General features: G+C 34.4%; 44 protein-coding genes (2 of these 44 cut by a window edge). 13 read left to right on the top strand and 31 right to left on the bottom strand.

Annotated elements, in window-relative coordinates:
- The 3 genes from mtaB to ACXR6G_RS13455 all read right to left on the bottom strand — a co-directional run.
- Positions 1 to 269 carry the beginning of a tRNA (N(6)-L-threonylcarbamoyladenosine(37)-C(2))-methylthiotransferase MtaB gene (gene mtaB / locus ACXR6G_RS13465; RefSeq protein WP_458361957.1) on the bottom strand. It extends 1,105 nt beyond the left edge of the window, so the window shows 269 of its 1,374 coding nt (coding positions 1–269); its start codon is at positions 267 to 269; its stop codon lies beyond the left edge, outside the window.
- Positions 270 to 445: 176 nt separating this feature from the next.
- On the bottom strand, positions 446 to 1,348 hold the full coding sequence (locus tag ACXR6G_RS13460; RefSeq protein WP_458361956.1) for a Ppx/GppA phosphatase family protein: 903 nt from the start codon (positions 1,346 to 1,348) through the stop codon (positions 446 to 448).
- A gap of 101 nt (positions 1,349 to 1,449) precedes the next feature.
- Positions 1,450 to 2,781 (bottom strand): PhoH family protein, encoded by a 1,332-nt coding sequence (locus ACXR6G_RS13455; protein ID WP_458361955.1) that lies wholly within the window; start codon positions 2,779 to 2,781, stop codon positions 1,450 to 1,452.
- Between the two features lie 215 nt (positions 2,782 to 2,996).
- On the opposite strand from ACXR6G_RS13455, the gene ACXR6G_RS13450 reads away from it, so the two are divergent.
- The 3 genes from ACXR6G_RS13450 to ACXR6G_RS13440 all read left to right on the top strand — a co-directional run bounded on the left by ACXR6G_RS13450 (position 2,997) and on the right by ACXR6G_RS13440 (position 6,031).
- A complete protein-coding gene (locus ACXR6G_RS13450; protein ID WP_458361954.1) occupies positions 2,997 to 4,283 on the top strand; it encodes a bifunctional folylpolyglutamate synthase/dihydrofolate synthase in 1,287 nt (428 codons plus the stop codon).
- A 403-nt stretch (positions 4,284 to 4,686) separates the two neighbouring features.
- Positions 4,687 to 5,346 (top strand): redox-sensing transcriptional repressor Rex, encoded by a 660-nt coding sequence (locus tag ACXR6G_RS13445; RefSeq protein ID WP_458361953.1) that lies wholly within the window; start codon positions 4,687 to 4,689, stop codon positions 5,344 to 5,346.
- Positions 5,347 to 5,458: 112 nt separating this feature from the next.
- Complete coding sequence (locus ACXR6G_RS13440) at positions 5,459 to 6,031, top strand: pentapeptide repeat-containing protein (protein WP_458361952.1); 573 nt, start codon at positions 5,459 to 5,461, stop codon at positions 6,029 to 6,031.
- Positions 6,032 to 6,071: 40 nt separating this feature from the next.
- On the opposite strand, the gene creD is transcribed toward ACXR6G_RS13440, so the two are convergent.
- From creD to ACXR6G_RS13410, 6 genes are all read right to left on the bottom strand, one after another.
- Complete coding sequence (gene creD, locus ACXR6G_RS13435; protein ID WP_458361951.1) at positions 6,072 to 7,412, bottom strand: cell envelope integrity protein CreD; 1,341 nt, start codon at positions 7,410 to 7,412, stop codon at positions 6,072 to 6,074.
- 51 nt (positions 7,413 to 7,463) lie between these two features.
- Complete coding sequence (locus ACXR6G_RS13430; RefSeq protein WP_458361950.1) at positions 7,464 to 7,754, bottom strand: winged helix-turn-helix domain-containing protein; 291 nt, start codon at positions 7,752 to 7,754, stop codon at positions 7,464 to 7,466.
- Positions 7,751 to 8,368: a hypothetical protein gene (locus tag ACXR6G_RS13425; RefSeq protein ID WP_458361949.1), complete on the bottom strand. Its 618-nt coding sequence runs from the start codon at positions 8,366 to 8,368 to the stop codon at positions 7,751 to 7,753. Before ACXR6G_RS13425 ends, ACXR6G_RS13430 begins: the two co-directional genes overlap by 4 nt.
- Before the next feature lie 102 nt (positions 8,369 to 8,470).
- Positions 8,471 to 9,118, bottom strand: coding sequence for an ion channel (locus ACXR6G_RS13420; RefSeq protein ID WP_458361948.1), 648 nt, complete (start codon positions 9,116 to 9,118; stop codon positions 8,471 to 8,473).
- 78 nt (positions 9,119 to 9,196) lie between these two features.
- The gene (locus ACXR6G_RS13415; protein WP_458361947.1) at positions 9,197 to 9,700 is read right to left on the bottom strand and encodes a hypothetical protein; all 504 of its coding nucleotides are present in this window, start codon (positions 9,698 to 9,700) and stop codon (positions 9,197 to 9,199) included.
- Between the two features lie 5 nt (positions 9,701 to 9,705).
- Entirely contained in the window at positions 9,706 to 10,152 is a 447-nt protein-coding gene (locus tag ACXR6G_RS13410) for a MarR family winged helix-turn-helix transcriptional regulator (RefSeq protein WP_458361946.1), read from the bottom strand.
- A gap of 118 nt (positions 10,153 to 10,270) precedes the next feature.
- On the opposite strand from ACXR6G_RS13410, the gene ACXR6G_RS13405 reads away from it, so the two are divergent.
- Positions 10,271 to 10,855, top strand: a complete 585-nt coding sequence (locus ACXR6G_RS13405) for a Crp/Fnr family transcriptional regulator (protein WP_458361945.1) — start codon at positions 10,271 to 10,273, stop codon at positions 10,853 to 10,855.
- Between the two features lie 76 nt (positions 10,856 to 10,931).
- The gene (locus tag ACXR6G_RS13400; RefSeq protein WP_458361944.1) at positions 10,932 to 11,252 is read left to right on the top strand and encodes a DMT family transporter; all 321 of its coding nucleotides are present in this window, start codon (positions 10,932 to 10,934) and stop codon (positions 11,250 to 11,252) included.
- Positions 11,253 to 11,330: 78 nt separating this feature from the next.
- On the opposite strand, the gene ACXR6G_RS13395 is transcribed toward ACXR6G_RS13400, so the two are convergent.
- Positions 11,331 to 11,579 (bottom strand): DNA-binding protein, encoded by a 249-nt coding sequence (locus tag ACXR6G_RS13395; RefSeq protein WP_458361943.1) that lies wholly within the window; start codon positions 11,577 to 11,579, stop codon positions 11,331 to 11,333.
- 396 nt (positions 11,580 to 11,975) lie between these two features.
- Between ACXR6G_RS13395 and ACXR6G_RS13390 the strand changes: the two genes are divergently transcribed.
- The 4 genes from ACXR6G_RS13390 to ACXR6G_RS13375 all read left to right on the top strand — a co-directional run bounded on the left by ACXR6G_RS13390 (position 11,976) and on the right by ACXR6G_RS13375 (position 18,314).
- Positions 11,976 to 13,751, top strand: coding sequence for a chloride channel protein (locus tag ACXR6G_RS13390; protein ID WP_458361942.1), 1,776 nt, complete (start codon positions 11,976 to 11,978; stop codon positions 13,749 to 13,751).
- A 433-nt stretch (positions 13,752 to 14,184) separates the two neighbouring features.
- A complete protein-coding gene (locus tag ACXR6G_RS13385; RefSeq protein ID WP_458361941.1) occupies positions 14,185 to 15,918 on the top strand; it encodes a chloride channel protein in 1,734 nt (577 codons plus the stop codon).
- A 142-nt stretch (positions 15,919 to 16,060) separates the two neighbouring features.
- Positions 16,061 to 17,059 (top strand): formimidoylglutamase, encoded by a 999-nt coding sequence (hutG, locus tag ACXR6G_RS13380; protein WP_458361940.1) that lies wholly within the window; start codon positions 16,061 to 16,063, stop codon positions 17,057 to 17,059.
- Positions 17,060 to 17,294: 235 nt separating this feature from the next.
- Complete coding sequence (locus ACXR6G_RS13375; protein ID WP_458361939.1) at positions 17,295 to 18,314, top strand: LacI family DNA-binding transcriptional regulator; 1,020 nt, start codon at positions 17,295 to 17,297, stop codon at positions 18,312 to 18,314.
- Between the two features lie 70 nt (positions 18,315 to 18,384).
- Here the strand turns inward: ACXR6G_RS13375 and rlmN are convergent, their stop codons facing one another.
- Both rlmN and ACXR6G_RS13365 read right to left on the bottom strand, forming a co-directional pair.
- Complete coding sequence (gene rlmN, locus ACXR6G_RS13370) at positions 18,385 to 19,428, bottom strand: 23S rRNA (adenine(2503)-C(2))-methyltransferase RlmN (RefSeq protein ID WP_458361938.1); 1,044 nt, start codon at positions 19,426 to 19,428, stop codon at positions 18,385 to 18,387.
- Between the two features lie 47 nt (positions 19,429 to 19,475).
- Positions 19,476 to 20,147 (bottom strand): ferredoxin--NADP reductase, encoded by a 672-nt coding sequence (locus ACXR6G_RS13365; RefSeq protein WP_458361937.1) that lies wholly within the window; start codon positions 20,145 to 20,147, stop codon positions 19,476 to 19,478.
- Between the two features lie 286 nt (positions 20,148 to 20,433).
- On the opposite strand from ACXR6G_RS13365, the gene ACXR6G_RS13360 reads away from it, so the two are divergent.
- Complete coding sequence (locus tag ACXR6G_RS13360; protein WP_458361936.1) at positions 20,434 to 21,417, top strand: DUF4097 family beta strand repeat-containing protein; 984 nt, start codon at positions 20,434 to 20,436, stop codon at positions 21,415 to 21,417.
- A 297-nt stretch (positions 21,418 to 21,714) separates the two neighbouring features.
- On the opposite strand, the gene ACXR6G_RS13355 is transcribed toward ACXR6G_RS13360, so the two are convergent.
- Positions 21,715 to 22,575: an AraC family transcriptional regulator gene (locus tag ACXR6G_RS13355; RefSeq protein ID WP_458361935.1), complete on the bottom strand. Its 861-nt coding sequence runs from the start codon at positions 22,573 to 22,575 to the stop codon at positions 21,715 to 21,717.
- Between the two features lie 204 nt (positions 22,576 to 22,779).
- On the opposite strand from ACXR6G_RS13355, the gene ACXR6G_RS13350 reads away from it, so the two are divergent.
- Both ACXR6G_RS13350 and ACXR6G_RS13345 read left to right on the top strand, forming a co-directional pair.
- Complete coding sequence (locus tag ACXR6G_RS13350; protein ID WP_458361934.1) at positions 22,780 to 23,955, top strand: sugar MFS transporter; 1,176 nt, start codon at positions 22,780 to 22,782, stop codon at positions 23,953 to 23,955.
- Between the two features lie 10 nt (positions 23,956 to 23,965).
- On the top strand, positions 23,966 to 24,919 hold the full coding sequence (locus tag ACXR6G_RS13345; RefSeq protein WP_458361933.1) for an ROK family protein: 954 nt from the start codon (positions 23,966 to 23,968) through the stop codon (positions 24,917 to 24,919).
- Between the two features lie 71 nt (positions 24,920 to 24,990).
- Here ACXR6G_RS13345 and ACXR6G_RS13340 read toward each other — a convergent pair whose 3' ends face one another.
- The 18 genes from ACXR6G_RS13340 to ACXR6G_RS13255 form a co-directional block, all read right to left on the bottom strand.
- On the bottom strand, positions 24,991 to 26,073 hold the full coding sequence (locus ACXR6G_RS13340; protein WP_458361932.1) for a lysylphosphatidylglycerol synthase transmembrane domain-containing protein: 1,083 nt from the start codon (positions 26,071 to 26,073) through the stop codon (positions 24,991 to 24,993).
- Between the two features lie 245 nt (positions 26,074 to 26,318).
- Positions 26,319 to 27,584, bottom strand: a complete 1,266-nt coding sequence (locus tag ACXR6G_RS13335; protein ID WP_458361931.1) for an adenylosuccinate synthase — start codon at positions 27,582 to 27,584, stop codon at positions 26,319 to 26,321.
- Positions 27,585 to 27,882: 298 nt separating this feature from the next.
- Positions 27,883 to 28,338 (bottom strand): Fur family transcriptional regulator, encoded by a 456-nt coding sequence (locus ACXR6G_RS13330; protein WP_372644206.1) that lies wholly within the window; start codon positions 28,336 to 28,338, stop codon positions 27,883 to 27,885.
- Between the two features lie 102 nt (positions 28,339 to 28,440).
- Positions 28,441 to 30,672 carry a RelA/SpoT family protein gene (locus tag ACXR6G_RS13325; RefSeq protein ID WP_458361930.1) on the bottom strand — a complete coding sequence of 744 codons (2,232 nt, stop codon included), beginning with the start codon at positions 30,670 to 30,672 and terminating at the stop codon, positions 28,441 to 28,443.
- Between the two features lie 295 nt (positions 30,673 to 30,967).
- Positions 30,968 to 32,260: a M16 family metallopeptidase gene (locus ACXR6G_RS13320; protein WP_458361929.1), complete on the bottom strand. Its 1,293-nt coding sequence runs from the start codon at positions 32,258 to 32,260 to the stop codon at positions 30,968 to 30,970.
- Positions 32,260 to 33,501, bottom strand: a complete 1,242-nt coding sequence (locus tag ACXR6G_RS13315; protein ID WP_458361928.1) for a M16 family metallopeptidase — start codon at positions 33,499 to 33,501, stop codon at positions 32,260 to 32,262. Before ACXR6G_RS13315 ends, ACXR6G_RS13320 begins: the two co-directional genes overlap by 1 nt.
- An 82-nt stretch (positions 33,502 to 33,583) precedes the next feature.
- Positions 33,584 to 34,543: an NAD(P)H-dependent flavin oxidoreductase gene (locus ACXR6G_RS13310; protein ID WP_458361927.1), complete on the bottom strand. Its 960-nt coding sequence runs from the start codon at positions 34,541 to 34,543 to the stop codon at positions 33,584 to 33,586.
- Between the two features lie 109 nt (positions 34,544 to 34,652).
- Positions 34,653 to 35,279 carry a YceI family protein gene (locus ACXR6G_RS13305; RefSeq protein WP_458361926.1) on the bottom strand — a complete coding sequence of 209 codons (627 nt, stop codon included), beginning with the start codon at positions 35,277 to 35,279 and terminating at the stop codon, positions 34,653 to 34,655.
- Between the two features lie 155 nt (positions 35,280 to 35,434).
- Positions 35,435 to 35,917: a hypothetical protein gene (locus ACXR6G_RS13300; protein WP_458361925.1), complete on the bottom strand. Its 483-nt coding sequence runs from the start codon at positions 35,915 to 35,917 to the stop codon at positions 35,435 to 35,437.
- Positions 35,918 to 36,044: 127 nt separating this feature from the next.
- Entirely contained in the window at positions 36,045 to 37,106 is a 1,062-nt protein-coding gene (locus ACXR6G_RS13295; RefSeq protein WP_458361924.1) for an endonuclease/exonuclease/phosphatase family protein, read from the bottom strand.
- A 21-nt stretch (positions 37,107 to 37,127) separates the two neighbouring features.
- Positions 37,128 to 38,495 (bottom strand): hypothetical protein, encoded by a 1,368-nt coding sequence (locus ACXR6G_RS13290; protein ID WP_458361923.1) that lies wholly within the window; start codon positions 38,493 to 38,495, stop codon positions 37,128 to 37,130.
- Positions 38,496 to 38,525: 30 nt separating this feature from the next.
- Positions 38,526 to 39,575: a PorP/SprF family type IX secretion system membrane protein gene (locus ACXR6G_RS13285; RefSeq protein WP_458361922.1), complete on the bottom strand. Its 1,050-nt coding sequence runs from the start codon at positions 39,573 to 39,575 to the stop codon at positions 38,526 to 38,528.
- 37 nt (positions 39,576 to 39,612) lie between these two features.
- On the bottom strand, positions 39,613 to 49,083 hold the full coding sequence (locus ACXR6G_RS13280; RefSeq protein WP_458361921.1) for a T9SS type B sorting domain-containing protein: 9,471 nt from the start codon (positions 49,081 to 49,083) through the stop codon (positions 39,613 to 39,615).
- Between the two features lie 420 nt (positions 49,084 to 49,503).
- A complete protein-coding gene (locus ACXR6G_RS13275; protein ID WP_458361920.1) occupies positions 49,504 to 50,775 on the bottom strand; it encodes a hypothetical protein in 1,272 nt (423 codons plus the stop codon).
- Positions 50,776 to 50,927: 152 nt separating this feature from the next.
- Positions 50,928 to 51,269: a hypothetical protein gene (locus ACXR6G_RS13270; protein ID WP_458361919.1), complete on the bottom strand. Its 342-nt coding sequence runs from the start codon at positions 51,267 to 51,269 to the stop codon at positions 50,928 to 50,930.
- A complete protein-coding gene (locus tag ACXR6G_RS13265; RefSeq protein ID WP_458361918.1) occupies positions 51,262 to 53,691 on the bottom strand; it encodes an ABC transporter permease in 2,430 nt (809 codons plus the stop codon). Before ACXR6G_RS13265 ends, ACXR6G_RS13270 begins: the two co-directional genes overlap by 8 nt.
- Before the next feature lie 48 nt (positions 53,692 to 53,739).
- Entirely contained in the window at positions 53,740 to 54,402 is a 663-nt protein-coding gene (locus ACXR6G_RS13260) for an ABC transporter ATP-binding protein (protein WP_458361917.1), read from the bottom strand.
- Positions 54,403 to 54,472: 70 nt separating this feature from the next.
- On the bottom strand, positions 54,473 to 56,821 hold the full coding sequence (locus tag ACXR6G_RS13255; protein ID WP_458361916.1) for an ABC transporter permease: 2,349 nt from the start codon (positions 56,819 to 56,821) through the stop codon (positions 54,473 to 54,475).
- A gap of 524 nt (positions 56,822 to 57,345) precedes the next feature.
- On the opposite strand from ACXR6G_RS13255, the gene ACXR6G_RS13250 reads away from it, so the two are divergent.
- Positions 57,346 to 57,671, top strand: partial view of a sigma-54-dependent transcriptional regulator gene (locus ACXR6G_RS13250; protein ID WP_458361915.1) — the start only. It continues 1,048 nt past the right edge of the window; the window shows 326 of its 1,374 coding nt (coding positions 1–326); its start codon is at positions 57,346 to 57,348; its stop codon lies beyond the right edge, outside the window.

Below are 57,671 nucleotides of genomic sequence, written 5' to 3'. Positions count from 1 at the left end.
AAAGCATTGGAGTTTGTCCTGATGATTTTCTTTATAGCTTGTCGACACTTCTTATCAGCCTGATCGGTAACAGAACAGGTATTGATAACGTAGATATCAGCTTTTTCAGTTGTTTTAACCGTTTCGAATCCTACTTCTTTAAAAGTACGACCAATGGTTGATGTTTCTGAAAAATTTAATTTGCAACCTAATGTGTAAAAGGCTACTTTCTTTCCTTGCGACATGTTTTCTTCTCCTTTGCTGATAAAATTGGTGTTGGGTTTAAACATCTTAGTCTAAAGAAATAAAAATTAGACCTGACGTTTAAACTCTGATAATAATCTCAAATCGTCTGAAAATCAGTTGATAGTCAGGTAAGAGGATTCTATAAATAAAAAGAACTACCTCAGAATATGAAATAGTTCATTGTTTATGAATCTGTTGCAAAATTAGAAAAAAGAATTTACTATGCCATAACTTTTGGGCTAGAGTACTCTTGGTAGAGTTGATGAATAATACCATCAGAAACACCAATCTTAGGAATTTGAATGACATTAGAATTGGCCCATTCCATAATGCTAAGGAAAATGGTTGCAGCAGGAATAATCACATCAGCACGATCAGGATTCATATCGTAGTCGATCATTAGTTCATCGTGAGACAGACTGTTGAATAAGGAATGAATTTCCTTTAGTTCATGATAGTTCAGAACGCGTTCCTTTCTAGGACTAGCATATTTAAATAGTTTATTGATATTTCCACCAGAACCAATCAGTTCGATATTATCTTTTGATGAGCAGATATCAAGTAAACACTCTTTTATGCGAATAAACTCGTTAAGAGGAACACAGTTCTTTAATATTTTGATGGTCCCAACGTCGAATGAACATGAGAACAGAGAGATCCCTGCAGAGAAAAGGGTTATTTCAGTGCTGCCACCTCCAACATCTACATATAGGTAATTCTTTTTAGGATCAAGAAAAGAGGTGTGTTTATTAGAAAAGATGATATTAGCTTCTTCTTTTCCAGTGATCAAATCGATTTTAATGTCAGCTTCTTTCTCTATTCTTTGAATGAGTTGTAGCCCATTACCTGCTTCTCTCATAGCTGAAGTAGCGCAAGCGCGATAAGATTCAACTTCATGAACATCCATGAGATTACGAAATGCGATCATGGCCTTAACCATTTTCTCCTCTTTTTCAATGGATATATTATTGCTTGTAAACGTATCGGCTCCCAAACGAATAGGTACACGTATAAGAGAAGATTTTTTTAAATATGACTCACCATTCTTCTCAATTACATTCGTGAATAACAATCGAATGGCATTGGAACCAATATCTATGGCGGCGAATTTTATAATCTTCATAAGGCTTAAGCTTAAAGAAACAGTTTAAAACCATGTTTTAAACTGTTTCGGTTTGCCTAATTAAATTAAAGTATTTTTTTAAATTATCCAATATTAATTTGTTAGAGTAGTTTACTTGCCAATTCAGCAAGAAAACTTCGTTCTCCTTTTATCAGATTTATGTGTGCAAAAATCTCTTGATCTTTCATTTTATCTGAAAGATAAGCCAGTCCATTTGATTTTTTATCCAGATATGGTGAATCGATTTGTTCAATATCTCCTGTGAAAACCATTTTAGTTCCTTCACCAGCTCGTGTAATAATAGTCTTAATCTCATGAGGCGTTAAGTTCTGTGCTTCGTCAACAATGAAAAATGAGTTGGATAAACTTCGACCTCTGATATAAGCGAGTGGTGTAATTTGCAATTTTTGATCCTTTAGTAATTCATCGATATACAGATATTGCTTACTGTGGACATTGAATTTTTTCTTAATAACAGCTAAATTATCGAAAAGAGGTTGCATGTATGGACTGATTTTTTCATTTGCGTCACCAGGGAGATAACCTAAATCTTTATCAGCAAGCGCCACAATAGGTCGAGCTAAATAAATTTGATCGAATTGCTCAGAAAGTTGCAAAGCCGAAGCTAAAGCTAATAATGTTTTACCTGTTCCAGCTGTTCCGGTTAAAGCAACTAATTTGATGCTAGGGTCTAGTAGTGCATTAATGGAGAAAGTTTGTTCTGCATTGCGAGGGTAAATGCCATAAGAACTAGGCTTCTCAACACGCTTGATTGTTTTATCTAGAGGATTAAAATGAGCCAAAGCACTCGAATTGTCATTCTTCAAAATAAAGTATCGATGACCTTCAAGCTCGTAATCCAAATTGAGATCTTCTTCTGTAAGTCCTTCATCTCCTTGATAGAGTTCCGCAATTTTCTCATCGGAAAAATCATAAATGGTTTGAATACCCAAATTTATCATGCTGTCAACATCCTTAACCTGATCATTTTTATAATCTTCAGCAGGAATGCCTAAGGATTTTGCTTTCATCCTCAGATTGATGTCTTTGGATACAAGAATTGTGGTTCTGTCTTGATTATCATTATTAATGAATTCAGCAATCGCTAATATTCTATGATCAGGAATGTTATCTTGGAATGAAACTTTCATTTTTTCTGAAAATGCTTTTCCAGTTTCAATAAACAGTCGACCTCGACCATTTCCTAAAGCTACTCCATCACTAAAAAGGTCATCACCAGATAATTTATCAAGTTCTCGAGTGAATTCGCGTGCATGAAAATTGATTAAATCGTTACCTTTTTTAAACTTATCCAGCTCTTCTAGAACTGTAATGGGAATTAGTACATCGTGTTCGGCGAATTTAAAAATTGAATTAAAATCGTGAAGAATAACGTTGGTGTCTAATACAAAAATCTTTTTCTCTGTGGTCATATGTGCGGGTATTAGAGGGTTAGTAGATCGACCCATCGTCTCACATCAAAGTGAAGATTTTTTGAAACGAATGAATCGTTTAGTGTGCTGATATTTACATGAAATATCTTGTTAAATACTAGTAATGAAATTAACAAAAAAGGAAGGAAAATCAAGCCGAGATCCTATTTTTTAGTATATTTTTTTTTGCTTTGCAAAGCAAAAAAAGATGAATTATGAATTATCAAGAGACTATCAGCTACTTGTTCAGTCAGTTACCTATGTTTCAGCGAACAGGGAAGGCTGCTTATAAGGCAAATTTAGACACGACTTTGGCTCTGGATGCCTATTTTGAACATCCTCACCAGAATTTTAAATGTATTCATGTTGCTGGAACAAATGGTAAGGGATCTGTTTCTCATACTTTAGCTTCGGTATTACAATCGGCTGGCTACAAGGTTGGCTTATATACGTCCCCTCACTTACGAGATTTTCGAGAACGAGTGAAGATTAATGGAGAGATGATCTCTGAAGATGCCGTTGTCGATTTTGTGGCTTCTCACAAGCATAAGTTTGAAGAATTGTCACCCTCATTTTTTGAGATGACAGTTGCTTTGGCCTTTGATCACTTTGCAAAAGAAAAAGTTGATATTGCTGTTATCGAAGTCGGATTAGGCGGTCGATTGGATTCTACAAATATTATTGATCCACTTTTGACTGTGATCACTAATATAAGTTTTGATCACACTAGTTTATTGGGTAATTCTATACCGGTGATTGCAGGAGAGAAGGCTGGTATTATTAAGAATGAGATTCCTGTAATTATTGGTGAGAAACAGGATGAATCACAAGATGTCTTTATTAATAAAGCAAAATCTCTATCTGCCCCTATTTTATTTGCAGAAGATGAGTTAGAGATCGTGAGTACCGAATTGCAAGATACTTATCGTCATTTAGTGTTTAAGGGAGTTAACTCAGGTAATGAGATTTCTTTAAAATCTGATTTACTGGGTATTTATCAAGTGAAGAATATCAGAACGGCACTTGTTGCTCTTAATCAATTGAATCAGAATGGTTTTAATTTGAGTGAAGCGATTATTAAAGATGGTATATCTAGGATTGTAGAGCAAACTTCACTTTTGGGTCGTTGGCAACGTTTAGGCGATAAGCCTGGAATTATTTGCGATACGGGCCATAATGTTGCAGGAATTTCAGAAATATTAAAACAACTTAATTCACTTAAGTTCGAAAATCTGCATATGGTAATTGGTATGGTGGATGATAAGGAGATAGATGAGGTTTTGAGTTTGTTACCCAAAAATGCTACATACTATTTTACCAAGGCTTCAATACCGAGAGCTCTAAACGAGGAAATTCTAAAAGAAAAGGCGGATAAGTTCCAACTCAAAGGGAAAACATATAGAACTGTATTGGATGCACTTAATGCAGCCAAAGAAGGAGCTGATAAGGATGATTTGATCTTTGTTGGTGGCAGTACTTTTGTTGTGGCTGAAGTTGTTTAGATTTTATAATAAATAGGCTTCAATCGCTATAAACTGATTTAGAAGTTATTGAAAGTAAATATAAATAGCACAACATGTTTTTTGTTGATAATTTGTTTTAAGAGAAATAGAAGATATGTAAAAGTCTATATATCTGATGATTTCTCTTTGAATGAGTTTCGATATTTATCAGTTTGATGTTAAGTTCTAATTTGTACTGAGACTAAATTAATGTTGATTTTTTTCTTTAATGAAAAATCACTTATTTTTGTTTTTAGCTATATGATTTATTAGTCTCATATACAGCATCTATTTTCCGCCTAGTTGTAGTATTCATTTATAATGAATTTACACTTTGTTTTCTCAGATTGTTCGAAATCTGACATATATCATTTCTAATCTAAGATGTATTAAAGAAATAACTATGGTTCAAAGTTCAAAAAAAGTAGTATCTGCAGTTCCTGAGCCTTCGTTGCGAAGATTACCTGCTTATTTAGCCTTTTCGGAAGGTTTATTGAAGAAAGGTCAGGAATTTGTGTCTTCTACTCAGATTGCCAACTATATGAATATTGATCCTACTCAGGTGACAAAAGATTTATCTTATACAAGTATTGTAGGTAAAACTCGAGTTGGTTATGAGGTTAAGGCTATGGTTGAAATTCTTTCTAACTTCTTAGGGTTTACCGTTATGGATCAAGCTTTCTTAGTAGGAGCTGGTTCACTAGGATCAGCACTTTTACATGATGATGGTTTGGAAAATTTCGGGCTAAATATTGTTGCTGGTTTTGACGTGAATCCAAGTATTGTTGGAAAAAAGATTAATGATATTGAAGTTTTCCATATTGACCAGTTTCGAGATTTAGCTCAAGAAATGAAAGCAATAATTGGAATTATTACGGTGCCTGCAGAATTTGCACAATCAGTAGCTGATTTAATGGCTGCTTGGGGAGTAAAAGCCATTTGGAATTTTACACCAGCTAGAATTAAGGTTCCAGAAGATATTGTCGTTCAAAATACATCCTTGTATGCCAATTTGGCGATCATCTTTAATAAGATTCACACCGACAAAGAAAAAGCAATCTAGCTTACTAGATTTTAAAATATAAAAGAGGCAATTCGTTTAAACGTTTTGCCTCTTTTTGTTTAATTTCGTGGTTTATAAAAATCATAGAATTACGACTAGCGTACTATACAGGATGAAGGAGACATATATAGAGAATCAAGTTTTTGAGAAGAAAAACTTTAGTGAGCTAGGGTTTACTAAAGGGGAGTATGAAGATTGTAGATTTGTAAATTGCAATTTTTCAGGGATCAATTTTTCTAATGTCGTTTTTGTTGAATGTGAGTTTGAAAATTGCGATTTTAGTCTAGCTAAACTGAATGGTACGTCTTTAAAAGATATTAAGTTTTGCAATTGCAAATTACTTGGATTGAATTTCAACGATTGTAACCCATTTCTGTTATGTCTCTATTTTGAATCCTCTAACCTGAATCTGTCCTCTTTCTATAAATTAAAACTGAAGGCGACTCAGTTTAGAAAGTGCAGCCTACAAGAAGTTGAGTTTATTGAAACTGACTTGACTGCAGCTTTGTTTGATGATTGTGACATGAATGGTGCTATGTTTGAAAATACAATTCTCGAAAAAGCTGATTTCAGAACATCCCATGCCTATTCAATCGACCCTGAAATAAACAAAATTAAGAAAGCTAAATTTTCAATACCAGATGTCATTGGTTTACTTGGAAAGTATGATATTAAGATAACTTAATAATTTGCCCCGATTCCTATTTTGAATCGGGGCTTTTTGTTTATTTTGAATCAACATTAATCTCGTACCAATTAATATTACGGGTGAAATACATCGTTGCAGCTAGGATTAAGGTCAATCCAACACTTCCCATTAAAAGCGCATAATCTGCCAATTGAAGTGTTACGAATAAGAATCCATAAATACTTGTTAGTGTTGATAGAAGTAAAAAACTCAGCTTTTTTGATTTAAAAATTGTGAGTGAGTAAAGACTTATCATCCCGACAATAGCTATACTGGAAATAATGTAGGCTGTATTGAAATTTGAATGTTCCGATATGGAAATCAATAAAACGTAAAAAACACATAAACACAGACCAACCAGGATGTACTGGAAAGGATGAATTTTACGGCCGTTAATGATTTCTACTAAGAAGAATATTAGAAAAGTAAGGGCAATACACATAACGGCATATTTGGATGACCTTACTGATTTTTTGTAGTCGTCAAGAGGAAGAATTAAATCAATCCCAAAATTTGATTGTCTAATCTTTTCAGCATGCTTGCTGCCTATCCAAGATTGCGGGAAATTTCTGTTGAGCTGTAAAACCTTCCAGTCCGCTGTAAAGCCTGTATCAGATACCTTGCGATGATCAGGTAGGAAATTACCATTGAAGCTTGGGAATGGCCAGTTAGATTCAATTTTAACATTCGTTGTGCTTCCTAGAGGAATAAAATTTAAATTCTGACTCCCTTGTAAGTTTAGTGTGAACGAAAAATCAATATTTTTATTAATGCTTGTTTCAATATTTGGAAGTTTGACTGTTATTCCCGAATAGATTAGATCAGATATTCTTGATCCAGGTTCAACTTTTAAATCAGTCTTGTCCCAATTTAAAATGACTTGATCTTCAATACCTCTTAAATCTGAAATCCCTATCGTTAAGAATGCCTGATCGTACTTGATCTCTTTTAGATTATTTCTGTCAATTTCTTTATTTAAAAGAAATTGACCTTTCAAAGCGAGTTTAGACTTGTATACAACAACTTCGTAAATACCTCTTTTAAGTTTCTCTGGTGAGATGTTCCCATTAATATTAAGTTCTTCGGGCAGGATGTGAAGATATTTTGTCGTCTCATAGCTTTTGTCTTCATCTTTGTATTCATAAATTAAGGGAATACTTAATATAGGACCATTTATCTGTTGACTACCAGCCCATTTGTTACTGACTTCTATCACAGTTTGATTACTAAGAGATTCTCTTTCGTGTATGATCGATTTGATCATTGAAGCTGGTATCAGCAACAATAACATTAGAATTGTGATGATAATAAGTTTAAGACTAATTGAATTTTTTAGCCAACTGTTAATTCTGTCGATGGGAGATGTTTCTTTGTTCATTTGAGTGATTTAAAAGTACTTTGAAATACAAAGTAGATAAATAAAAAAATATTAGTGAAGCAATTGCTCTATTGCTTTTATATGTTTTTTGAATGCAAGTTTGCCTTCGTCGCACACAGCGTATTTGGTATTGGGTTTTCGTCCAATAAATTCTTTACTAAACTTGATGTAACCACTTTTCTCAAGAGACTTTAAGTGGCTGGCAAGGTTACCATCTGTCACATCTAAAAGATCTTTTAGGGTGTTGAAATCAAGGTAATCATTGACAATAAGGGCAGACATGATTCCAAGTCGGACTTTATTCTCGAAGGCTTTATCTAGATTTTTTAGGATTTCTTTCACGATCCGTATTTAAGATGCATAATAGTACCATAGACAATGTGTAATATTCCAAAACCGATTGTCCAAATAATTAGGCCATAACCAATAAAATAGATACCCAATAAGCCTAATATAATTTCAACTATACCTAGACTCCTTACTTCCTCAAGCGTATATTTACTAGCATTAACCAATGCTAAACCATAAAAAATGAGTGTAAGTGGGGCGATAATTCCGATGAATCCTTTTAATAATAAAATCAGACATAAAATACCTCCTGTAGCTAGTGGGATAAATAAATTGATGAGGAGGGTTTTAGTTTGAGAATCCCAAAGTTTTTGTTTATTTCTTTTAGCCTTACGAGTTGTAAAAAAGACTCCCGAACCAATTGATAATAGAAGTGTTGTTAAAGCAATAATTAAGAGAGTAGATAAATTTTCAATACTTAATATAGTTTGTCTGTAAACTAAATAATCTTGATTGGCATAAATAGTTTGATAGGCTAAGTAGGCTCCAATAATTGCTAAAATACCTGCACTTATACCTGATAGTCCACTTAATGATATAAACCTTGATGAGCGATTCATCATTTGTTTAATATCCTTTAAATCTTCAATATATTTTTGCTTATCCATAAAAGTACTTTGAATTACAAAGTAAAACTAATAAGAATATTTCTAAGAAACTAATTGAGGTGAAAAAAGACTTACTAAAATCTGTTTTAATACTGACTTGGTTTAGTTTTTATGTTTGCTGTTGAGAAGTTTTCCGATAATGAGTGCCATGATGATTGCTAAATAGAATTGGCCTACAATACCAGAGAAAATACTTAATGATTTGGCAATTTGGCTTTGAGGTATAATCTCTCCAAAGCCTATTGTGGTCATACTTACGAATGAATAATAGACAATGTCTCCAATGTCTATATGACCAATATTTTCAAGAAATGTGATGGCTTGACTGTTGTGCAATAGTATCGTTGAATTGATGAAACTAATTATGACGCCTATTAGTAGATAACCATTAATCGTCTCAATAATGAGATGACCATCAATATCTTTATTTCTCATTATCTGGCCAATCATGGTAACCACCGTGGCAGTAAAGATTAGGATTGAGAATGAAAACGCAATATATTTTATCGATTTTTCATCAATAAAGTACATTAACCATATTGAGCATACGGCACAAAGTATTGCTATAAGAGCCCAAACCTTCTTTTCTCCTATGATTGAAGATATTGAAAGAAGAATAATAGAATAGAAACTGGCATAAACTAGATCTTTATGCGAATCATCAATGACCACTGGTAATACAAATATGAATAGGATTATACTTATTAAAAGATACGTTCCTCTGGGAATTCTTGTTAAGATCTTTTTCATATTTATCTTGCTAATAGAGAATACTAAAGTTAATAGGGAAGTTGAAAATTATTCTTTTGAATGATTTTAATATGCTTTTTACGAAGCTATTTTTGACTTTTTAGGTTTGAATACAGATATAAAAATGGTAATAATTAGGGTACCATTCATGCAAATTCCCATTATAGTCTGATTTTTATCAAACCATTGATACTCTGCATTATTTAAGGCATCCATACCAAGTTCTCCCGATATTCTTACCATTTCGCTAATCCAAGGACCAGAGAATATCGTTCCAAGTATGATTATTGATAAGGTAATTATCCACTTGAATGTCATCCAGCCATGTTTAAAGTAGCCCCATTTCGTGAATTGTGAATAAACCCATCCAGTTAGTAAGCTCAATATGGCTGCTGGGACAAGAATCTTCATATCAATAAAATGGATGATTTTATTCAATAAATGCAGATGATCTCCAGTTTGTACTTCGCTGCGCATAAAGTGCAAAAGAAACATTGTTAATCCAGTTGTTACCCATATCCCCGCAGCTAGTAGATGTATAGATTTTAGCCATTTTTTTTGTGTTAGTGATAGATCTTTCATGTTATTTATTTTAAGAATTCCTCTGTATTAGTAATGATTTGCTTGAGATTATTGACCATTAACTCTCTCGTTTGATTGTCAATTCCTTCAAGAGCAATATCTGTCGACTTGTAGGCACATTGGTGAAGTTGCTTGTTTAATTCTTGCCCTTTTTCGGTAATGAATAGCTTGAATACTCTCTTGTCTTTTTCATCTCTCTTTTTTTCAATAAAACCTGCTGCCTCAAGCTTTTGACTTATTCGGCTCATATTGGCAAAATCCTTGTAAGTGAGTTCACTTAGTTTGCCAATTGTCATGCCATTAGATTCGTTCAGGTGATATAAGATATTCCATTGCTCTGGCGTTATACCATGCTTGTTATCACTCAATATTTTAAAGAAGACTCGCTTTATCATGATTGCACTTATTGCAATATGATGGTTTACCGATTTTTCTAAGTTTACTTTGTTCATTGTTTATATATTTGTCATGACAAATATAGATATTAACTTGTCATGACAAGCATTGTTCGAGAATATTATGTGATCATTAAAATTTTCTAACCATTAGTTGATTAAAATAAAGCTTACAATGAAAGAATTAGAATCACTTTTCAATTTTATAGCTAGTTATATTGTTGTTGATGAAGTATTGAAGTCTCGGATTTCGGATATAGCGCATTTAAAGTCTTACCCTTCAGATTCAATTATAAGTCAGGAAGGACAGTATTCTCGCTATTTCAGGTATTTATGTTCAGGATGTGTACGATTTTTTGCCAACTACGATGGCAAAGAGGTTACCACTTGGCTTGAAGTTGAAAATCAGATTCTACCTTCTTGTGATGGCTTTTCATTTAAGAAAGTTGGAGTTGAGACGCTTGAAGCTGTTGCCGATTCTGTGATTATTGAAATTTCGACTGATGATTTTCTGAATTTATTTGATGAATTTCCCCAAATGGAACGCTTTGCCAGATTATGGCTTGAAAAGGAGATGTCTGGTCAGTTAGAGTTCTACAAGTTCTTTATGTTTATGTCTGCAAAGGAAAAATATGAAAGACTACTTTCTTACGTTCCTGATATCGATTTGAAGGTAAAAGCTATCCATATCGCTTCTTTTCTCGGAATTAGTCCCGAAACGCTCAGTAGACTTCGTGCAGAGCATCTAAAATCTAAATAATTATTTCTTGATATAGATCAATTTATTTTTTCTGTTATGCCCGTTTATTTGCATCTGTAAACTTAATACAGAAAATATGAATTGGATTTTATTAGTGTTAGCAGGATTACTTGAAGTTGGTTTTACGACTTGTCTTAAGTTGTCAGATGGCTTCACAAAGTTAATGCCTTCATTGGGATTCTTCTTTTTCTCAGCGACTAGCTTCATTCTACTTAATCGAGTTATTAAAACGATACCTCTAGGAACAGCTTATACCGTTTGGACAGGTATAGGTGCTGTTGGAACCGTATTGATCGGTATTATCTTTTTCAAAGAGTCAACCGAAATACTTAAATTATTCTTTATTTTTCTACTGATCGCTTCTATTATTGGCTTGAAATTAGTTTCTGCTCATTAGGTCATGTTTTTTAATAAAAAAACTCCTCACAGGTTAGCGAGGAGTAGGGGGTATTAAATTTTTGGTTAAGAAAATATTTTAAGCTTCACCGAGAATACGGTATGCACAATCAAGAATAGTTGTGTCATCCAATTCTACAACTCCACCGTTTGGCCCTTGTTCAACATGAACTCCGATACTTTTACCTTCTCTGTAATTAACACCACCAAAATAATTTCGGACTGTTTCTACATTAAGATCTAATTCTTCAGAGATTTTTCTCATGCTGCCTTCAGGCAAGCGATCCTTGATGTTTCTAAGGTCATTGAATGTGATTGTCTTAGTCATATGCTATAAGTTTAATTTATAAAGGATTAAAATTCGCTTAGCTCTCTAAATTTAGCGAAAGTATTTTTTAATTGAAAGTTATCTAAGCATAAATCTATATGGAAATGAATCCTTTTCGGAGATTATATGCTCAATTTTTCGTTCTCTGCTTTTATTCTTCTACGTTCTAAGTTTTATCTGGTTTTAAAATATTCCTTAAAAAAAAGATATCTTAATTAGATATGATTTTTCATTAACTAAGATTTCCTCTATTTAAATCAGATCTATCTGATTTTTCATAAAGCTGTTTGTATCTTAGGTGCGTTATGCCTTATTCTAATTTAGACAATAAATATTTCATAGATTGGATATTAGAAGGCTTTAAAAAGGACTAATTTTCTAGAGACAGAAGATATTGTGAAGAAAAAATCATTATTAGCCCGCTTTCTTATTTGGCGTTTGAAGCATGTTAGCGATCGTCAGTTTATTTCTTTTCTAGGTATTCTTATTGGAATCACCTCAGGATTAGCAGCAGTTGTCATTAAAAATTCCGTTCATTTCATTAGCTCCTTGCTACAAGGAACATTTGAGCTTGAATACGCGAATTTCCTTTATATGATATATCCTGCCATTGGTATTAGCATTGCCGTTATCTTTATCAAATACATTATAAAAAGACCAGTCAGGCATGGAATACCTAATGTGCTTTATAGTATTTCGAAAACCAATGGACAAATAAATGGACATAATATGTTTTCATCCATTGTTACATCCGCCTTTACTGTTGGTTTTGGTGGTTCTGTGGGATTGGAGGGACCTACTGTGGCAACGGGTGCAGCCTTAGGATCTAATATTGGTCGGCTTTTTCATTTGAATTATAAGCAAACAACACTATTATTAGCATGTGCGTGTACTGGTGCAATGGCAGCTATTTTTAAGGCACCAATTGCGGCTATCGTATTTGCTATGGAGGTTATCATGCTCGACCTGACGATGTATTCCTTAGTACCACTTTTGTTGGCATCCTCTACAGCAGTTATGACTTCTTATTTCTTCTTGGGAATGGATGTTCTTTATCCCTTTGATGTTGAGAATGGTTTCGATTTAAAAGATTTACCTTATTACATTGTCTTGGGTATTTTCACAGGTTTGATAGCGACCTATTTTACCAAGATGTACATGTATATTCAGGCTATGTTTGATAGGATTGGTAAAGCTTATTTAAAATTACTTATTGGAGGTTCGTCCCTGGGAATGATTATTTTCTTTTTTCCCTCTCTTTATGGTGAAGGTTACCATGGTATAAATGCAAGCCTATCGGGCGACTATTCTTATCTGTTCAATAATTCTTTATTCTATTCATTCAGTGAAAATTTTTGGGTTTTATTGATTCTACTTTCTCTGGTTATCTTTTTTAAGGTGATAGCTGCTTCCATCACTTTTGGTGCTGGTGGTATTGGTGGTATCTTTGCACCCACCTTGTTTATGGGTGTTAATGCAGGGGTCTTGTTTGCCAAGGTGGTTCATGCCCTAGGCTTGAGAAATATCGAAGTCAATAATTTTGCCCTTATTGGTATGGGAGGGATGATTGCTGGTGTACTTCATGCTCCACTTACTGGTCTTTTCCTTATTGCCGATATCTCAGGAGGCTATCAGCTATTTGTACCTTTAATGATTACGGCTACCATATCTTATGCAACGGTTAAGAGCTTCGAGTCACATTCGGTTTATACCATGCAGTTGGCTCGTCGTAAAGAGCTGATGACTCACGATAAGGATCAAAATGTACTTTCGTTGATGCGAGTGACACGATTGATAGAAAAGAATTTTAATACCATTAATTCCGAAGCCACTCTGGGTGATTTGGTTAAGGTTATTGCAAAATCGCAACGTAATCTGTTTATAGTGGTTGATACTGAGAATAATTTTGAAGGCATTGTTAAGCTTGATGATATTCGTGAAATCATGTTTCAGCCAGAGAAGTACGATGTGATGTTTGTTCGCGACTTAATGATTATGCCTACTGTTGTGATTCAACATGACGAATCGATGGCTGACGTGGCTCGAAAATATCAATATTCAGATAAATTTAATATGGTTGTTTTGCATGATGGTAAATATTTGGGTTGTGTTTCTCGTGCTCAGATATTCTCTACTTATCGTCGAATGTTAAAGCATTTTTCTGAAGATTAATGAATGTTATTTGTTTTGATTTCAACAAATTGTCTATTTAAAACCTTTGCATTCCAATAATGATCTAAACATAGAACTATAGCTGTAGTTCTGATGCTTTTATGTGCTGAATATTTTTTGAAAAAAAATATCAGTTTTCACTATTCGCTCAATAATATTCTATTACATTTGCACTCGATTTTATAAAAGTCGAACAGTGTATTCTTTAGTTCATTCTAAAGATTGTCAACTCAATACATGTTTTAAATAAAGATTCCTTAGTCTTTTTTATGTATTGCTCTCTACTAAGGTTTGCCTGACTCAAGTAGCCATCCGACCGATCGAATAGTTTATTGTAATTTTCCTAATTTTGTGAGGTCCAAAAATCCTCAAGAAAATAATAGCCAGCGTCATGAAGAATAAGAGTTTATTGTCCCGATTTTTAATTTGGAGAATGAAGCACGTCAAAGAGAGACAGTTTGTTCTAATTCTTAGTTTTATAGTTGGAATTATTAGTGGATTGGCGGCTTTGTTATTGAAAACAACGATTCACCAAACGCATCACTTTCTGACGCATAATCTTCATGTAGAATCATTCAATTTATTGTATTTAGCCTATCCTACAATTGGTATTCTACTGACTGTATTGTTTGTGAAATTTTTTGTGAAAGATAATATTGGGCATGGTGTCACTCGAATTTTGTATGCCATGTCGAAAAATAACAGTCATATAAAATCTCATAATAACTATTCTTCGATAATTGCAAGTACACTTACTATTGGCTTTGGTGGATCGGTAGGAGCTGAGGCACCCGTTGTATTAACAGGAGCATCGATTGGTTCAAGCCTGGGACGTATGTTTCACCTCAACTATAAAACCATTACTTTGATGGTGGGTTGTGGTGTAGCTGGAGCAATTGGAGGTATTTTTAAGGCACCTATGGCTGGTATGGTCTTTACCCTCGAGGTACTGATGTTAGACCTGACCATGGCTTCTTTAATTCCATTGTTGATTTCATCGATTACAGGAGCAAGCATTGCTTATTTCTTTATGGGTAAGGATGTTCTGTTATCTTACACGGTGACCGAATCGTTTGTCTTATCTAATTTCCCTTATTACATTTTACTGGGTATTTTCGCTGGTTTGGTTTCTTTATATTTTACCCGATTTGGCATGTATCTGGAATCGCAATTGGAACTGATAAAGAACTCCTATAGTAAACTTCTTCTTGGAGGTATTACTCTTGGTGTATTGATCTTTCTATTTCCTCCTCTTTACGGTGAAGGATATACAACTATTCAAGCACTGTTGAATGGAAATATTGATAGTTTAGTAAATAATTCTGTCTTCTATTTCTTAAAGGACAATTACTGGTTGCTTTTAGGCTATGTGATTTTAATTTTGGGTTTTAAAGTAATTGCTTCAACCGTAACCACAGGTAGTGGTGGTGTGGGTGGTATTTTTGCTCCTTCGCTATTTCTGGGTGGTGTTTCTGGTTTTTTTGTAGCTCGATTTATTAATGGCTTTAATTTCATCAAACTATCCGAAAGTAATTTTACTCTTTTAGGAATGGCAGGTATGATGGCTGGTGTAATGCATGCACCACTAACGGCTATCTTCCTGATTGTTGAAATAACGGGTGGTTACGAACTTTTTGTACCTATCATGATAACGGCTACCATAGCCTACTTAACCATTATGTATTTCGAACCGCATTCTATCTACACAAAACGATTGGCTAAGCGTGGCGAACTGATCACTCACAATAAGGATAAAGCTGTTCTGACCCTAATGAAACTTGGGAAAGTGATTGAAACCGATTTACAAAAAATAGATCCAGATGCAAGTCTTGGTGAGTTGGTGAAGATTATTTCTCATTCTCACCGTAATATTTTCCCTGTTGTTGATGAGGAGGGAAAGCTGTTAGGAATTGTTCTTTTGGATGATATTCGTCATATCATGTTTAACCCTGATATGTACGAAGAAACCTATGTTCGCAACTTGATGACTATGCCTCCAGCAATTCTTGATGCTGAAGCACCAATGGATAAGGTTATGAAGCGATTCGAAGAAACAGGAGCATGGAATCTTCCTGTAACTATGGATGGCAAGTATTATGGTTTTGTATCTAAGTCGAAGATTTTTAACGTTTATCGTAGAGTTTTGGTTCATTTCTCAGACGAATAGGATTATAGTGTGAAAACACGTAAAAACTCTCTTTAATCTTGATGCTTTAAATTGATTATTTGTAACATTGTCATGTTGTAAATACACTTGTTAATACAAGGTGTATAATGATATTGTTGACACATTTAATTTTTTTAAGGCCATGAATCCTAATCATTATCAGTGTATCCCTGAAAAATTCTGGCAAGGTCGAATCGATGATCTTGAGGACTATGATGCATTTCGTTGGCATCAGATTATCGAACCCATAAATTTATTAGAGGATATCCTTGTTGAAAATGATGGTTTTGGATTGCTGGGTTTTTGCTGTGATGAAGGTGTTCAGCAAAATTTAGGGCGTATTGGTACTTCAAAAGGGCCCAATAGCATTCGTAAAGAACTCTCAAACCTCCCATGTTCATTCCCTGCTACAACTAAAATATACGATTGTGGTAATATTATAGCTGCTGATGTAAAATTAGAAGATCTTCAGGAAACACTTGCTCAAGCAGTTTGTAAGATGCTTAAAAATGGCTTGTTCCCAATTGTTTTGGGTGGTGGACATGAAATTGCTTATGGACACTATAAGGGGATTGAGCGTTTTCTTGAGGAAACCAATAATGAAAGTCTTGGTATCTTTAATCTTGACGCTCATTTCGATATGCGTCCCTACGACAAGGTAATTAGTTCTGGAACCATGTTTGCTCAAATTGCAGATGATTGTAAGGCTAAAGATAAACCATTCAATTATATGGTTGCAGGTATTCAGCAATATGGTAACACGGTAAGTCTTTTTAAGAAAGCTGATGCCTTAAATGTGAAATATCTAATGGCAAAAGATATCAACTCTGCCAATATGTTTAATGTTGGTCAGGATCTTTTGCGTTATGCCAAACAACAAGAGAATATCTACTTTACTTTGTGTTCTGATGTCATTTCATCGGCATATGCTCCTGGTGTTAGTGCACCTCAACCATTCGGATTGCATCCTGAAAAGATTTTGAAATTGATAAAGATGATGATACGATCGGGTAAGGTAATTGCTTTTGATATTGCTGAAATTGCACCCCGTTTTGATGAGGATAGCCGAAGTTCAAAATTAGCCGCAATTATTGTTTTTGCGGTAATCAATTCTATCCTTGAGGAAAAAGAACTAGCTTAAGAAATTGTTATCCTTTTCAAAAAGGATGGGCTTTCACTTGTATATATCTGAATTATTTTATCTTTGTAAGTATGTAAATTGCAGCAAGTATGTTTTGCTGTTTGTGAGGGTATGCATATACAATCATTAATTTTCATATATAAATGTTGATCTTTTAATAGTAAAATTCACTCTTTCTCTTCTTAAGAAAGCCTATACTGACAGACTTCAACAAAATAAGTAAAAATATAAGTCTATGGCAAACCGTCCCGTAACGATTAAAGATATTGCAGAAAAGCTGAGCATCTCTGTTTCTACTGTTTCTCGAGCATTAAAGAATAATCCTGAAATTAGCTTGCAAACTCGCGAAGCAGTACAAAAGCTAGCAAAAGAATTAAAATACCGTCCAAACCCTTTGGCTGTTGCGCTTAAAACACAAAAATCAAATATGATTGGTGTTGTTGTACCTCAAATTGTAAGTTCTTTTTATGCTTCGGTTGTTAAAGGGATTGAGCAAGTTGCTGACGAAAAGGGCTATCAGATTTTTGTGAGTTCATCGAATGAAAAGTTAGAGAAAGAACAGAAGAATGTAGATGGCTTCTTAAACATGAGAATGGATGGTATTATTTTATCATTATCTCGTGCAACAAATACATACGATCATATTCATAAAATAAAGGACATGGGAGTACCTATCGTATTATTCGATAGAACTTCAAAGGAGCTAGATGTGTCTAAGGTTGTGGCTGATGATGCTGCTGCTGCTCATGCTGCTGTTACTCACCTATTGGAAGGTGGAGCTAAGCGTATCGCTTTCCTAACAGGTCCGGAATATATGTTATATGGTAGAAATAGAATGCGTGGTTATAAAAAAGCACTTGCTGCTAAAAATATATCTTTAGATGAAACTTTAATTTCACGTTGTGAATTTACAGTTGATTCAGCTAAAAAAGCAACAATGGAATTACTTGCACGAAGTAATCGTCCAGATGCATTTTTTGCTATAAATGACGAATTGGCAATTGGAGCTATAATGGCTGCTAAGGAATTAGGTTTCAAGATTCCTGAGGAAGTTGCTATTGTTGGTTTCTCAAATAGTCGTCGTTCTCGTTATATGGAACCATCGATATCTACAATGGATCAAAATCCTAAGCAAGTAGGACGAGAAGCTGCGAACCTTTTATTTGAACAAATGGAAGATAAGCCAGACAGCGATAAAGTAAAAGAAGCTGTTGTTCATGCAGATTTAATTATTAGAGCTTCATCTGAAAAGTAAAAACTCTAAATATATAATATAAAAAAATCCTGCCTTAAGAGCAGGATTTTTTAGTGCTGTAGAGTTTTGATTAAAAATCTTTACTCTGTTGTTTTATCAATTCCTTAGTAGATAGTAAGCCACATGCAGCAAAAATATCTAAGCCTCTAGAGCGACGAATAGTTGTTGTAATGCCTTTCTTATTGAGTAGATCTTTGAATTCTTCAATCGTAGCTTCATCAGAACCAAGAAGTGGTGAATTTGGGATAGGATGAAAACGAATTAGGTTCATCCTGCAATTAATACCATCCAAAATCTTACACAATTCTTTAACGTGAGCAGGTGTGTCATTAATTCCTTTGAACATGATATACTCAAAAGAAACCCTTCGTTGACGACCAAAATCAAATTCACGAACCATTTTTAAAACATCCTTAATAGGATAAACGTTTTGAACAGGCATAAGTTTCTTTCTCTCATCTTCAAAAGGTGTGTGCAAACTTACAGCTAAATGACATTCGCATTCATTTAAGAACGTTTTCATACCTGGAATAATTCCAATGGTTGAAACGGTAATTCTTCGTGGACTCATTGCCATACCATAATCGGCAGTCAATACTTCAAGAGATTTCATCACTTCAGGAATATTGTCAAGAGGTTCACCCATACCCATGTATACAATATTAGTTAGCTTTTGCCATTCGGGTAAAGAGCGTACCTGATTGATAATATCACCAGCTTTAAGTTGACCTTGAAAACCTTGTTTACCAGTCATGCAAAATAGACAACCCATTTTACACCCAACTTGTGAAGAAACACAAAGAGTTGCTCTGTCATCATCTGGAATATAAGCCGTTTCGATAAACTGATTAGGCATGTTTGTTGGGTAAAGATATTTCTTAGTCCCATCAACAGAACACTGTTCTTTGATAGTGGCTGTTAAACCAATATCGAAATTATCTTTTAGGAGAGTTCTAGCTTTTAAAGATAAGTTTAGCATTTCATCAATACTGGTAATTTCTTTTTTATAAAGCCAGTCAGCAATTTGTTTTGCTGTAAATTTCGGAAGCTTCAAGTCTAAAACAACCTGAGTTAATTCTTCCAATGTTTTTCCTAATAGTATTTCTTTAGCCATCTGGTAATCGTAAATTTTGTTTGTGTTTGATTTTGTATCAATACACATTAAAAGTATATTTCCGCAACAATCTTATTAAAAGCTACGCCTTTGTCTATCAGTAAATCTCTGACTTCAACAACCATCTCTGGACTGCCACAAAGGAAATATTTGCAATCTTCGGGGAAAACCTCAATATCCTGCAAATATCGGGTTAATCTTCCATTATACAAACCGTCTCCATCTTCTTGAGAGCAACAACGAATATATTTGCCTTTAAGTACAGGACTAAACTCTTTTTCGAAGAAGAATGAATGAGTGAATCGACCACCATGAATGAGCGTTTTATCAGTTCTCAAACCTGAGCGAAACATGGATGCAAAGGGAGCAATTCCTGTTCCCGAGGCAATCCACCAAGAAGGAGTTTCATCATCAATAAAATCACCCTCGGGAGGAGTCATGTATATGGTAGAACCATCTTTGTGTTCGCTTAGTCTAGGTGTTAACCATCCATCGTCTTTCACATTATAAAGAACCTGAATTGTGTTATCGTCTATTCCACTAGCAATGGTATAAAGCCTTGGAGCAACATCCATATCAGTGGTAATGCCGATATATTGACCAGGTTTGAAATCTAAGTTTCGTCTAATTTTTAGAACAAAAACACCAGGAGCGATTTCTCTATTGGATACAACGGTGCTTTCGGTTAATCTTTGTTTTGTTTTTATATCTGTTGGCATATGTTTTTATGTCATAAAGGATTTACAATCTTCTAGTAGTATGATGCAAAGGTAATATAATTTAGAAGATGTCTAAATAGTAAGATGTAAATATTCGAGAGCATTGATAAAGAGGACAAGATTACTGACGACTTTTCCTAAATAAAATAGAATCAGAATTGTTTGATCTGTTTTTTTTTAATTTAACATGTAACTATATATTCACTTATAACGTCATAAGTAGTGATAAGCCAGTTTAAAAATTGATGCTCAATTCAAATTGGATCACTAATTTAAAAACATTGATATGAAAATCAGAAAGATAAATATGAAACAAATATTTATCCTCGTTGGGATACTTGTTATGCCATTTTATGGTAATTCTCAAACCATATATGCTGAAGCAGATGCTAAGTATGATGGAATCAAAAGAGTGGAAGTTCAGGGGCGATTTGCAGATGTGAAGATTCTGGGTACTGATGAAGATAGAGTGGATTTTAAAGGAATAATCAGAGGGAAATTAAGAGGAAGCAAGGATTTTGAAATCAAACATAGCCAAGAGGGTTCTGTTTTAAAAGTTTGGATAGAAGCTCCTAGATCTATTATGGGAAGGTTTGAGGCTCAATTGAGTTTTAAAGTCCCTTATTCAATGGATATTGATATTACGAATTCATCTGGTGATATTTATATTGAAGAAATTGTTGCTGAGCAAATGAAATTGAAAGCGACTTCTGGCGATATTGAACTTAAGAATATTGAAACTGCTTTGACGACTACAACCACATCAGGTGATCTGCAAATTAATTATTTGAAAGGCGCGATCTCTGCTGCATCAACATCTGGTTCTCAAAAGTTTAATCATATTAGAGCTAGTGTCTCTACTAGAGCGACTTCTGGCGACTTTTCATTTTTAGATGTTGTTGGTGATTTGAGCAGCAGAACCTCTTCAGGCGATTTGCAATTTCAAAATATTGATGGGCGCATTTCAAATGTTTCTACCTCTGGGAATGTAACTATAGATAAGGCTAAAACGATTCTCGACCTTCATACTACTTCCGGCGATATAAGTGGTGATGGAATTGAATTAATGGGAAATTCAAAATTCAAATCAACCTCAGGAAATGTTTCAATAGATTTTGCAAATGATATAGATGAAATGAGCTTTGACTTGAGAGCTTCTTCTGGTGATTTAAGAGCTGGTAGCCGTTCTGCTGATAGAAAGCTTTATATGAAACATGGCGATATTTGGGTATATGGACATAGTAGTTCAGGAGATCAAAATTATCGTTAACAAAATTTAATTTGTGTACGAATTTGAACACTGATTGTGACGAAGTCGAACACTTTTGAGAGTCAAAACTTGATGAATTATAATCTTGAGTGTTGTTAACTAGCTCTTTGGCGTTTTTGGTCTAGTTGTTGGTTAATATAAGTGAAACCATAGCTCATATAAGGTTAATCCCTTTGTTGACTTTGGGAGTGGTGTCCCAAATGATGGTTTTAATAGTATAATTAATTGGTTTTCTTTGAAAGTGGCTGTTGGCTTTTGTCAGCAGCCACTTCTATTTTATAGATTTGGGGCTTTATTTTAGGACAATTTCCTTATCTCCTGTGGGGTTTGTCCTGTGTGTGATTTAAACTGTTTGTTAAAATATGAGGGACTGTTAAAGCCACATTCATAAGCAATTTGAGCCATACTGAGTTTTCCTTCCACGATAAGTTTTTTTGCATAATTTATTCTCATCTCATTTAGAAATTCAGTGAAGGTTTGATTCGTTTTTGCTTTCATGAATCGGCAAAAGGCTGTTTTACTCAAATTTGCCACTTTAGCAGCTGCTTCCAAGTCAATTTTTTGTTGAAAATTTTTACTAACGTATTCATAAATTTTATACAATTTTTGATTGCTGGAGTGCTTAAAGCTTTCAACAAATGCTTCAGAGGCTAGTACACTTAATTCTTCAGAGCTTGATAATACATTTAGTATCTGTAGAAGTAGGATGATACGTTCAGGTCCTTTTGAATCATGTAGTTTATCAAATAGGTCAATTAGTTTTAATTTTGTCCTGCCATGAATACTAAATCCTCGTGTTGAATTTTTTAGGAAGAACTTAAGTTTATGAAACTCGGGTAGATCTAATAAGTTATCACCCAATATTTCTTTTTTAAAATGGATGACTTTCGCAGTGACAGATAGATTTGGATTTTTTTTGTAATAGGTATCCTCATTTTTCATGACATGAGGAATGTTGGGTCCAAGAAAAATCATGTCTCCATCCTTAAACTTATCGATACAATCTCCTACGATCAAAGTTCCTTGACTCTTTTCTATATAAATCAATTCATATTCTGGGTGATAATGCCACGGAACAACAATGTGAGGTAAAACGTCAATTTTCGATCGAAATGAATAATGGGTCGTTAAAGGAACTTCTTCAAGATATAGAGCCATAGTTATATATTAAACAAAATTGCACTTAATTGTTGTTGTCTGGTGGATTTGAATGTTTCGATGCAAATATAGTGTTATTAAATGGTAAGATACTAGCATGTTTCTTTTTGCAATTATTGAAGCTTTGTCGGGAAGAAACTTAAAACGAATATTATGGTGTCAATAAGCACAAGTCAAGCAAGCAGTATATCTAATAGTAAGCCTATGAATTTTAAGACTGCATTAGGCTTACTGACTTCATTATTTTTTATGTGGGGATTTTTAACCTGTATGAATGATATATTAATCCCGCATTTGAAAGGTTTGTTTAATTTGACGTTTACTCAGGCCATGTTGGTTCAGTTCACCTTCTTTGGTGCTTATTTTTTAATGTCGCTTCCAGCAGGAAAGATCATTAGTAAAATTGGATACAAATCAGGCATTGTTTTAGGATTATCAATTGCAGGCTTGGGGGCTTTATTGTTTTATCCAGCGGCGTCGCTTTTATCCTATGGATTTTTCCTTTTTGCCTTTTTTGTTTTGGCTTGTGGCATTGTCATTCTTCAAGTTGCTGCCAATCCTTTTGTTGCTGCGTTGGGAAGTCCTGAGACAGCATCTAGTCGTCTGAATTTGACACAGGGATTTAATAGTGTAGGTACAACAGTTGCTCCTATGTTTGGAGCCTATTTGATATTAGATAATAATAGTGACGATTTGATAAGCCAGGCTTCTGCTGTCCAAATGCCCTATATTGGTTTGGCTGTGGCATTAGGACTAATCGCATTGGTATTTGCTTTTGTAAAGCTACCAAAGATTATAGATGCTGAGGAGCAAAAAGCAGAAGGATCCGCTTGGAATCATTCCCATTTAGTTTTGGGCGCACTTGCCATTTTTATGTATGTAGGAGCTGAAGTTTCTATTGGTAGTGCTCTTGTAAGTTATTTGGGTAGTGATGCTCTAAATTTGTTTGGTGAAGCTCAAGCGGCCGGCTATGTTTCCATTTTTTGGGGCGGAGCAATGGTCGGAAGGTTTATTGGATCAGCTATTATGCATAAAATATCTTCTAACAAATTATTAGCTATTAATGCCATAATGGTTGTGGTTCTTGTTCTAATCAGTATGATGACAGAAGGTTATATTGCATTATGGAGTATTGTTTTAGTTGGCTTGTTTAATTCTATCATGTTTCCTACTATCTTTACGCTTGCAATTGATGGTTTAGGACAACATACCAGTCAAGGTTCAGGTATCCTTTGCTTAGCAATTGTAGGAGGAGCAATTGTGCCTCTATTAATGGGAGTTTTAGCTGATAATTTTGGTCTGCAGAACTCATTTATTATTACAGTTTTGTGTTATGCCTATATTTTTTATTATGCAGTAAAAGGTTTCAAACACAATTAATTATATTCGAATGAAAGAAGTTGCTTTAGGAATTGATATTGGAGGAACCAACACTGTTTTTGGTTTAATAGATAGAGAAGGAATTTGTATTGCTGAAGGGACACTGCCTACCCAAAACCATGCTGATGTAGAGGATTATATTGATGAGTTATTTCAGGTAATAAATACTGAAAAAGAGAATTTATCATACGATGTAGATATTAAAGGGATTGGTATTGGTGCTCCTAATGCGAGTTACTATAAAGGTACTATTGAGGATGCAGCGAATTTACGTTGGAAGGGGAGTATTCCTCTTGTAAAATTGGTTCAAAAAAGATTGGACGTTCCTGTCTATATCACCAATGATGCTAATGCAGCAGCCATGGGTGAGAAAGTTTTTGGTGCTGCTCACGATATGAATAATTTCTTGGTAATTACACTTGGTACCGGATTAGGTAGCGGTATTTTTGCTAATGGAGATATTCTTCATGGACATGACGGTTTTGCTGGAGAAGTAGGGCATATGATTGTTCGTAAGAGTGGACGTGAGTGTGGTTGTGGACGTAAAGGTTGTTTGGAAACCTATGTTTCGGCTACTGGAGTGAAAAGATCGGTGTATAAATTATTAGCCAGACATAATGGCGATAGTGAATTGAGAGATATACCTTTTAATAAATTAACGGCTAAAATGGTTGCTGAAGCTGCTGAACGTGGCGATGAAGTAGCAAAAGAAACCTTTACTTATACCGCTACAGTTTTAGGTGAAGTACTGGCTAATGTCGTTGCAGTTACGAGCCCTGAGGCTATTTTTCTATTTGGAGGATTAACAAAAGCAGGAGATATCTTATTTGACCCTGTTCGAGAGACTCTGGAGAAGAATCTCTTATCAATTTATAAGAATAAAATTAAAGTGCTTCCTTCTGGATTAAAGGATAATGCAGCCGTTTTAGGATCTGCAGCTTTAGTGTGGAATAAGATGAAATAAGAATTTAAGATATCGCTTTATGCGACATGAAATAGCTCCATCTCATTGTGTAATGAGGTGGAGTTTTTTATTTAGAAGTTTTTCTTGATCCATTTAGGGAGCATATACATACCAATAAATAGATAAGGGTAATAAGAAATCAGTCGCCAGATTAAAGCCAGGGTGATGGTGAGTCCAGCTTCAGGAATAAAATCACCAAGATATTGTGTGAAAACCCACTCAGAAAATCCACTTCCACCAGGCGTAGGGCTAATTAGCATCATAATCCACATAAGTAGTTGGCGTGCAAAAATCATGATATGATCTAGGGTGGTATAGTCACAACACCAAAAGGCTAATAATATTGAATTAACCACCCAATAACGCGCTGTCCAAGAACAGAAGCTTGCTAAAAAGGCTTTGATCCAGAATCTATAGCTTTTGTTTTTTAGGTCTTTTGAGCTTTCAATAATATCCGTTCCTGTTTGATTTGCTCCTTGTTTCCATTTTCGGAGGATGGGTAATTTAAATATCCACAGTAACAACCACTTCAAGCCACGAGGGTTTTTGAAAAGCCCATAACTCAATACAATTAAGTAGGCTAGTTTTAGTAAATAAGCCCCTAGAACTAATAGTATAAGAGATGATGTTAGAGAAGAAGCATTTTCTGTATCAAGTAAAAAGAGATGTTGCCAATCCAAGACAAGTAGAATTAAGGGCAACATGATGATGAAATAAAGCTCATCAAGGAAAGAGGTCGCCATAACAACAGCTGAGCTTCTTCCTAAGCTTAAACCTTCTTTATTTAGGTATAGAATAGCAAATGAAGTCCCTCCAATTGCTGATGGCGTAACAGCAGATGTAAACTCCCAAAGCATTACGATGCGGAAGGTCTTTCTCCATGAAAATTCTTTCTCAGTTAATATTCTTAATCTGGCCATATAACCAAAATCACGAAGTGCCATCATTAGGAGAGCAACGACAATCCCAGCAAGTGTAAGCCAAGAAAATTCGACTAAATCAAATGTTCCGGGTTTGAAATCTTTTACGAGTAAATAGATAATCACCACAAAACCAATTAGAATAGGCCAAATCACACGTTGAGGACGTATAGCTTTGAGTAGTTTCTTTTGGTTTGTGATATTATTCTGCTCCATTAGATTAATTGTATTCAAATTTCTGATTAAATCGAGATCTGACTCTCAAACTTAATCAATAAAAATATAAAGTCTAGGAGACTATGACTTTATAATTATGATTTTATGAATAAGAATTTTCATACTTGAGTTTTCATAATTTTAATGAAATGATGACAAATAAAAATCCTCTACGACTTCGTTTAGAAGTTGCAGAGGATTTAGTATTATTTATTGCATGTTAAATCTTAGACTCTAGTTAGAATCAGATTACTTAACAAGTTTTATTTTCTTTCGATAGTTTGTGATCGGTTAGGACCTACAGAAACTACAGTAATAGCTACACCTGTTGCTTTTTCAATGAAATCAACGTAAGCGTTAAAATCAGCAGGGAATTCATTCTCGTTCGACATAGCTGTCATGTCAGTTTTCCAACCTTTAAATTCAGTGTAAACTGGTTCTATGGCATCAGTCATTTCGTATGGTACATAGTCGATTTCTTGACCATCAAGTTTGTATCCAGTACAAATCTTAATCGTGTCAAATCCATCTAATACATCCGATTTCATCATGGTTAATTGAGTTACCCCATTAATCATGATAGAATATTTTAAAGAAACCATATCTAACCAACCGCAACGTCTTTCACGACCGGTAGTAGAACCAAATTCGTTTCCTTTAACTCGCAATTCTGTTCCGTCAGCATCGAAAAGTTCTGTTGGGAATGGTCCCATACCAACACGAGTACAGTATGCTTTAAAGATTCCGATTACTTCACCAATTTTATTCGGAGCAATACCTAAACCTGTACAAGCACCAGCACAAACAGTGTTTGATGAAGTCACGAATGGATATGAACCGAAATCAATATCAAGAAGAGTTCCCTGCGCACCTTCGGCAAGAATCGACTTACCATTTTTAAGGCTATCGTTTAAGAACTGCTCACTGTCAATCAATTGGAATTCTTGAAGAAGCTTGATGCCTTCGAACCATTCTGCTTCATACTCTGATAAATCGTATTCAAAAGAAAAGTACTTATCTAGCATTTCGCCATGCTTTTCAACTAAAGCCTTATACTTTTCATCGAAATTGGTTAGAATATCACCAACTCTTAAACCATTACGACCAGTTTTGTCCATATAAGTTGGACCAATACCTTTAAGAGTAGATCCAATCTTAGATTTTCCTTTTGCAGCTTCAGAAGCTGCATCTAAAATTCGGTGTGAAGGTAAAATTAAGTGAGCTTTCTTAGAAATGAAAAGGTTTTTACTTAAATCAATTCCGATTGCTTTGATACCTTCAATTTCTTTTTTGAAAATAACAGGATCAATTACAACACCATTACCAATAACGTTTAGTTTATCGTCACGGAAAATTCCTGATGGGATGGTATGTAAAACGTGCTTGATTTGATTAAACTCAAGAGTGTGACCTGCGTTTGGTCCACCTTGGAATCTTGTGATGATATCATACTTAGGAGTAAGAACATCTACAATTTTACCTTTTCCTTCATCTCCCCACTGGAGGCCTAAAAGTACATCAACTTTCATAGGGTAATAATTTGAACTGATTTATCGAATGGAACTAATATTTTTGACTGATTTTCAGCCATAAATAGAGTCATTCATCGACAAATAATTTGAATAAAACGGTTGATTATAACCCAGCAGATACATGCCAATTGTGGAAGGTATTAGCTGAGAATTAAGTTTGATGTTAACAGCTAATTGTTAACGGTCAAAGGTAATAAATATTTTAGATTAGAGATAGACTTGTTGATAAATCACGACAGGGAATAAAAAAAGCCCTTATTTATAAGGGCTTTAAAATATATCGACTGTTGATATCTTAGTTTTCTTTTTTTCTACACTCTTGGCAAGTACCATAAATGTAAAGAGAATGATGTGAAACAAGGAAGTCCATGTCATCAGAAACGTTATTACGAACATCTTCTAAGCGAGTGTCGCAAAACTCAAGGACCTTACCACATTTCGTACAAATTAAATGATCGTGCTTGTTACTATCGTAAGCTTTCTCAAATTGAGCAATGTTTTTTCCAAACTGATGCTTAATTACAAGTTTGCAATCTAAAAGAAGATCGATGGTATTGTAAAGTGTTGCTCTACTTACACGATAATTTTTATTCTTCATGAAAATATACAGCGATTCGATGTCGAAGTGACCTTCACGCGAATATATTTCGTCAAGTATGGCATATCTCTCAGGTGTTTTTCTGTGTCCCTTCTTTTGAAGGTAATCAGTAAACATCTTTTTTACAATTTCTTTTGTGTCTTCGCTAATCATACTTTTAAAGCTATGTTGTTTATCTAATCTAATTTTAAATAACGGGACTAAAATAGTGTTTTTTTTTGATTACTTCCAAGAGTGGAAGCAAAAAAAACGGGTTTAACTGTATTCTTCTATGTTCTCAATTCGTCTGACATTGTCGAGACCTTTAATTTTGATCAGTTTTTTCATCAAATTATTTAAGTCCTCTGTATTATGTACATATAGGTGTATTAAGCCTTCAAAAACGCCATCATGACTCTCAAAATGTATGGATCTCATGTTGACATGGTGGTCTTTTGAGATGACAGAAGTGATATCGTTAACGATTCCGATTTTGTCGATGCCATTTAGCTCGATAATGGCCAGAAATGACATTAAACGATGGGTCGTCCAATTAGCTTCAAGAATTCTATCACCTTGACTTGACATCAATTTTAGAGCGTTGGGACATTTTCTTTTGTGAATGGTTACGTTATTTGCCATATCAACATAGCCGACAACATCATCTCCAGGAATAGGTTTGCAACAGGTTGCAATCTTATATTTTTCCTCAGACATGGTCTCTTCCAAAAGAAAAGGTTTCTTTTTATCAATCTCAGGTTTGCTTTCTAATTTATCTTGTGTGTTTTCTTTATCATCGCTACCAAAGAATTGCAGTTTCCAGTATTTGATGAATTTGTTTTTTGACTTCTTTTTAACAATACCTTCGATTTCTTCAAGCTTTAGTTTAGACGATCCAAAGTTTAAGAAGAGTTCATCTTTATTTGTGAACTGATAGTGTTCCATCAGTTTTTTAGTTGCTTTTGAATTCAAAATTAAGCCAATGTTCTGGAGATGTTCTTCTAAGATCTTATTCCCAGAACGAATTAATCGCTTTCTATCATCTTTAAACTCTGCTTTTATTTTCGATTTAGCTTTAGCTGTTACGACATATTCTAACCACTCAGTCTTAGGCTTTTGTTTATCAGATGTTAAGATTTCGACCTGATCGCCACTGCGAAGAATGTAATTAAGAGGAACCAGTTTATGATTAACCTTTGCTCCAATGCATTGATTTCCAATGTCAGTATGGATTTCGTAAGCAAAATCTAAAGCACTAGCGTGTTTAGGTAACGTTTTGATTAAGCCTTTGGGTGTGAACACCTGAATCTCCTGAGAGAACAAGTTTAAACGAAATTCATCAAGAAAAGCTAGAGCATCAGACTCTGGGTTTTCTAATATTTCCCGTACATCTTTAAGCCATTTGTCTAATTCTGACTCACTGTCTGTATTGTATCTTGAATGAGCTATAAAACCACGTTCAGCAATTTCATTCATTCTATTTGAACAAATCTGAATCTCGATCCATTTACCCAATGGTCCCATAGCTGTCATGTGCAGAGCCTCGTAGCCATTGGCTTTTGGCGTGCTCATCCAGTCGCGAATACGTTCAGGTTTTGGTTTGTAAATATCTGTAATCAGAGAATAAATATTCCAGCACTGATTTTTTTCAGGAACATCTTTTTGAGGTTTAAAAATAACTCTGATGGCAGGAAGATCGTAGATGTCCTGTATATTAATCTTATGATTTTCAATCTTATTCCAGATTGAGAAGATAGAACGAGGTCGATTTATAACCGTACAAATGATATTATTGTCGTTTAGACGTTCTTTAATAGGTTCAATAATCTGTCCTAGGACTAACTCTTGTTCGGTCTCTTTATTTTTTATTTTTTCAGAAATATTCTTATAATCCTCCGGATGCTCATACATCAAACTCAGATCTTCAAGTTCTGATTTTATCTTGTAAAGACCTAAACGGTGGGCAAGGGGAGCAAATAGGAATAAGGTTTCACCAGCAATTTTCATTTGCTTACGAAGAGGCATGGAACTTAGAGTTCGCATATTGTGCAGGCGGTCAGCAATTTTGAGTATAATCACTCGAATATCATCAGATAGTGTTAGTAACATCTTTCTGAAATTCTCAGCCTGCATGGATGTCTGCTGATTGAAGGCACCAGATATTTTTGTGAGTCCATCAACAATAGCAGCAACCTTGTCACCAAAATGATGAGCTATATCTTCTACGGTATAATCAGTATCTTCTACAACATCGTGTAATAAAGCTGAAACAATAGATTTTGTTCCAAGACCAATTTCTTTAGCTGCAATTTCAGCAACTTCAATAGGATGTATAATATAAGGCTCCCCAGATTTACGACGCACACCTCTATGAGCGTCCCATGCAAAATAGAATGCCTTTTCTATCATTGCTTTTGTTTCAGGCGTGTTGCTTCTTTTACAACTTGCCAAAAGCTTCTGATAGCTTGCTAGTATTAATTCTTTATCTTGTTGGGTTTCAACAGTCATATGTTACTCATTTATATGAATCGTAAAAACAAATCGAGAAAATCAAAAGGTGATTTCAGATAGAAACTGTTATTTTAAAAAGAATCTATTTACGATCTGTTAGCTGTAAGCGATCTATAAAATTAGTTAAAACTCCCGATTTTCCTGCTTGTTTAGTCAATTTATTTAGACTAGATAGCCATAAACTTGAGATTAATACCTGAATTAACTTTTCCAATAAGGAATATTGAATTGACTAGAAACATAAATGAGCAATTAGCCAAGGCTAATTGCTCATTATTAGATCTATTCTTTTTTAGGCTTTATTTTCTCCAACAATAATTTCATAGAGATCTTCCTCTTTGAAATAAGTGTTTGCTAAATCCATTATTTTCTGAGAAGAAGTTCCCTTAATTTCATGAAGAAATTTCTCGTAATACGAATTGTCAAACCCGAAAGGAAGATTTCCTCTCAGGCTTTCAGACAATGCAAATGGACTGTCAAAGCTTCTAAGCATTTCACCAGAGAAAAAGTTCTTCACAAGATTTAGCTCTTCTTGAGGAACCAACTCTTCTCTCAAGCGTTTAATTTCTTTATAGATTTCAGAAATAGCCGCCTCGCATACATCTCTTCCAACTTCAGTAACAATAGCAAAATGACCTGATTTAAGGTGTGAAAGCAAAAGTGAGTTGATACCATAGGTATAACCTTTGTCTTCGCGGATATTTTGCATTAGACGAGAACCGAAGTAGCCACCAAGTATAAGGTTGAGTAGCATGATACCTGCAAAATCGGGATGTGTTTTATTAAAAAGAGGGCGTCCAATTCTAATTGATGATTGCACGGCATCCTTTTTAAGAATAAACACTTTCTTTTCATCAGAACATAGAAGCTTATGCTTGGTTTCAATATCAGACGATTTTGTGTCCCATACTGAAGCACCAAAACGATCTTCAATCTTAGTGAGTATTGACTTATACATTTTTCCAGAAACGATAATTCTACAATTGTCAGATGTATATCTATCTTTATAATAGGTCTTAATATCGTCTAACTGAACTTCATCAAAAATACTTGCTGTGAAGATATTGGCGTAGGGATGCTTATCGCCATAAATAAGGCTATTGAATTTTTCCTTAGCTAAGGCGTTCGTTTTCTCTCTATTTACAAGATAAGCTTGTTTTTTATTGCTGAGTATGGTTTTGAATTCTTTCTTAGGAAAAGTAGGGCGTTTAATAATTTCCTCAAGTAAATCCAGAGTTTCATCCAGGTACTTATTTAGAGTATATAAACACACACTAGCGTCATGCTGACTGTTAGTATAAGCAATATGTGCTCCATAGAAGTCAAACTTCTCGGCAAGTTCTGCAGCTGAATAATTCTTAGTTCCCTCGTTGAGCATAACGTTGCAAGTGCCTGCAATTAGAGGAGATTTCTGATACCATAAGCCTGCATCAAAAATCATCTCAACTTTAATAACATCCTGACTTCCACCAGAAATAATATGGACAGGAATCTCATTACTCAAAACTTCTTGTTTTGATTTTGGGATATCTACATGCTCAATTGTTTTAAATTGAGGAGGTAGGTTGCGATTCAATTTCTCCATTATTGTTTTTTTGCGTGGTAATAAAGTGTGGAACAATTCTCTTTAATCAGAATTTTCTGAGCCATTTCTTGTAGGTCATCTGTGCTAACCTTATTATATTTTTCGACTTCAAGATTGATATCTTCTGCTTGTCCTGTGATTTCATATTGAGCAATATTCATAGCCTTGTTTAAGAAACTAATCTCAGAGAAAACCAGTGATGACTCAACTTTGTTTTTCACTTTTTGCAGCTCATATTCACCAGCCTTAGTTGTAGATACTTCATCAATAACTTCCCATATGGCTTTTTCGGCATCTTCCATGCCAACACCTTCAGTTAGTTTACCACTGATGACAAACAAACCTGGTTCAAAATCTCCAGTCAAATAAGCGTCAATGCTTGAGAAAAGGTTTTTCTCTTTTACAAGCGTTTGAAATATACGAGAGGATTGCCCATTTGATAATATGTCTGAAAGCAAATCGACTTTGTAATAATCTTTATCGATTCGGCTCCCCATATGAAAAGCCATATAGATAGCATCATAAGGAACATCTCTTTCAAGGTGGAGTGATCGAAATTCAGTTTGTTTGGGTTCTATTGGTAAATTGCGAGTGGCTATTTCTCGTCGTTCAATAGGACCAAACCACTTTTCAGCAAGACGTTTAACTTCATCTGTCTCAATATTACCCGCAACAACTAATACTGCATTGTTGGGAGCATAATGATGAAAGAAAAAATCTTTAACATCCTGCAATTGTGCTTCTTCAATATGCTTAATATTTTTTCCAATTGTAGACCATTGGTATGGATGATTCTTGTATGCTAAGGGACGAAGGTGTAACCAAACATCTCCATAAGGCTGGTTGAAGTAGTGCTGTTTAAACTCTTCAATAACAACCGCCTTTTGAACGTCTAAACTTTTTTGAGTAAAAGCCAAGCTTAGCATTCGGTCTGACTCTAGCCAGAAACCTGTTTCCAAGTTTTCTTTAGGAACAGTAAGGTAATAATTTGTTACATCATTATTAGTCCAAGCATTATTATCTCCTCCAACTTGTTGAAGAGGTTCATCGTAGTTTGGAATGTTTATTGAACCTCCAAACATGAGATGCTCGAAAAGATGAGCAAAACCTGTTTGTTCCGGATCTTCATCCTTGGAACCAATGTTATATAGGATATTAACAGCAGCTAAAGGCGTTGATGTGTCTTTGTGCACAATAACCTTAAGTCCATTGTCAAGTGTAAATTTATCGAATTCAATCATTTTGATATTTTAAATTCAGAAGGCTCATTTTATCTTCTGTCTAATTAAAAGCAATATTAAAGCTCGCTTTTTTATGATTCTATTAGAACTGGTATTTAGATTTCTCAGATTGAAGAGTCTTAAGTTCTTGTTTGTATTCCGTCATCATTTGATTCATAATTTCGGCAACAGGCTTAATGTCTTTTATCATTGCTCCAACTTGACCAATTTCCAATTCACCATCTTTAAGGTCTCCCTCAAACATGCCTTTTTTTGAACGTCCTTTACCAAGAATTTCTTTCATTTCTTCTGGAGAAGCACCGCGGCACTCAGCTTCATAAACCTGATCGAAAAATTCATTTTTGATTAATCGGGTAGGCGCTAGTTTTTTAAGAGCAAGCTTAGTTCCACCTTCATCTAATTTTACGATTGCCTCTTTAAAATTGATGTGAGATGAGGATTCTTCAGATGCCGCAAAGCGAGTTCCAATTTGAACACCATCAGCTCCCAAACTAAGGGCAGCTAAGATACTATTACCACAGCCAATACCACCCGCAGCAATTAAGGGTAAGTTAGTCGCTTTTCTAACATTTGGAATTAATGCTAAGGTTGTTGTTTCTTCACGACCATTATGTCCCCCAGCCTCAAAGCCTTCAGCAACAATAGCATCTACACCTGCATCTTCGCATTTTTTAGCGAAAAAAGCACTAGATACAACATGTACAACGGTAATACCATGCTCCTTTAAAAATGGAGTCCATTTTTTTGGGCTACCAGCTGATGTAAAAACAATTTTGATTCCTTCTTTCACAATGATATCCATGATTTTATCCATCTCTGGATAAAGAAGCGGAACATTTACTCCGAAAGGTTTATCACAAGCAGCTTTTGCTTTTTGAATATGTTCTTGGAAGGTGTCAGGGTGCATAGATCCTGCACCGATTAATCCTAAACCACCAGCATTACTAACAGCTGTAGCAAGTTTCCATCCAGAGCACCATACCATTCCTCCTTGAATAATAGGTTTTTCGATTCCAAAAAGTTGAGTGATTCTATTTATCATGATTATTGTTTACGGATTGTGTGCAAAAAAAAGACACTAAGAAAAACAAGCTTCTTGTGTCTTATTGTATGCAGGCAAAATTAGAAAAAATCTTTGGATATGACTGATATTAAGGATTAAGATTAGAACTTAACATCTCTTGAGTTAGCTTTTGTTTTGAGGTGAAATCTAAAGAATATAAAATCTTGATTTCATCTGCCGTTGAAATAGCTCCGAAAAATGCGGTTGGAGCTTCAATTTTAAAATCAGACATGTTTAGATCAATATGTCCCGTTAGGTTCAGTTTCTTTTCTCCTAAGAAATTACCATTTATTGGCAATTTCACATCTCTTGATTGACCTGAAATAACGAGGGTTCCAATAGCAAAGGCATTAAAACTCGTTGTTTTATGATTTCTAATTGTAATTTTCTTTAATAAGAAACTTATGAAAGGGAATTCAGGCAATTTAAGAGCTTTGTGAGCCTTTTTCTCCATAGTGCTTTCCTGACTTTTTAATCTGGTTCCTTCAATTTTAAACTGAATATCTTTAAGGTCTTTAATCGAGTTGTTCGGAATCTCATAGTCTGAAACCTTGGCCTGGAATTCTACATGCATCTCCCAATCATGAATATTAGAGGTTCCAAATACACGTATAGAGCTTGATTCAGGTATAAGTTGAATACTGTTTTGAGCCGTAATAGAATTGCTGATTAGAAAGAATATAAAGATTAAAATATGTAGATGTCTTAAACGCATAAGAAGAGTTGCTAGAAATAATGAATGAAGAATTTTCCAATTTAAGCATTATTTTTTTCTTGTAAGTCATAACGCTCATTGTGGCTTGAGTCCAAAAAAATCCCCTATTTGATTTTTACATCAAATAGAGGATAATGATACGTTGTTTTGATACTTTATTTATTTCTAAAATCATTCATTCTTTCAACTTCAAGGCCTTTGTGTTTACCTATCACTTTAATAAAATCTAATATTTCTCTATTAAAACGGTAGGCAAGAAGTTGCAGTTTTAAAGGGAACAAACTATCATCTTGTTTTGTGAAAAGGAAGTAATTGGGTTTGTATTCTATCAATTTTATTTCATCCCAAAAAATGGTTTGTTCTTTACTAAATACACCTTTTTTCATACTAATTCGTTCCTCATCGATAAGTATAAAAGCTTTTCCAAAGATTTTAACAAATGGAGCACCTATCCCTTCGAGGATAAATAAAATTCCTAATAAAAATAGAGCTATTAGATATACCCAGTCAAAGGCGTCAAAGTCCTCTTTAATATAGATTTTGATACCAATCCAGAGTCCTATAAGTACAAGAGTTAAAATGCCTACGATCGTTTTAGTAGTGGATTTCTGAACTAATAAATTTTTTTCAAATTTCATATTACTTCTATTTTTGTATTTGAAGATAATGATAATTATTTACATGTGTGTTTTTGAAGAATAATATTCTATATCTTAATGGCATAATTTGTATTATGACGTAAATTTATTGTTATTACGCTTAGGTTTAATCATCTAAAGTTCGCCAAAGATCCAGATAGATCGGAAGGTGATCACTAAAACCACCATGATATTTATAACCAATATAAGTTCTAAAAGGTCGTTTACCTTTATATGAATTATCTGTTTCTAGTAGATAAGCAGGAGCAAAGATGTGCATGTTTTTAGGCTGAGTTTGTAAAATACCATTTGCATTCATCAAGGCACCTGAAACAATAAATTGGTCTAACATTCCCCAAACACCTTGATATTTGTAAGAAGCAATGGCGTTATTATTATCTAGAAACGAGGCTAAATTATATAGATCATTGTTCTTAAATTCCTTTTTGGGTTCAATAGCATTTAACGCTTTAGAAAGTGATTTATTGTTAGGATAGTCGTTGAAATCGCCCATGATGATGATTTTGGCTTTCGAACACTGGTAGAATATTGAATCGACCTTGCTTCTGAGGAGTCTAGCAGCTGCTATTCTTTTATATTCTGATTCCAATTGTCCTCCCCATCTTGAAGGCCAGTGATTAACAAAAAGATGTAGCGTGTCGTCGGTATGTGTCGTTCCTTTCACATATAATATCTCCCGAGTTGTGGAGAGATCAGAACTATCATATATTAACTTTAGAAATGTAGTGTCGATGGGAAAGAAGCGATCGGATTGATAAAAGAGAGCAACATCAATACCTCTATGATCAGGAGATTCTCTATGGATAATTTTATACTTGGCTTTTTTTAAGGGTGTGGCGTATAAAATTCCATTTAAAGTTTTTTTGTTTTCAACTTCGCATAATCCAATAATTTCGGGTAGTTCCCAACCACCAGCGGCCATAATGACTTTAGCAATTTTTGAACATTTGTCTTGATATTTCTTCCAAGTCCAATGTTTTTGACCTTGAGGTAGGAATTCGGCATCATTTTTTAAGCTATCATCTTTAGTGTCGAAAAGATTTTCAACATTGTAAAAGAGAATCCGATAATCTGAGCGTAACTCGTTAACTTCCTTTTCAGATTTTGATTGGGAAAAGGAGTTAAGTGTGGAAAGTAAAACCAATAAAAAACAGAAAATATTTTTCATGGTAACTACAATTAAATAATGTTATTCGTTCACTTCAATATATTCAAAGCTCCCAATATCTGGAGCAGTGTCAGAGAGTCGCGAATTACCATTGTAATCTAACGGGTAGAATTCGGCAATATCAAGTTTAGCATTATCAATGAGTGGTGAATTAACGCTTAAGTTATAATTGTGCTCATTTTTATTAACAAATTCAGGATCAGTATTGAAAATACAGTTCTCAAATATATTAGAAAAATCATTTTGCTTTTCTTCACTTAGCCTGATTAATGTGTTTGTAATTTCAACTGTACCAGCTTGATTTATTTCTATTTCATCAGACATGGTTCCCCAAATAATACTATTGTGGAGATTTAATTCTTTTCCCGAGTTATCATTTGCTAAATAGCTGAAAACAGGCTTGGTTCTTGAGGAAAGTTGCCAGTAGTTGATGAAATTACAATGTGAAAAATCAAAATCACCTTCTCCTTCGAGGAGAACTGTTTGTTCCCCACAATTTGATACAATAACATCATGCATCTTAAGATTGAAGTTGTCTGTTTTAATGCCAGTCGTGGTGAAGTTTAAAAATTTAGAGTATTCAATTTCGAGCTTGTTATTATTCGTCTCTGATTGAGCACTAATGCCTTTTATGGCATTTTCTAGATGAAGATGAGAAATGAAGTTGTCTTTGCTCTCAGGATAAAAATAAAGGCCTTCCCATTGTCCAGGGACATCATCGTACAGTTCTTCTCGACGATGTGAGCCGAAAAACACGATATTCTCGAAACTTCCATTGATATTTAAATTGCCATGGATGTGTAAACCTGCATCTTTCTGAAAATAAACCTTTGTTCCAGCCTGAATTTTCAAGTTCTGATTTTGATTCAAGTATAAGTCTTCATCAATAAAATAGGGTCTGTTTTTTGTCCATACCTGTGTTTGGATTTCATTGTTTTGAAAGCGAACGACATCTTGAGCCCAGCTTTTAAGAAGGAACCTTTGAACCTTCGAATTGAATTCAAATTGAATATAGTCTTCAATTAAGCGAGGAGAATCTTGATTACTGTCTTTCACACTTAATTCAACAAAAATATAAAGGCTATCCTTTGCAGGAATGTAGACTTGTTTGGCACTATTCCCAACGACTCCATTAATATTTAATCGATATGCTTCATCATCATTTACAAGATTAATTTCATCAAGATAGATGGCTTTTGACGATTGATTATAAACCTTCACTTGTTTTGTTGTAGAAGGAAGCCCAGAAAAGATGGTGTCGAAAGTTAGACTGTCTAATGAAAAGCTTAACTTAAAATTGGGATCGCGATTATACTCTTCATTATCATCACAAGCGGAAATGAGGAGTATAAGTGATAGTATTATTAATGAGAGAATAGTGGACTTCATTCAATAGTAGTTTAAACGGAAAATAATTTTCTAGAAGAACATAAATTCTTTAGTTTTCTTTTGTCTAATTTTTCGACGTGTTTTAGTAGCTTCGTTTCTATTTCGTCTCATTAAGTCACGAATCATTGATTTAGGAACATCTAGATTAAGTCCAAAAGTAATTTCATGAGTTCCGTTACTATTGTTGGCGAGTAGATTATTTGAATAATAATCGTAAGAATAGCCTAAATAATATTTTGCAAAATTCACACCTAGCATTCCTACAATTTGGTCATTACTTCTGTAGGATACGGCAAGCCACAAACTTCTAACGTATATTTTTGCTGTAATGTCTATGTAGTTTTGAGAATCAATCGTTCTTCGAACAATAGCTGAGGGTTCAAATGCAACCTGATTGTTGATATTGAAGGTATATCCCGCAGTAAAGTAATAATGTCTCAGCATAATATCATTGTTGAAACCAGCATCGCCCATTTTTACTGAAGATTCAAATAGATGAGCAATTGAAAAACCTACAAAATAGGAGTTGTTATAAAGGTAAACTCCAAAATTTGCATCAGGAATATAAGATACAATATCACCACCCGTGTAGAGTGGATCTCCAACAGGAATATAATCACCATCGAATTTGTATTGGTAGAAAACACCACCTAAACCGAAGGATAGGCGAGTTCCTATTTTTCCAAAATATTGACGGTTGAACTCCAGGTGATATGCATAGGATAATTCTATACCAGTACGGGAAATAGCTCCATAATTATCATTGAAAACATAAGCACCCATCCCCAAGCCTCTTTGTGTATTTCTTTGAGCAAGTGGATTCCCGACTGCATCACAGGCTGAAGATCTTTCTCCAAAGTTGCGGTGAATACTCAAGGCTTGTGTTTCTGGAGCATCTTCAATACCTGCCCATTGTTTACGTATAGTTAAACGCACAGGAGTGTATATTCGAGTTCCAGCCATGGCTGGATTGAATAAAAATCCATTCTCGACATATTGACTATACAAAGGCAGTTGTTGAGCCTTTGCAGAAATCTGTAATGCAAATATGAATATTAGAGTTGTAATAAAATTTCTCATATAGTATCTTAGAGGCCTATGGGTCGATTAGTTTAATTTAACGTGCAATGGTTACTGAACCTGTTAAGGGTTTTGAATCATCAGCTTCAATGGCATAATAATAGGAACCAATAGGCAAATCTGAATTATTAGTTTTACCTGTCCAAGGATTCCCCTTGTATTCATTCCCTGTACCCGTGAATTGATAAACACTTGCCCCTAGTCGGTCATAAATAACAATTGTAAGTCTTTGAATATATTCAATTCGTAATATATCCCAATAATCATTATAACCATCTTGGTTAGGTGTAAACGCTTTAGGTATTTCAATTAATCTATCGTATAAATATTCTAAATTAATAATAGTATCTGTTGCACATGAATTAACATCACTTAGTGTTAATCTGTATTTTCCTCTATCAAGATCAGTAATTTCTAAATCAGATTCATTTAGAAGAGACCACATGTCAGAACCCGTTTCAATTTCCCAGCTTATTTTATAATCAGGAATACCTCCAAATGCTTTTGAGAATATTGCTCCATCATTAGCCCCCTCAACAGTTGGCCTATTAGCTTCAACTCTTAGCAATAATTCTTCCGGTTCTTCAATTACGACACTTGCTGTATCCTGACAATCATTCTCATCTGTTACGAGTAATTCGTACTTCTTAGGACGTAAATTACTAATATTTTGTGTCGTTTCACCATTTGACCAGCTAAATTTGTATGGAACAGTTCCACCGCTAACTGCTGCAGAAGCTTCTCCATCATTCTGAGCATAACAAATCACATCGTTAAAGATATTAATTTCTGCAATAAGTGTATCAGGCTGAGTTAAATTGACTGTGTTTGTAAATTCACAATCTTCATTGTCGATGACAGTATAGGTATAAGTTCCAAATTTTAAATTGTAAATATTCTGGGTTACCGAACCCGTATTCCAGCTTACAGTATATGGTGTAGCACCTGAAATAACTTCCAATTCAACATTCCCATTCTCATCACCATAGCATAACGGCTCTTTTATAGTGTGATTTCCAGCAAATAATTCAGGTTCTGTCACTTCAAAAGTATATTCTTCAGACGTACAAGCTTGGGAATCTGTAACAGTTACGCTATATGTTCCTGGACTTAAAGCACCCTGATCTTCTTTATCTACACGACTAGGATCTATTCCGATCCATGCGTAAGTATAATTAGGAGTACCTCCTTTTGGATAAATATTGATATAACCATCAGTAAGGCCATAACAAGAGATTTGATCTATTCCATATTCAACTTCTACCAGATCAGGTTCCTTTACTTCTTGATAGAACTTGATGATTTCCGTCGTTACATTATCAGTTACTGTTAAAATATAGTTTCCTGCTGTAAGATTTTCGATTTTAAGTGGAGCATCTTCGTTTGAATAGTAGTTATCTGCTTCCCATGATAAGGTGTAATCACCACTACCATCTTCTACAATAACTTCAATAGATCCTTCGGTCCCACCATAACAAATCGGTGTTGTTTTTGCAATAAGTGATACGACCATTTTTTCAGGCTCGAATATCCTGGTTTCAGTAATATCTCTACAGCCATTGGCATCAAGTACCTCAATAATATAAACACCTTGTTCAAGAATATCTACAAAGAATGTACCTGTTGTATTATTGAAATCTTTCTTAGAATATTCATTTGGACCAGAGATAAAGATGGTGTAAGGCAGAGTACCTCCAGTTGCAGTAGTCGTAATTGTCCCATCACGTAAACCAATATCTGTAATATCAGTATGTTCTTGCGTAATTGAAACAGCATCAGGTTCGTTTATCGTTAATGAACTGGAGACGATACAACCTCTGGCATCAGTTACCTGATAGTCGTAATCTCCTTTTGCTAAATCGTAGATCTTATCTGCATGTGAGTAAAGACCTCTATCACCTTCCCAAAGGATTGAATAGGGTTGGGTTCCACCAGAAATATCAAGTTGAGCACTACCATTAGGTTCATTGAAACAAGCAACATTAGTTAAGCTAGAAATCGCATTCAATGGTGTTGGCTCAAGAATAATAGTTTGATCAGTTGCAGTTTGTCCTGCCGATTGAACTGTTAGGTTATATGTTCCCGCAACTAAGGCAGAAATTGATTTGGTATTTGCCGTAAAGCCAGAAGGGCCAGTCCAGGAATAAGAGTATGTTCCATTTCCACCAATAGCGGTAGCGTTTAGAGCACCATCGCTATAAGCTGTACAAGAGATGTCTTCCTGGTCAATAATCTGGGCAACCAGAAGATCACCTTCTGGGAGCATAATATCTTTTACGATATTTCCGCAAGCACTCTCGTCGGTAATTGTAACGGTGTAAAGTCCGCCGACCAAGTTTTCAAATAGAGCTTCGTCCTCATCGAAGAATGTTGGACTGAAGCTTGAATATCCATTTGGTCCTGTTACGTTATAAGTATATGGAATAGATCCTCCCAGAATTTCTAATCGGAAGCTACCATCATTGGCTCCAACCGTACTAACTTCTTCTTCAAGAACAAGACCCAGCTGCAGAGGAGAACTTTTTATAAGGCTAACAACTCCCTCAAAAGTACATTCTTTTTTATCCTTAAGTAGAAGGGTGTAATCACCAAAATCTAAACCTATATTATTTTTAGTGTATGATCTGAAATCGTTAGGACCAGACCAAACAAAATTATAATCGTTGTTACCACCGTAAGGAACGATATTGATAATACCATCCTTTAGGTTATTACAAGTTGGAGATATATTATCCGAGACAACAAAGCCCATTTCTATAGGTTCATTAATAATGATATCTCTTTGTTTGATACAGTCATTATTATCAGTTACTTGTAACGTATATGTGTTGGCTGGTAAATCGGTAAATTGTCCAGTTGTATTTGTTGTTGGTGTTGTTGTGTTTATAGTGTATTCGTAAGGTGAAGTTCCTTTATCAGCTTCAACAAATAGTTCACCAGTGTTTTCGCCAAAACAATTTGCATCGCTTATGGTAAGCTTATCTATGACGATAGCTTCGGGTTCTACAAGTTCAAATATTTCAGAGTAAACACAATTATTAGCATCGGTAATTTCAATGGTATAATTTGCTCCTTCAACATCAGTAAGAGTAGGATTACTAGAGTTGAATCCCTTATCTGAGGTCCAGTTGTATGTGTAAGGTATTACACCACCATTAACTTGAGGATCAATATTACCTTTTAAACCAAAACATTTTATATTTGATGAATCAAAATTGAATGTAATTTCATCAGGAGATATGATTTCAACACTTTCTTCGTCCGAAATACAATCGTTACCATCTTGAACGTGAACTAAATATTCATCTGCTGATAGTCCCGTAATATTCGCTGACTCAAGATTACCATCCAGATAGTAGGTTAAAGCTCCAGTTCCACCTTTAGCATGAATAGAAATTTCACCAATAGGGTCATTGAAGCACTTCAGATCTATTTTTGAAATACTGTCGATGAACATTTCATAGCCATTAAATACGTCTACAGAACTTGTTTGATCACAACCTTTATCATCCTTAACCTGAACGGAATATTTGCCAGGAGTAAGACCTGAAGCAAAACTTTCACCCGTCATAATATTTGTTGAAGCTGGAATGTCATTATCATCTATATCTGTCCAGAAGAAAGAGTAAGGTGCATTTCCATTTTGAGCTACAGCCCTGACAAAACCATCTTCGTTACCATAACATTGTACATTGGTTGTCGTGAATTCAATAACGATATTTGAAGTTGTATTCATTACTACTTCAATAGTGGAATAAAGTCTACAATCACCACTTGGATCGTTATAGTTCAACTCAACTCTGAAGAATCCTGATTTGTTAACAGCAATCGTTGCTGATGTTTCTCCAGATTCGTCTATAAAAGGAGCGATTCCATCTAAACTATATGCCCATTGGAATGTTGTTCTATCATTAATCGGGAAATAAGTTACGTGATCGAGTGTTGCTGTACTACTACACCATTCTTCACGTACCGGTAAAACATCTTTAAATGAAGGTGGTTCTTCATCATTATCGTCTTCTACTGACTCTAACCAACCCACGGTACTGTTATCAACATTAATGAAATTACCAATAACTCTATGTGGTATGTTTGCATCAATCATTTCAATATGCTCTAACGAAGCATGATAAATAGTTAGCGGTTTGGTAGAATTAATAAAAGCCTGTTGCCCATCGTCACTTGATTTTAAGTGAACATATGAACAGTTAACACCTTCCATAATTAATTCATTGGTGAGGTTGATTGTTCTACCTGCTTGAATTAAGTTCTCACCATACCCTAAAGTAAACTCTAGGTTTGAAATGGTATGATCGCCGAATATTTGACCTTGTTGACGGAATATGATGGTTTTAAACTCACCTTTACCCGTTTCAACACCATCTCTATTGATTTCGATTCTACCATATTCATCAAATATAGCATCACCAAATAGAACATCATCTGGGCTTATGCAATAGATACCCCCTTTTTTAGGAAAGTATAATTCTGAATTGACTGCAGTAAATTCAAGAGGAGAACCAAGAAAGATCATACTCCACGATTGATATTTTTCTGCATTAACTGTTACTATAGAACCTGATATGTCTAGTTTTCTGTTTGCTGTAACTGTTGCATTTAATGAAGAAAAACTAGAAATAGACATTTGATTTCCCTGAGTATCAAGAGAACCATTATCTAAGAATAGATCTCCTGTTGTCGTTAAAGCATTTTGTAGAATCCAGGATTGATCATCTCCATCGAAGTTAATATTACCATCCAAAGATTTTCCTGCAAAGTCAATTGGCTTATCTGCGATTAATCCATCACCTTTGAATTTTAAATCACCTGACATTTCTAAAGTCATGTTCTCACTAAAATCGAGTAGACCATGAACTTCTAATGGATTTTGAACTTTGAAAATTGATGATGGATCTACATCGTCGGTCCAAGTAATATTGTGACAACTCGCATCGGAATTGACTAGAACAGTTTTGCTTCCTAGGAACGAATTAGAATCGAAAAAAACATTATCGAGTGCTGTAGGAATACAACCTTCTGATAAGCCTCCTGAAGTTTTACTCCAGTTCAGATAATTAGACCACTCGTCATTTAATCCATTACCAACCCAGTATAAATCAACGGCTGTAATTAAGTTGACTGTCCAATTTGAATTAGTAGGAGGAGGTGTATTATTTGCAATATAAGTGACAGCAGATCCGACTCCATTAATATCTGTTAGTATAATAAAATCTGCATCGACACTTGTTGTTATTTCAAGATCGGCTTGGTTGCCATTTTTACTTCCTCTGATATCTATTGGGAAATTACATGATCCAATGGCTGTGAATTCTTCAATTGGGAATGTGATGTTTGATTCGAACTTGAAAGTATTCGGTTTTGTTCCCTTATTAAGAGTTAGCTTTCCAATATCAAATGTTACATCACCCACTGTACCGTTTAATTCACCACCTTCTTCAAATGTTAAATCGTTGATGCGTGTTAACAGGTTTTCTGATTTTAAAATCCCTTCATTATTAAAATGAATCGCATTGAAAGTGGCATTACTTGTAAATTGACCACCTATAAAGAATGCTTTTTCACTCTCTATTATAAATTCACTACCGTCTGCTAAAAGAGTTAAGGTTTGTGCATTAAAAATACCTGCAGCATCAATTTTCACAGAAAACCCGACTTCGTAACCAAGTATCAATAGGTTTGAATTCCTAATATCTAATGTTCTTATTCTACCAGTTGTAGTTAGATCTGAAGATTCAAAATAGTTACATGATATATCGAAACCTGCTGATATGAAATGACCATTGTTTAAAAAGAAATTTTCATCTACATTCAAATCGTTAGCTAGCGTCCATTCGCCATCTACACCATCGAAAATGATATCTTTAGGGAAATTAAAGTTATGAAGAACTAGGGTATTAGCTTTTTCTGTTGATCGGAAATAAAAATCAACATCTGGTAAGTCGATAGTCAGGTTTTCATTTAGTATAAATGATCCATAAATATAAACACTAGAAATATCTACAAGTCCCATTTGGAAGATAGGGGAAGTTCCTTCTGAGCCTCTCCAGTCCATTGTTCTACAACGAATATCTCCTGATCCAGTAGATACAGTTTGATTGTTGCCTGTAAATGAATTAATATCAAAATAAACATTATCAAGTGCAGTAGGAACGCAAGCTCCAGGAGCTCCACCTGAACTTGTTGCCCAATGATTTGGATCATCCCAATTCCCAGGTCCATCAATCCAATATAAGTCTCTACTTGTTGGTAAGTCGGCGAAATTCCAACCGACATTATTTCCAAGATCAATGGAGTTATTTGCAGTAAATGTACCACCAGTTGCATAAATGTCTAAAAGGTTGACTTGAGTAACATTTATAGCATTGCTATTCTTGCTATTAAAAGTTGTCTCTGCACCAGCAGATAAACTGGAAATGTCAATTGTTCCTTCACAGGCCCCAACGGCTGTTAAATCACCAATATTAAAGATTTGTCCATCGGTGAATTTATAGGTTTTACCTTGATTCAAGATTAAACTCTCCACATCGAATCCTTCGTAAAGAAAGTTAGCATTCGATTTAATATCGACTTGATTGAAAGAAACATCTTTCCCTCTTATAGAAAATAGAGCCGTACCTGTTGCCTTATCAAAGGTGATGTTATGAAAGTCTACGGCTTTAGTACCATTAGTAACCTCCACTCTACCATTTTCATTCACTATTATTTCAGATGTTCCTGCATCAAATGTTAGACTTTCAGGAGTAAGAAAAATATCATCTACGTTTAGAATAGATGCTCCAAGTTGTAAATTTCTAGGATCGCTAAAATTTGAACGAAACTCTATACAAGTTATTTCAAAATTATTAGAAATGAGAGTACCTCGTCTCAACTCTATATTCCCTAAGGTTTCAAAGTTTCCGTCAATATTCCATGTGCCAGCTAACCAAGTACCGTCTTCTTGAATTTTCCCTTCAAAGATGATGTTATTTGATGGTGTTACTTGATCAAACTTAAGATTGACAATGTTTTCAGACTTGAAATAGATGTCACCAGTATGTGTGTATGAGCCTGATGGGAGTGATGTGAAATCAAGATTCCCGTAAACACAAAGGTCACTTCCACCATTCAAAAATAAGGTGTTAGCATTTGACCATGTCATGTTATTACATTCAGGTAATCGTGTTCCGTCAATAGTAATTATTTTGCTACCAGTTGGTCCAATATTTACTGCATCAAAGAACACGTTATCAATACGTGTAGGTACACAGCCTATGTCCCAGTTGTTCGGATTAAACCAATCTGCATCATCTGTTCCAATCCAGACGAAATCTTCAGCAAGAGTCTTTTCTGCGATATTCCATCCATCGTAGTTTTGAATACCAAAAGAAACTTGAGCATCTAATCCATTAGGTATAGGGACTGTAACGCCTCCTACAACTTCTAGATCAGTGATTTGAACGTAAATGATTCTGTTAGAGTTAACGTCAGATCTTATGTAAGAAATACCTCCATTACCTTGAAGGTAGATAAATTCAGAACATGTTCCTTCTGCAATAAAACCATTTGCAGTTGTAATTTTCTGTTCGCTACCAGCTCCAAATAGATATGTTTTACCTGCAGATAGATTGAATATATCGTAATTGTGATCTCCAGATATATTAGCGCCTGCAAGGAAATGAACCTCTCTAAAACTAATAATATCACCTTCATTAGTCAGGTTCGCTTTCTCTCTATTGTCTATAAAATGAACCTTGTTGTAAGTTACAGAACCGCTAAGATTATTGTGAAAACCTGCCGTTTGTGCGATTAATTCAATAGTATAATTAGTTTCAGGAATATTGAATGAGTTTCCTTCAGCATCCCATGTTTTAAGATAATTACCGTTGAGCCTAAGAATTGATGTGCCAAGATTCAGCGTTCTAAGAATATCGCCAATTGATACAAAACGATTTAATGTTATGTCGTTGTCATTCGAGTTGATTTGACCTGATTCTAAATATAGGGTGTTGTCAGGAATTTGAAGTGCTGTGGCCAATTGCCAGGTTCCCATTCCTGAGAAATAAACATCTGCATTAAAGGGCTTGTTTATTGAAATACTATGAGCAGCATCTCCTTCAAAATGTGTCGTTCCTAACAAGTCCCATGTTGCACTGCCGGCATTTAACGAACCGAAAATACTAAGTTTGGCTGAACCAGATAAAATGACGTTATCAGAAAGGACAAGGGTTTTACACTCGGCATCAACATCTATCACGACGTTGAACATTCCAGCAATGGTAGCGTCGTCAATACGTGAAGGAACACAGTTTAAATTCCAGTTTTCCGGAGTACTCCAATTCGTATCAGTTCCACCAACCCAGCTATAACTTTGAGGAAGGGGAGCTGTGAAATTCCATCCCGAATTACCTCCAAGATCGAAAGAATCAACAGCATCGAAAGCAGCTGTTCCTGATGCAATAATATTTGTGACTTTTAGATGTTCTAATAAAGTTGAATTTGCATTGATATTTCCACTTCCTCCAAAACCTGAAATATTGATATGCTGACTACAACTACCTTCTGCAGTCCATTGACCAAGAATAGTCTGATTTGGTCCAGCATGGATTTGATAATCATTTCCTTTTGTGAAAATTAAGTTTTGGAACCTATTAGGTCCCTGAAGGCTACCATCAGCCAGAAATTCAACTGTATTAAAGTTGACTGATAATGTTTCGTTTATAATGCTAGCTCCATTTTCCTGGAACTCGATGTTGTATAAGTTTAGTGCAGCACTTCCAGATATAGCTATGCTTGCGCCGATACCATTGGCAATCACGTTTGAATTTCCCGGATTTAAATTAAGGTTGTCGGCATTTATCATTAAAACTGAGGCGCCTGACCCAGTAAGATTGATTGTTGAGTTATTTAATGTCCATGTTCGGGATATAGGATTATCAGCAATGATTTGAGCACATGTAATGTCGGCTTCAAAGCTTAAATTTCCTTGCTTAAAATAGATGATATGATTTTGAACATGAAGAGGGGTTTTGATGATCCATCCACCATTCTTTGTGAAATGAATATCTTCATTGAAGGTATGACCAGCAAAATCTATTTCGTTATTTAGGCTTGATGCACTAAAATAGAGTGGTTTTAGTAAATCGAGGAGCATATTAGTTCCTAGCTTTAAACCACCATAAATAGTCAAAAAGTGTGCAGGGTCATTATCTGCTTTAAGAGTTGGCAGATTAGTCACATTCGACCAATCCATATTAGCACATTTAGCAACATCGTTGATTACGACCTCAGCATCAGCAACTGGAAACGAGTTTTCATCAAAGAATACGTTGTCACTGAAATTTGGGACTGCAGCATCAGGATTAACTTGTCCACCAGGCTGATCACTCCAGTGTTGAATTTCATTCCAGTTTCCTGAGCCTCCAATCCAATAAAAATCTTTGGCTTTAACAGCACCTGAAATGGATACTAGGATAATAATATAAATTAAACTGATTGCTTTCGTATTCATAGCTAAATTCTATAAAATGCGTATTATTTAATCAATATAAAATTGAGAGTAGATTCCTGTTTCCAAAAAATGAAAAGAGAAATAGCCATATATCATGTAAAAATAAGGTATTTAATTGTAAAAAGCATCAAAATCGTGACTAATGGAAATTATTACAGATAGCCTATCAGTGTTCTAGTTAACATATGTGGGGAGTTTAGGTTTATTGGATGAGCTCCAATTGCGTATTCACGATTAAAATAATAAAATATTGTTAAATAATCATATTTATTATCGATTTATTATTCAATTAGATAGAGTGTTTGTTTTGATTTTATATGGGATGATCAGTAGACTAATTATAAAAAACGCATGCAACTTGGGGAAGTTACATGCGTTTAAGTTCTATAATTAAATATTTACTATTGGGGAATGATCGCTTTAATTTAGGAAAACTATTTTTTTGAGTTCATCCCATTTAATGATACTGAATTCTTCAGAAGACGTGAAGATGAGTATGCCCGCATTTTTATCGGACACATCAGCTTGATCGCCTAAGAATAACTTTTCACCACTTTTAAGTATTACTGCAGCATAATCATTTGCCATAGGTTGTATGCTTTCAATGTTTCTAAAAGGAATAGAAAATTTGATATCATCATTATAACCATTCAATAGTTCAGAATCCATGGCTTCATCTAAGTCATAAGCAATAACTCCTTCGAGCTCTTGGCCAGTTTTGGTGAAAACTTTGCCATAAAGTCTCTCGCTACTTGGGAATGAGGTATCGCATAGTGACTCCGGGGTTTTCTCGTCAAGTATTTCAAATGAAATGAAATGTTTCCAATGAAAATCGGCTCTCCCTATATTGGGTAGATTTACAATTATTCCTTTGTTACTAGAATTGACATCATTCGTTCCATAAAGTTCTATTTCTCTACCCGAGGCAAGTTTTACGAGACATGTGTTTTCCCGTTTAGTGATGCTTTTAATTTTTCGGAAAGGTATTTTAAAGTCACCATCAGAGGATTTTCCATCTAATTTATCATCTAATAATCGTTCATCGTGATCCCATTGAACAAAGCCTTTAAATACACCTTGTGTGGTAGTTAGTTTGCCATAAATACCTTGACCAAAAGAATCAGATGTTTTTTGTGCTGGACGGAAAAATTTGATAACATCTATTTTATTCCAATTCAAACTAAGCAAACCCAATTCTATATCTAAAATTGAGATTCTGGCGTTGATATCATTCGAACCTCCCCTTAAATTAATGTATTTCTCTGATTTGAGTTCTAAATTTACACTTTCTCTTCCCGTGATGGTTATGGATTTGATATCTCCAAATCGGCATTGGAATTTTCTTGCTAAATAGTTTGTATTCTGTCTTTTGTTCTTGACAGAAATATTGATCCAATCTTTATTGTTAGATCGTGAAGATGATTTGTAGTCGGTTTTGAAATTCGATTTGTTTAAATATTTGATATAGGGGTTTGATGTTTTTTCAGAATTAAAGATATCTGATAAGAACACTTCTTCATCTCCCCATCTGATAGGACCTTCAAAAGTTTTCCCATTAATAGTGGTAATGCTTCCGTAAAGCATGCACTCGTTTTGTGCTGATACGGGATTAATGACGGCATTGGATCCGACCAATAGAAATATTAAAACGAAAAACTGATACCAAGATTGAATTTGCAGATATTTTCTCATTGTAAGCAAGCGTTAAAATTCATATTGCTTATAAAACGAATAGTATTCTGAAAAGTTACATGTCAATCGTAATAAAAAGACAATTTTAAAAAGAATGAAGTTATTTTCTGAAATGTGTATCTATGAGATTTTTTAAGACCAATAGATAATGTTTAGATATTTTGTTTTTTTCTAAATAAAATTTGAATGTTTTTAGTGTTTTCAGCAGGGGTATATATTTGAATTAATTCCCAATCCTTATTATAGTCTGCTATTGTTTTTTTTAGTTTATAAATTTTCAACAAATCTTCAGTAATACCATCTTTTATATCCTTGTCGTTAACTTCCCAAGGGAAAGATTCTAAACGGTATTGGAATTTGAGATTTTTCTTGCCAATTTTCACTTCAATTTCTGCAAGTTCAGTTCCAATGTCAAAAGGTATGGGGATGCATAATTCTCTCATGGCTTGTTTTATTAAGTGTCCTTTTATCTGTTGAATTATAATTCTATTCATATTTAATTGCCATGGCAGGATCAGCTTCAGCTGCCTTATACGATTGCCATGAAACGGTGAAAAGACCAATAATGAGTGAAATGATCAGTGTTAATATAAAAATCCATGCATGGATATATATTCGATAAGGAAAATCTTGCAACCAGGTATTTAGTGCCCAGTAGGCTATTGGGATGGCAATGAGATTTGCTATAATTATAAGTTTGAAAAACTCTCGTGTTAATAGATAGACAATATTACCAGTTGATGCTCCTAGTACCTTTCTTATACCAAGTTCTTTTGTTCGTTGTTCGGCCATGAATGATGATAAGCCAAATAATCCCATTGAAGCAATTAAGATGCTAATAACTGAAAAAATAATAAACATGAGAGTTAAGCGTTCCTCAGTTTCAAATCTTGTATTTATTTTATCATCTAAAAAGAAATGATTAAACGAATGATTTGGACTAAATGTATGCCAGGTTTTTTCGATGTAAGCTAGTGTTTCACTCCGTTTATGTTGCTTTATTTTAATATGTATCATTCTTCTATATTCAGGCGATTCTGAAATAAACAGACTGAGTGGTTCTATGGCCATACTTAGTGTTTGGTAATGAAAATCACTAATGACTCCTATGACTTTTCCTTCTCTAATATCTTTATGTTCTCCAATAGAGACCCCAAATTGTAGTTTCTTACCAATAGCATTAACTCCCCAATTAAATTTTTGGCTGGCTGATTGGTTAACGATAAAAGCAGCTGTCGAATCTGTTTTTATGTCCTTACTGAATGCTCTACCTTGCATCAGTTTAAGCTTCATTAAATCGATGTAGTCGAAGTCGATTACATTAAAGTTTAAGGCATACTCTTTCATGTCACCTGCGTCTTCATATAGATGGACCGTTTTTGAATTTGAAAAACCAATTAGAAAGGTTGATGTTGCTACAGCTTCAATATTCAGATTATTTTTGAGTTCAGCTTTAAACTCATTTATATTGACTTGCATTGAAGAGTCTAGAATAGGGGCAACAATAATATTCTCTTTGTTGAATCCCATGTCCTTATTTTTAAGAAAAAAGAGTTGTGAAATGACAATGATTGTTCCACTTATCATGATGGCTGAGACAGTAAACTGACAGATAACGAGAATTTGTCTTAAAAGTTTATTACCACCACGAATTTTCCCGGTGCCTTTAAGTATATGTGCTGGCTGAAAAGTTGATAGATAAAAAGCAGGATAAGATCCGGAAATAATACCAAGAATAAATGCTATTGTAATAAGAAATAAAAAAACATCGGGTGTTTCATAGATACTTAAAACCAGATCTTTATTGGTAATCATATTGAATAAAGGAAGAATTAATTCGACACTAATAATTGCTATAATTAGTGCTGAGAATGTCAGACTTAAACTTTCCAAAAGAAATAAACGAATAATACTCTCTTTGTGAGCTCCAACAACTTTGCGCATCCCAACTTCTTTGGCTCGTTTGCTCGATCTGGCAGTAGCCATATTCATGTAATTGATACCTGCAATAGTAAGGATGAATAGAGCAATAGCAAACAGAATGTAGATGTATTTAATATTACCTGTTGGTGCATCCCAATTCAAATCTGACTTTAAATGTATATCGGCTATTTTTTGAAGAACAATCTTAAAATCAATTCCTAGTTGATCTCCAAATTTCTTCATATACTTTTCGTAATAGAGAGGGAATTTATTTTCGACGCTAGCAATGTTTGCATTTTCTTTGAGAAGAATAAACGTATAAATACTAAAACTCCAAAAAGCCTCTGATTCAAGGGAATTAAAGTATTCTTCCTTGTCACGTTCAACAAGAGTACTTATTGAAAAAAGAATATTAAATTTAAAATGAGAATTAGAGGGGATATCTTTAAAGATGCCCTTGACTGTAAATTTGTGAGTGTCATCAACTAGAATGATTTTACCGATGGGATCTTCCTTACCAAAATATTTATTAGCCAATGTCTGATTAATTATGACAGAGTTTGGTTCTGTTAATACTTTTTTCGGATCTCCTTGAATCAATTTATAAGTGAAGATGTCGAAAAGACTCGAATCTGTATAGGCAATACGCTCTTCATAAAAGTCTTTATCTTTATATTTTATTTGTTGTTTGCCAGATGGTATGAATCGAACATATTCTTCAACCTCTGGAAAATATTCTTTGAAGGTAGGCCCCATAGGTAAAGCTGACGGTGCTATTCGGTCTTGCTTACCATTGAGAATAAAATCAGATCCAATTCTATAAATACGATCGTGTTTTAGATTGTATTTATCGTAGGAATACTCATCACGAATAAATAGAGTGATTAAAATTGTACAGATTAATCCTATGGACAATCCTGCCATATTGATAGCAGAATAGAACTTATTTCGAGAAATATTTCTGATAATTGTTATAAAGAAATTCTTGAGCATAGGATAAGCTTTTTTTTATTCCATATTTATTCTTGTTTTTTAAGGCGTTTATAATTTATGCCTCAAGTTTTCAGTTACAATATGTCCATCGAACAGCTGTATGATTCGATGAGAACGATCGGCATCAGAAGGAGAGTGAGTTACCATAACAATTGTTGTTCCTCCCTCATTAAGTTGTGTTAGTAAATTCATGACTTCTTCTCCATTAGCTGAGTCGAGATTACCGGTTGGTTCATCGGCCAGAATCAATTTTGGGTTTGTTATCACTGCTCGAGCTATAGCTGCTCTTTGTTGTTGTCCTCCTGATAATTGTTGAGGGAAATGCTTGGCTCTATGTGCAATTTTCATTCGATCTAATGCTTCGTTAACTCGTTTTTTTCGTTCAGAGCTCGAAACTTTCATATAGAGTAATGGAAGTTCTATATTTTCGTAAATGGTCAGTTCTTCAATCAAATTAAAACTTTGAAAAACAAAACCAATATTTTCTTTACGAAGGTTGGTTCGTTGACGTTCACTATAGCCATCAACTTGTGCATCATTAAAAAATAATTCACCACTTGTTGGGTTATCTAATAGTCCTAATATATTTAGGAGAGTTGATTTTCCACAACCAGAAGGTCCCATGATAGCAACAAATTCTCCTTCATTTATTTCCAAATTCACATTATTCAGAGCTGTGGTTTCCACCTCGTTTGCTCTGAATTTTTTCATTAAGTTATTTGTTTTTATCATGATGTATATAAGTTCAAATTTTGAAAATAATGATGTTTGCTATTTAAGCTTATTCGTACCTAATAGCCTTTATTGGTGTTATTGATGATATTTTATAGCTCTGATAAAAAACGGTAATAAAAGCGATTAGTATAGATAATAAACCAGCTCCTAAAAAATCAAGCCATGAAATATGTATTCGATATGCAAAACCTGCTAACCACCATTGCATGACAAAGTAGGCAATTGGCCAAGCAATTAAGTTAGCTAATAAAATCCACCTCAAAAAACGATAAAGAAATGATTTGAAGAGGTGATGAAACTCAGCGCCAAAAACTTTCCGAATTCCCATTTCCCTATATTTCTGTTCTATAATGTATGATGATAAACCAAATAATCCAAGTGACGATATAATTATGGCAATTAGAGTGAAAGATATAAATATCGAATTCATGCGGGATTCTGCCTTATATAGATAAGAAAAGTCGTCTCGTAAAAGACGATGCGAAAAAGGTATTTTAGGATAATACTTTTTCCAGGTCTCACTAATTTTATTGATAATGGGTTGTTCATTACCATCAGTTTTAATTGCGATATATTTAAATTCATCAGATATGATGAGCATTATCAATGGTTTAACCCCGACTTGTAAGCTGTTAAAATTGAAGTTTTTAACAATGCCAATAACTTCACAGTCATATTCCCATATTTTAACTTTATGACCAATGGTATATTTCATTTTCATTGCAGAAGCTGCAGCTTCGTTTATAATAAGTTTTAAACTGTCAGCCCCTTGTTTCGATGAAAATGCTCGACCATGAATAACTTCCATTTCAAAAGTTTCAATAAAATCATAATCAACAAAACTTAATTGAAACAGAGTGTTATCGGTATCTTTAGATTTACCATTCCAAGTCACATCAGATGTTGCGTTTGAAAAATTAATAGGCATCTGGTTTGCTGCAGTTACCTTAAGTACTCCAGGTATTTTAATTAGGTTTTCTTTTAAATGTGCATAGTGCTCATGGAAATCGTCCATCATTTCAATGTAAATGATGTTATCTTTTTGGTAACCAATGTCTTTATCTTGGAGGTAGTCTAATTGTCTGTAGATGATGCTTGTGCAAATAATCAATCCAATTGAGATAGTAAATTGGATAATAACCATCAGTTTGCGGAATAAATGTGAATCTCTATAAAGTTTGCCTTTTAGGATCCTTATTGGTTTAAAAGATGACAGATATAGAGCAGGGTAGCTACCCGAAATAAAACCTGTGAACAAAACGATAGCTGCAAAGGATAATAATAGTGTCGGGTCTGAAAATGTCAAGGATAGATCCCTTTGTGTTAATTCCTTAAAGAAAGGAAGAAGCAATTCCACTAATACGATTGCGAATCCAAAAGCAAGTAGGCTAATGAATATTGACTCGGCCATGAATAAGGCAAAAAGACCTCTTTTATGTGCACCTACCACTTTTCTGACGGCCACCTCTCTAGCTCTACGTTCAGAACGTGCTGTAGACAGATTCATATAATTGAAACAAGCAATCAAAAGAATAATAAAAGCAACTAAAGCAAAAGCCCTGACATAAAATATGGGACTAAGTTTTTTTCCACTAATCGAATGCAAGTGATTGTCTGTGAATGGTTGAAGAGCTAAATCTGCATAGGAATGTTCCAGATTTTGTTTGACATACGGCTTAATAACAGTTTCCAAACTTGGAATAAAGGTCTTTTTCTTAACTTGAATGAGAGTACGAAAAGCATGCGAATCCCAGTTGTTAATATTGAAACCCCAATTTTCTTTTATGAAATTGAATGGCAATAAATAATCGAAATAGAACGAAGAATTCTTTGGAGAATCTTTAAGTACGGCACTAACATGATAGTCAATATTTGAATTTATTTTGATGATTTTCCCTAAGGGATTATTTTCACCGAAATATTTCTTAGACATTTTCTCGGTAATAACAATGGATCTCTCATCGGGCATTACCAAGTTTGGGTCTCCAAGTAAAATAGGGAAACTGAACATTTTGAAGAAATCTGAATCTACACATAAACCAGAATCTTCAACAAATGTTGATCCTCCTGTCGTTAGTATTAATTTTCCCCAAGTACTTGATATACGTGTTGCTTTATCAATTTCGGAGATATCTTCTTTTAGTTTTTCGGCAAGTGGAGCTGGGGTTGAATATACGGTGAATATTTCTCCATCAGCATATGTGTTTTTTTCGTAAACACTATATATATGACTCTTATTTTCGTGAAATGAATCAAAGCTAAGTTCATACTGGACCCAAAGTAAAATAAGTAAGCTACAAGTTATTCCTGTAGCTAAACCTAAAATATTGATCAGAGAGTACCCTTTTTGAAGATATAACTTCCTGAAAACAGTATTTAGAAATATTTTGAGCATTAAGTATTTTGTTTGATATATAAGTAGTTAAAGAGAATGTTAATTCGAGTTTTGAACTTCGAATATAATCGACTTTTCCTAGTCTATATAGAGATTTTTACGACATTAAAATAGCATTAATTTTTATTAATAAATGTTATTGATAAAAGAGTATAATTGATTTTTCATTCATTCAGTTCTAAGTCTTTATTAGCCAAATGTTAGATTAATTCACTCAAGATATAATCGAATTTTCGAGTGGGGTTGAATATCTTATATATTATGTATTAGCTATATTTGTGCCAAAGACTGTTATGTGCTGTATGTTAGCTTGTTGTTTGATTTGCATATCTATTGTAGTTGGCTGAATATGATCGGTTTTAGAACAGGTCTTGTACGAAATCGTACAATTAAATTTTGATTTCGATTTTTTTCATCTACCTTAATGTTCGATTTTGAACACAATAAATCAAAAAAAAATAATGAAATGCTTTGGACTCGCTATTGTTGAAGATTAAAGCTGTCAAGATATAAAAACAAAAAACATGAGTAAAATTGGAAAAATTTTAGCGATTGATGATAATGAGGATATCTTGTTCTCTTTGAAGCTGCTTTTGAAACAACACGTTGAACTAATACACACAGAATCGGATCCTGAATTGATTCCAAAGTTGATGAAACAAGAAACTTATGATGTGATTCTTTTGGATATGAATTTCACAAAAGATGCGATAAGTGGGCAGGAAGGTTATCATTGGTTGAATCGAATCATTGAACTTGATCCTCGTGCAGTGGTTCTTTTTATTACTGCCTATGGAGATGTCGAGAAATCTGTAAAAGCAATAAAAGCTGGAGCAACTGATTTTATTTT

The organism is Ancylomarina sp. YFZ004 (assembly GCF_054254355.1).
Note: the sequence above shows the minus strand (reverse complement) of the source record. Positions and strands in the feature narration are given on the sequence as shown.

What these genes read in the sequence shown, in the direction of transcription:
- ACXR6G_RS13460 (WP_458361956.1), bottom strand. Translation starts at nt 1,348, where the DNA reads ATGAAGATTATAAAATTCGCCGCCATAGATATTGGTTCCAATGCCATT.
- ACXR6G_RS13455 (WP_458361955.1), bottom strand. Translation starts at nt 2,781, where the DNA reads ATGACCACAGAGAAAAAGATTTTTGTATTAGACACCAACGTTATTCTT.
- ACXR6G_RS13450 (WP_458361954.1), top strand. Translation starts at nt 2,997, where the DNA reads ATGAATTATCAAGAGACTATCAGCTACTTGTTCAGTCAGTTACCTATG.
- ACXR6G_RS13445 (WP_458361953.1), top strand. Translation starts at nt 4,687, where the DNA reads ATGGTTCAAAGTTCAAAAAAAGTAGTATCTGCAGTTCCTGAGCCTTCG.
- ACXR6G_RS13440 (WP_458361952.1), top strand. Translation starts at nt 5,459, where the DNA reads ATGAAGGAGACATATATAGAGAATCAAGTTTTTGAGAAGAAAAACTTT.
- creD (WP_458361951.1), bottom strand. Translation starts at nt 7,412, where the DNA reads ATGAACAAAGAAACATCTCCCATCGACAGAATTAACAGTTGGCTAAAA.
- ACXR6G_RS13425 (WP_458361949.1), bottom strand. Translation starts at nt 8,368, where the DNA reads ATGGATAAGCAAAAATATATTGAAGATTTAAAGGATATTAAACAAATG.
- ACXR6G_RS13420 (WP_458361948.1), bottom strand. Translation starts at nt 9,118, where the DNA reads ATGAAAAAGATCTTAACAAGAATTCCCAGAGGAACGTATCTTTTAATA.
- ACXR6G_RS13415 (WP_458361947.1), bottom strand. Translation starts at nt 9,700, where the DNA reads ATGAAAGATCTATCACTAACACAAAAAAAATGGCTAAAATCTATACAT.
- ACXR6G_RS13410 (WP_458361946.1), bottom strand. Translation starts at nt 10,152, where the DNA reads ATGAACAAAGTAAACTTAGAAAAATCGGTAAACCATCATATTGCAATA.
- ACXR6G_RS13405 (WP_458361945.1), top strand. Translation starts at nt 10,271, where the DNA reads ATGAAAGAATTAGAATCACTTTTCAATTTTATAGCTAGTTATATTGTT.
- ACXR6G_RS13400 (WP_458361944.1), top strand. Translation starts at nt 10,932, where the DNA reads ATGAATTGGATTTTATTAGTGTTAGCAGGATTACTTGAAGTTGGTTTT.
- ACXR6G_RS13395 (WP_458361943.1), bottom strand. Translation starts at nt 11,579, where the DNA reads ATGACTAAGACAATCACATTCAATGACCTTAGAAACATCAAGGATCGC.
- ACXR6G_RS13385 (WP_458361941.1), top strand. Translation starts at nt 14,185, where the DNA reads ATGAAGCACGTCAAAGAGAGACAGTTTGTTCTAATTCTTAGTTTTATA.
- hutG (WP_458361940.1), top strand. Translation starts at nt 16,061, where the DNA reads ATGAATCCTAATCATTATCAGTGTATCCCTGAAAAATTCTGGCAAGGT.
- ACXR6G_RS13375 (WP_458361939.1), top strand. Translation starts at nt 17,295, where the DNA reads ATGGCAAACCGTCCCGTAACGATTAAAGATATTGCAGAAAAGCTGAGC.
- rlmN (WP_458361938.1), bottom strand. Translation starts at nt 19,428, where the DNA reads ATGGCTAAAGAAATACTATTAGGAAAAACATTGGAAGAATTAACTCAG.
- ACXR6G_RS13365 (WP_458361937.1), bottom strand. Translation starts at nt 20,147, where the DNA reads ATGCCAACAGATATAAAAACAAAACAAAGATTAACCGAAAGCACCGTT.
- ACXR6G_RS13360 (WP_458361936.1), top strand. Translation starts at nt 20,434, where the DNA reads ATGAAAATCAGAAAGATAAATATGAAACAAATATTTATCCTCGTTGGG.
- ACXR6G_RS13355 (WP_458361935.1), bottom strand. Translation starts at nt 22,575, where the DNA reads ATGGCTCTATATCTTGAAGAAGTTCCTTTAACGACCCATTATTCATTT.
- ACXR6G_RS13350 (WP_458361934.1), top strand. Translation starts at nt 22,780, where the DNA reads ATGAATTTTAAGACTGCATTAGGCTTACTGACTTCATTATTTTTTATG.
- ACXR6G_RS13345 (WP_458361933.1), top strand. Translation starts at nt 23,966, where the DNA reads ATGAAAGAAGTTGCTTTAGGAATTGATATTGGAGGAACCAACACTGTT.
- ACXR6G_RS13335 (WP_458361931.1), bottom strand. Translation starts at nt 27,584, where the DNA reads ATGAAAGTTGATGTACTTTTAGGCCTCCAGTGGGGAGATGAAGGAAAA.
- ACXR6G_RS13330 (WP_372644206.1), bottom strand. Translation starts at nt 28,338, where the DNA reads ATGATTAGCGAAGACACAAAAGAAATTGTAAAAAAGATGTTTACTGAT.
- ACXR6G_RS13325 (WP_458361930.1), bottom strand. Translation starts at nt 30,672, where the DNA reads ATGACTGTTGAAACCCAACAAGATAAAGAATTAATACTAGCAAGCTAT.
- ACXR6G_RS13320 (WP_458361929.1), bottom strand. Translation starts at nt 32,260, where the DNA reads ATGGAGAAATTGAATCGCAACCTACCTCCTCAATTTAAAACAATTGAG.
- ACXR6G_RS13315 (WP_458361928.1), bottom strand. Translation starts at nt 33,501, where the DNA reads ATGATTGAATTCGATAAATTTACACTTGACAATGGACTTAAGGTTATT.
- ACXR6G_RS13310 (WP_458361927.1), bottom strand. Translation starts at nt 34,543, where the DNA reads ATGATAAATAGAATCACTCAACTTTTTGGAATCGAAAAACCTATTATT.
- ACXR6G_RS13305 (WP_458361926.1), bottom strand. Translation starts at nt 35,279, where the DNA reads ATGCGTTTAAGACATCTACATATTTTAATCTTTATATTCTTTCTAATC.
- ACXR6G_RS13300 (WP_458361925.1), bottom strand. Translation starts at nt 35,917, where the DNA reads ATGAAATTTGAAAAAAATTTATTAGTTCAGAAATCCACTACTAAAACG.
- ACXR6G_RS13295 (WP_458361924.1), bottom strand. Translation starts at nt 37,106, where the DNA reads ATGAAAAATATTTTCTGTTTTTTATTGGTTTTACTTTCCACACTTAAC.
- ACXR6G_RS13290 (WP_458361923.1), bottom strand. Translation starts at nt 38,495, where the DNA reads ATGAAGTCCACTATTCTCTCATTAATAATACTATCACTTATACTCCTC.
- ACXR6G_RS13285 (WP_458361922.1), bottom strand. Translation starts at nt 39,575, where the DNA reads ATGAGAAATTTTATTACAACTCTAATATTCATATTTGCATTACAGATT.
- ACXR6G_RS13280 (WP_458361921.1), bottom strand. Translation starts at nt 49,083, where the DNA reads ATGAATACGAAAGCAATCAGTTTAATTTATATTATTATCCTAGTATCC.
- ACXR6G_RS13275 (WP_458361920.1), bottom strand. Translation starts at nt 50,775, where the DNA reads ATGAGAAAATATCTGCAAATTCAATCTTGGTATCAGTTTTTCGTTTTA.
- ACXR6G_RS13270 (WP_458361919.1), bottom strand. Translation starts at nt 51,269, where the DNA reads ATGAATAGAATTATAATTCAACAGATAAAAGGACACTTAATAAAACAA.
- ACXR6G_RS13265 (WP_458361918.1), bottom strand. Translation starts at nt 53,691, where the DNA reads ATGCTCAAGAATTTCTTTATAACAATTATCAGAAATATTTCTCGAAAT.
- ACXR6G_RS13260 (WP_458361917.1), bottom strand. Translation starts at nt 54,402, where the DNA reads ATGAAAAAATTCAGAGCAAACGAGGTGGAAACCACAGCTCTGAATAAT.
- ACXR6G_RS13255 (WP_458361916.1), bottom strand. Translation starts at nt 56,821, where the DNA reads ATGCTCAAAATATTTCTAAATACTGTTTTCAGGAAGTTATATCTTCAA.